This is a genomic window from Mesorhizobium sp. LNHC229A00, assembly GCF_000502415.1.
In the GTDB taxonomy this organism is placed as follows: Bacteria; Pseudomonadota; Alphaproteobacteria; order Rhizobiales; family Rhizobiaceae; genus Mesorhizobium.
The window spans coordinates 1-54,851 of the sequence record NZ_AYWQ01000022.1 but is presented as its reverse complement, the minus strand read 5'-3'; the positions used below and the strand labels follow the sequence as shown (position 1 = coordinate 54,851).

Genomic DNA, 54,851 nt, shown 5'->3' with positions numbered 1-54,851 from the left:
GCGGCCCGCCGCAACAAGAGCTTGGCGCGATCGAAGTCGCCGAGCTGCGCCATGGCAATGCCGCGCAGCGCCAGCGCCGGCGCATCCTCGCGCAGGGCGACGCGGTCGAGCGCGCCGAGCGGATCGCCGGTCGCCAGCGCCAGCGCTGCGGCGGTGATCAGCGAGTCCATTCAAATCCCGTCACACTTGTAACTCCCACCTTGGCGTCGCGCGGCCCTAACTTACGTCAGTACCGTCAACCAGCAAGACGTGCCGGCAATGACGGCAGCAAGGGAGAATCAGAAAATGCCTGCCTCCACCGACCTCGACCTCGACGCGGCCAATGATACGGCCAAGCACGCCGCACGCCACCCCTGCTGCGCCGGGCCGGATCTCTCGGATTTCGCCGCGCCTGCGGCTCCCCGACATGCCCAGGCAACACCACACCGCAAAGACGCCACGACTGGCAAAGGAGAAGACCAATGACCATGAAGACTCCCCCGATCGTTTCACAGCAGGATTGGAACGCCGCGCACGAAAAGATGCTGGTGAAGGAGAAGGCGACGATGCGCGCCAGGGACGCACTGTCGGCCGAACGCCGGCGCATGCCGTGGACGGAAGTGGATAAGGCCTATGTCTTTGAGGGCCCCGACGGCAAGGTGAGCCTTCTGGACCTGTTCGAAGGCCGCCGCCAGCTCATCGTCTACCGCGCCTTCTTCGAGCCCGGCGTCTATGGCTGGCCCGATCACGCCTGCCGCGGCTGCTCGCTCGGCGCCGACCAGGTCGGCCACCTCGCCCATCTCAACGCCCGCGACACCACGCTCGCCTACGCCTCTCGCGCCCCGCAGGAAGACATTGCGCGGCTGAAGCAGCGGATGGGATGGGAGATGCCCTGGTACACCATCACCGACAGCTTCGACAAAGACTTCGGCGTTGACGAATGGCACGGCCACAACGTGTTCATCCATGACGGGAACCGTATCTTCCGCACCTATTTCATCAACAACCGCGGCGACGAGGCGTTGGGCACCGTCTGGAGCTATCTCGACGTCACGCCGCTCGGCCGCCAGGAGGTGTGGGAAGACTCGCCCGAAGGTTATCCGCAGACGCCACTCTACAGCTGGTGGAACTGGCACGACAATTACGATGCCGGGGCCGACAAGAAATGGGCCGAAGTGTCAGCTGCCGGCGAGGCCGCGTTCCGCGACAAGGGCAACCAGTAAGCTGGCGCAAACCTGTCCAGCCTGGGTTCCTCTCCCGCCTCCGGCAGGGCCGAGGACCCCAGGCCCTAACGGGCGGCAACCATGAAGGGAATAAGATCATGAGCGATATCCATTCCGGCATCGGCATGGTGACCCCCGAAAATGTCGCCCCCCGTGGCATCGCCGACTGGCTATGCCTTGCCGCGGCGCCGACCTTTGCGGCGATGGCGCTGCTTTCCCGTCTTCAGGGCGGCGACGGGACCATGCTGTGCATGGGCGACTCGCCGCTGACCGGCTCGATCCTGACCGGCATGCCGGCCATGTATCTGCTGATGAGCGCTTTCCACCTGGCGCCCTGGCTAAGGGTGATCTCCCGCCGCTAGGCGGCACCAGTGTAGTCCAGGATATCATCTCGTTGGTTTGCGCACCCGCATGCTGGCGGGCTTCGCGCTTCGCCGCCGCATGGCTGGTGGCGGCGGTCGCCAGTTCGGCCACGCCGGGGATGTCTTATCCCACCGTCTCGTAGCGGGCGCGGCTCAGGCTGACCAGGCAGGCGATGGCCGCGCAGATGCCGGCCAGGACCAGCGCGAGGCTGGGTGCGCCTGTCACCGGTAGGGTCGCGAAAATGATCGACATCGAAATGGCGCCAAACGTTTGTCCCAGCAGCCGTGCCGTGCCCTGCATGGCTCCCGCCGCACCGCTGCGCGCCTTGGGTGCGGAGAGAAGCAGGATGCGGTTGTTCGGCGTCTGGAAGAGACCAAAACCCGTGCCCGCGACGACGGTTCCGACCAGGAAGGCAATCGCCCTTGGACCGGGCGGTGTCAGGCCCGCGATCAAAAGGCCGATCGCCAGCAACCCGCCGCCGGCGGCGCACAGCCACGCCGTCTTGAAACGATCGGCCAGCCGCCCCGAAATCGGCGCTATGATGATTGTCGCGATGGGCCATGGCATCATGTAGAGACCCGCCTGGACCGGGCTCATATGCAAGGTGTGCTGCAGGTAGAATGGCAGCGCGACGTAGCTGAGCATCTGCCCGGTGAAGCACGAGATCGAAGCGATGACGGCCACCCGGAAGGCTGGATCGGCCAGGAGGTCGGTCGGCACGATCGGTGCGGCACTCCTGCGTTCGAGAGACAACAAGATGACGAGGCACAGGACGGAACAGCCGATCAGGATCGACCCGCTGACCGGCGCACCGGCGATGCGATCGGCCCCCGTGAAGAACAGGATGAACATCAGCGTGTTGGCCAGCAATGCCGCAACGTTGAGGTGACGCTTCACGCCATCCAGATGCGCAAGCAAGCCGCCGGACAACAGGACGATGATGCCGATCGGGATGTTGACGGCGAACAGCCACGGCCAGCTGGATACGGAGAGGATCGCGCCGGCGACGCCAGGGCCGGCGGCCGCGGAAATCGCAATCGTCATCGCGTTGAAGCCGATGACGGTTCCAAGCAGCCGCTGGGGCACCGAAACGCGCAGGTTCATCGGCCCGGTCGCCATGATGGCGCCCGCCCCCAGCCCCTGGATGGACCGGGCAGCCAGAAGAACAGGCAGGCTGCCGGCGAAGGCACAGCACGCCGAAGCCACCGTGAACAGCGCGACACCCAGAAGAAAGACACGCCGGGGGCCGTGGATCTCGCCCAGCGCGCCGCAAGGCAAAAGGGCCACAAGCACCGCAAGCTGGTAACTCGACACCACCCATACGGTGCTGCTGGCACTGGCATTGAGCGACGCCGCGATGGATGGCAGCGCGACATTGGCGATGGCGCCGTCCAGCACAACGAGGACCAGCGTCATCAGCAGAACGCCAATGGCCAGGTAGCGGCGTGGCGACGGCAGGCCGTCATGGGCGGGATTGATCGTTGCGGCTATGGACATCGGAGGCTCCGCTTCGTTGGTTGTCGCCGCATCGATACCGCTCACCCGATAATTGCACCAGACGCAACGGAGTAAACTGACCGTTGCGTCAAACGCCTCACCCCGCTAAGCTCTCTCATGCTCAATCTCGACCTGAACCTTCTGGTGGCGCTTGACGCCTTGCTTCGGGAGCGCAGCGTCTCGGGCGCCGCCAAGAAGCTTGGCCTCAGCACGTCCGCGATGAGCCGCACACTCTCGAGGTTGCGGCTGGCGCTAGGTGATCCCATCCTGGTTTCGGCGGGACGCGCCATGGTGGCGACGCCTCATGGCGAAGCGATCGCCGAACAGGTGCACACGCTGACGTCGGCGGTCCGGTCCGTCCTCAGCCCATCGCCGGAGATCGATATCAGCCAGGTGCGGCGCGATTTTACCATCCGGGCCAATGAAGCCTTCGTGCTGCTCTACGCCGCGCGTCTCCATGCCCTTGTCACCAGTGCCGCGCCCGGCATAAGGCTGCGCTTCGCGCCCCGGCCGGACAAGCGCATCGAACTGTTGAGAGAAGCCACGATCGACCTCGATATTGGCGTGCTTTCGGGTGATGGCGCCGAATTGCGCGGTCAGGCGTTGTTCGACGACCGTTTTGTCGGCGTGGCGAGAGCGGGGCATCCGCTTCTGGAGACCGAAATAACGGCTGAACGTTACGCCGCGTGCCGGCACGTGGTCTCATCCCGGCGAGGCCATTTCATTGAACCGGTCGATGAAGCGCTCGCCGAACTCGGCCTTTCGCGAACGGTCGATCTGGTGGTGCCTAGCTATCCGGCGGTTGTCGCAGTCGCGGCCGCATCCGATCTTGTCGGACTGGTGCCGCGTTCGTACCATCTGGGTGCGACAGGCCGTACCCAGATGTTTGATCCGCCGGTGGCAATCCCAGGCTTCACCATCACCCAGGCATGGCACCCCCGCATGGATGCCGATCCCGTGCATCGCTGGCTGCGATCGTTGATCTTCAAGGAGTTTCCGGACGCGGTTCGTCGATTCGAGCAGCCGGCGACGGCAGGGAGTCTGGCGGCGGATCGACGGCGGACCGACTGATCTTATCGTTTGTCATCACTCACCTCATGCCGGAGGGCAAGCGGCGTTCGCCCTCTCATCCAGCCTTCGTCGCCCCGAACCGCAACCCGTCCATCAGGAGCTTGACCAGGCGGCGCGAACGGTCGCGCCACTCGGGCGTATCTGGTGCCGAGTAGATGCCGCCGAGTGCATGCAGCACGTCGGAGGCATCGACATCGCCGCGGATGGTGCCGTCGGCCACCGCCGCCTCGACCAGTTGCCGCAGCGCTTGCGACACCCGTCCCGACGTATCCGAAAACAGCGTCGAATTGGTGGTGAACAGGATGCGCAGGCTGGTCGCAAGGCCGCGCTTGGTAGCGATGTAGTCGACGAAGCGGCGCATCCATTCTTCCAGCGCCACATCGGAGGGATGTCTTGCCGCGAGCTCGCCGGCCGCCGCGCACAACCCCTCGGCTTCGCGGCGGTAGACCACCTCGACCAGATGCTCGCGTGTCGGAAAATGCCGGTAGAGCGTGCCGATGCCGACACCGGCGCGCCGCGCGATCTCCTCCAGCGAGGCGTCGATGCCGCGCTCGGCAAAGACCGCAGCCGCCACCTCGACCAGCCGGTCGCGATTGCGCCGTGCATCCGCACGCAGCGACTTGGCGGCGGCGGGTTTTTGGTCAGCAGTTGTGACGGGCTCAAAAGCCAATTTTTTTCTCCACCAAGGATATGGGGGCTTGAACCACGCCTGGCTAGCCCCCAAGTAGATAAACGGAGGCGCCTCCGTTTCAGTGGAGCACGTTTATCATATAATCAGGGGAACCGGTATGTCACGCCTTTCGAAGCCGCAACCCGCCACTTTTCCAACCCGCGGGAGATTGGCCGCAGCCTGACCTTGCCCTTCGCCGCCCCTACCCCAATTCTTCCCCTCAGCGTCAAGCAACTGGAGCCAGACGCCCATGACCAGCCTTCCCATCTCGCTTACCGTCAACGGACATCGACACGAACTGGAGGTCGACCCACGCGTAACCTTGCTTGACTTGCTGCGCGAGCGGCTTGAACTCACCGGCACAAAGAAGGGCTGCGACCGCGGCCAGTGTGGCGCCTGCACGGTATTGGTCGACGGCAAGCGCATAAACTCCTGCCTGGCGTTGGCGGTCAGCCATGACGGCGCCGAGGTGCTGACCATCGAAGGCATCGCTCACGGTGAAGAACTGCACCCTGTGCAGGCCGCCTTCATCGCCCATGACGGCTTCCAATGCGGTTTCTGCACGCCCGGCCAGATCATGAGCACGCTCGGCTTGATCGCCGAAGGACAGGCTGGCGACGATCCCGAGCGCATCCGCGAGGGGCTGAGCGGCAACATCTGCCGCTGCGCGGCCTATGGCGGCATCGTCGAGGCGGTCCTGGAAGCCCAGAAAAACATGGCCGACACCGCCACCACCGAGGCACGCAGGAGGACCGCGGCATGAGAGACTTCGATTTCATCAGGCCCGCCACCGTCTCCGACGCCATAGCGGCGGCGGCCGAACCGGGTTCGGCTTATCTCGCCGGCGGCACCAATCTGCTCGATCTGATGAAGGGCGGCATCACCAGCCCCGAACGGATCGTCGACATCACCCGCCTGCCGGAACTCAATCGCATCGAAATGCTGGATGATGGCGGCCTGCGCATCGGCGCGCTGGTCCGCAATGCCGATCTCGCACATGATCCGGCCTTCGCCAAGGCCTATCCGGCGGTGGCCGAAGCGCTGCTTTCGGGCGCCTCGGCGCAGCTTCGCAATGCCGCCACCGTCGGCGGCAATCTGCTGCAGCGTACGCGGTGCAGTTACTTCTACGACACCGCCAGCGCCTGCAACAGGCGCGAACCCGGTTCCGGCTGCTCGGCACTTGGCGGCGAGAACCGCCTGCATGCGGTGCTTGGCTGGAGCGATGCCTGCATCGCCACCCATCCCTCCGATTTCTGCGTGCCGCTGGTGGCGTTGGACGCCGTCGTCGAGATCGAGGGCAAGGGAGGCCGGCGCCACGTCACCTTGGAGGAATTCCACCGGCTTCCGGGCGACACGCCGCAGCGCGAAACCGTGCTGCAGCCGGGCGACCTGGTCGTTGCGGTGCGCCTGCCGGCGGAAGCAGCGTCCTTCGCCGCCCACGCCCGCTACCTGAAACTGCGCGAACGCACCTCCTATGCCTTCGCCGTCGTTTCGGCTGCCGCTGCCCTGACGGTCGCCGACGGCAAGATCCGCGCCGCGAGGCTGGCGCTCGGCGGTGTCGCGGCCAAGCCATGGCGGGTGCGCTCGGCGGAAGCGGTGCTGCTCGGCGCCGATGCCGACGAAGCGAGCTTCGTTCGGGCCGCGGATGCGGCTCTGGCCGACGCCAGCCCCTCCGGCGACAATGCGTTCAAGATCGAGCTTGCCCGCCGCATTGTCGTCAGGGCGCTGATGTCCGCGCAGGCAGGCACGCCCGCTCTGATGCCCGCTTTGCCTGCTTCCCCTTTTTCCTCCCTTCCCGGAGTGCGTCATGACGCTTGAACTCGGCCTGAACCAACAGCCTGCCCATACGCGCCAAGGCTCCAGCATCGGCCAGCCGCTGACCCGTCGCGACGGATTTTTAAAAGTCACCGGGACCGCGCGCTTTGCCGCCGACAACAATCCGCCCGGCATGCTCTATGCCGTGCTTGCCGTCTCCAGCATCGCGCGCGGCCGGGTTGTCTCGCTGGATGTCGAGGCGGCCAAGGCGCATGCGGGCGTGGTCGAGGTGATGACGCCTCTGAACCGGCCGGCGCTCGCCGTCGATCCGGATGCCAAGGACCATCCCTTCATGTTTCGGCTCGACCTGCTGCAGAATGATGGGGTTCGCTACCCCAACCAGAGCATTGCCGTGGTGATCGGGCAGACGCTGGAAGCGGCGACCGAAGGCGCGGCGCTGTTGTCGCCGCGCTATGAGGAGTTGCCGGCGCGCGTTGGTCTGGACGGCGCCAAAAGCTTCGTACCGCGCGGCGTTGGCGTCGGCAACCCGGCGGTGCAGGAGAAGGGCGATGTCGAGGCCGGCCTCAAATCGGCAAGGACGCGGATCGAGGCGACCTACGAGACGCCGGCCCAATACCACAACGCCATGGAGCCCCACGCGATCGTCGCTGCCTGGGATGGCGACCGGCTGTCGATCGACACGCCGANGGTCTGGACGGCGCCAAAAGCTTCGTGCCGCGCGGCGTTGGCGTCGGCAACCCGGCGGTGCAGGAGAAGGGCGATGTCGAGGCCGGCCTCAAATCGGCAAGGACGCGGATCGAGGCGACCTACGAGACGCCGGCCCAGTACCACAACGCCATGGAGCCCCACGCGATCGTCGCTGCCTGGGATGGCGACCGGCTGTCGATCGACACGCCGAGCCAAGGCCTGGCCATGGCGCAGGGCCGCATCGCCGGCCTGTTCGGCATTGCGCCGCAAAACGTCCATATCCGCAGCCCCTTCCTGGGCGGCGGCTTCGGCTCCAAGGGCATGATTTCCGGACCGCAAGTGCTCGGCATCCTGGCGGCGCGTCTCGTCGGCCGCCCGGTCAAGCTGGTGCTCCGGCGCGAGCAGATGTACGGCCCGGTCGGTCACCGCGCCCCGACCCGCCAGACATTGCGCATGGGCATGGATGGCGAAGGGCTGCTGACCGCGATCTCCCATCACGCCAGGACCACGTCGAGCACGTTCGACGATTTCTTCGAACCGGCGGCGGACGCCTCGCACACGCTCTATGCCAGTCCGGCCATCGCCACCTCGCACGATGCCGTGCGGCTCGACACCGGCACGCCGCTGTTCATGCGGGCCCCGGGCGAGGCCACCGGATCGATCGCGCTTGAGAGCGCCATCGACGAGGCGGCCCATGCCTGCGGCATGGACCCGCTGGAATTCCGGCTCAGGAACTATGCCGAGGTCGAACCGATGACCGGCAAGCCGTTCTCCTCCAAGGCGCTGCGCGAATGTTACGAACAGGCCGCCGAGGCGTTCGGCTGGGCGAGCCGCCCGCTGCAGCCGCGGCGGATGCGCGACGCCGACGGTTTCCTCACCGGCTGGGGCATGGGCACGGCGACGTTCCCGGCACTCATGTTCCAGGCCGAGGCACGCGCGGTGCTGAGGGCCGACGGCAGTGGCTTGATGGAGACCGGCGCTCAGGACATGGGCCAAGGCGCCTGGACGGCTTTTGCCCAGATTGCAGCAGACGGGCTGGGGCTCGACATCGACCAGGTCGATTTCAGGGCTGGCAGTTCCGACCTGCCCAATGCGGGAATCGCCGGCGGGTCGGGTCACACGGCGACGGCCGGCATGGCCATCCACAATGCGGGTGCGGCCGTCATCGCCAACCTTGCCGATCTCGCCACCGGCGACGAAGCCTCGCCGCTGTTCGGAGCCGGCAACGAAGGCGTTGTTGCACGCGGCGGACGCCTTTATCGGCGCGACGACGAAAGCCGCGGCGAAAGCTATGCCGAGATCCTCGTCCGCGCGGGCCTGACCGAAATCGAGGGCCGGGGCAAAGGCGCTCCGGATCCGGCCTCCCAGGAGACTTACGCCAAGCATGCGCATGGGGCCGTCTTCGCCGAGGTGAAGGTCGACCCGGATCTCGGCCAGATCCGCGTCACTCGGCTGGTCGGCGCATTCGCCGCCGGACGGGTCATCAATCCGCGGCTGGTGCGCAGCCAGTACTATGGCGGGATGATCTGGGGCGTTTCCTTCGCGCTGCACGAGGAAGCCGTCACCGACCGGCGTTCCGGCCGCATCCAGAATGCCAACCTGGCGGACTATCATGTCCCGGTGAATGCCGACGTGCCCTCGGTCGAGGCGCTGCTGGTTCACGAGGACGACCCTTACGTGAACGCCCTCGGCATCAAGGGCGTTGGCGAAATCGGCATAACCGGGACTGCCGGCGCCGTCGCCAATGCGGTCTGGCACGCGACCGGCGTGCGCCCACGGCGCTTTCCGATCCGAATCGAGGACCTGCTGGGGTGACGAGCGGTCCGCCCGAAACGACAGGCCCGCGCCAGGGCAGGCAAGCGGTCGGTCGGACCGCCCTGCCCCAGTCCAGTTCATTCCACAGCGTCAAGCAACTGGAGCCAGACGCCCATGACGAGCAAGACCACAATTCCCGTCCATCTCGATATCAACGGCCAGCATCACACGCTGGAACTCGAGCCGCGTGTCACGCTGCTCGACGCCTTGCGTGACAGGCTCGGCCTGACCGGCACCAAGAAGGGCTGCGACCACGGCCAGTGCGGCGCCTGCACCGTCCATGTCGACGGCGAGCGCGTGCTGGCCTGCCTGACGCTGGCCGCGCAAGCCGAGGGCCGCGCCATCGCCACCATAGAGGGGCTTGCACGGGAGGGCGAACTGCATCCCGTGCAGGCTGCCTTCCTCGAGCAGGACGCCTTCCAGTGCGGCTATTGCACGCCAGGCCAGATCATGTCGGCGGTGGCCTGCATCCGCGAGGGCCACGCCGGGTCGGACGAGGAGATCCGCGAATACATGGCCGGCAATCTCTGCCGCTGCGGCGCCTATCCGCACATTGTCGCCGCCGTGCGCCAGGCAGCGCTGGAGGCCGTGTCATGAGGGATTTTTCCTATTTTCGCGCCACCTCGGCTGACGCCGCCCGCCAGGCGGCCGCGCTCCCCGGCGCCATGCTTCTGGCAGGCGGCACCACGCTGATCGACCTCGCCAAATGCGGCGTCGCCGAGCCCGACACGCTGGTCGATATCACCCATCTCAAGGGGTTCGACCAGATCGAGGTCGACGAGCGCGGCGTCGTCATCGGCGCGCTCGCCAGGATGGGCCATGTCGCCGCCCACGCGGACATCAAGAGCCGCTTCCCCGCCATCTCCGAAGCGCTCTGGCAGGCAGCCTCGGCGCAGATCCGCAACATGGCGACGATCGGCGGCAATCTGATGCAGCGCACGCGCTGCCCCTATTTCCGCGATCCCTCGAACTTTGCCGCCTGCAACAAGCGCGAACCAGGCAGCGGCTGTTCGGCGATCGGCGGCGTTACCAGGGGCCATGCCGTGCTTGGCACCAGCGAGGCTTGCATCGCCATGTATCCCGGAGACCTCGCCACCGCGCTCGTCGCCTTCGACGCAACGGTCCATCTCGGCGAACGGCGCGTGCCGGTGGAGGACTTTTTCCTGCTGCCAGGCACGACGCCCGACAGGGAACACGCGATCGAGCCGGGCGAGATGATCACCGCCATCGAAATCCCTTCTTCCGCCGTCGCCCGCCGTTCGACCTATCTGAAGATCCGCGACCGGCAGTCCTATGAGTTCGCCGCGGCCAGCGCCGCCGTCGGGCTCGAACTGGAGGCCGACGGGCGCACCATCCGCGACCTGCGCGTGGCGCTCGGTGGCGTCGCCACCAAACCCTGGCGGGCGCGAGCCGTGGAAGCCGCGCTGAAAGGCAAGGTGCTCGAGCCGGAAGCCGTTCGCACGGCCAGCCTGCTCGCCGTCGAAGGCGCGGTCGACCATGGCGCCAACCGTTACAAGGTCGAACTCGCGCCGCGCGTCGTCGCACGCGCCATCCTCAAATTGGGAGAAGCGGCATGACCGTTCACATCGCAAGCACTGTTTACGTCGGAAGACATGGCGACGCGTCCGACGGCGCGCAGGTGGAGGCCGTCGGCGGCCGGCTGTCGCGCGTCGACGGCCCGGCCAAGATCACGGGTGCGGCGAGATACGCGGTCGAGCAGCAGCTCGAAGGGCTCGCCTATGCCGTGCTGGTCGAAAGCACCATCGCATCCGGCAAGGTGCGCGCCATCGAAACGGCGGAGGCCGAGAATGCGCCGGGCGTCCTCAAGGTGTTGACACCAGACACCATCATCAGCCTGAAAACCGCCTCGGACTGGTTCGGCACGCCGCCGCCGGACAATCCCTATTGCCCGCTGGCGCGCGACGTCACCTTCTCGGGCCAGCACGTCGCCGCCGTGGTCGCCGAGACCTTTGAGCAGGCCGTGGCCGCCGCGGCGATGGTCAAGGTCAGCTATGATGAGACGCCGGCCATCGTCGACCTCAGCGACGGCAAGGCCGGCGACGGCATCCCGGTCGATGCCATGACCAAGGAATGGGGCGACGCGGCCGCCGCCTTCGCCTCCGCTCCGGTGCGCGTCTGCGCCGCCTACAACACACCGCGCGAATACCAGGCGCCTATGGAACCGCATGGCCTGATCGCCCGCTGGGAGGGCGACCATCTCACCGTATGGGAGCCGAGCCAATGGCTGGACGGCATGGCGCGCACCTATGCCGAATGGTTCGGCGTGCCGTTCGAGAATGTGCGGCTGGTGTCGCCCTATATCGGTGGCGGCTTCGGCTCCAAGGCGCTGGCGCTGAGCCATGGCGCGATTGCCGCAAGTGCCGCGAAAATGCTCGGCCGGCCGGTGCGGCTGGTAATGACGCGGCCGCAGACCTTCACCGGCTATGGCGGCCGCGCCGCGACGCGGCAGACGGTGACGATCGGCGCCGACCACGACGGAAAAATCCAGTCGATCGTGCATCGCGGCGTCAACGAAACCTCCATCGACGGCATGTGGGTCGAGCCGCTGGGCTCGGTCACCTCGATCATGTACGCGACGCCAAACTTCTCCTCGAAACAGAACGTCGTGCGAGTGAATTCGGTGGTGCCGGGCGCTATGCGCGCCCCGGGCGAAAACCCGTCGGCCTTCGGCATCGAAAGCGCCATCGACGAGCTCGCCTACGAGGTCGGCATCGATCCGCTGGAAATCCGGCTGCGCAACTACGCCGAACAGGATCCGCACGCGAAAAAAGCCTGGTCGACCCGGCAGTTGCGCGAGGCTTTCGCGGCGGGTGCCGAACGCTTCGGCTGGGCCAGGCGCACGCCTGAGCCACGCTCGATGCGCGACGGCAACCATCTGGTCGGCTGGGGCGTGGCCGCCGGGACTTATCCGGTGCGGCGCGCCTATGGCGAGGCCATCGTGCGCATCTTGGCCGACGGTTCGGTCGAGGTCGAAAGCTCCTCGATCGACATGGGCCAGGGCACCTACACGATCCTGGCGCAGACCGCCGCCGAAACGGTCGGCGTTGCGGCCGACGACGTGGTGGTGAAGCTCGGCGATTCGCACTTCCCCCGCGCCGGCGTCGCCGGCGGCTCGCGGCTGGCCGGCGTGATGACGGGCGCCGTCCACAAGGCCGCGACCTCGGCGCTCGACCAACTGGTCGGCCTGGCGATCAGCGATCCGCGCTCGCCCTTCAACGCGCTGCAGGCCAACACTTTGGTCGTCGCCAAAGGCCGCATCGCCACGCCGCGCGGCGACGGCCCCGACGTCTCGATCGCCGAATTGCTGAAAAGCGTCGGCCGCGACCGCATCGAAGCGACGGGCGACACCATGCCGGCCAATTCGACAGCGGATGATCGCTATAGGAACTACACCACCATCGCCATGGCGCTGCCGCACACCGAGGGCGACTATTCCCGCCACTCCTGGTGCGCCCATTTCGTCGAGGTGCGCGTCGACGAGGATTTCGGCACGGTGCGTGTGTCGCGGGTCGTGTCGGCGCTGGATTCAGGCCGCCTCTACAATCCGAAGCTGGCCGAGAGCCAGTGGAAGGGCGGCATCATCATGGGCATCGGCCAGGCGTTGCTCGAAGAAGGCATCGTCGACCGCCGCCACGGCCGCATCGTCAACAACAACCTCGCCGACTATCTCGTCCCGACCAACGCCGACGTCCCCGACATCGAGGTGATCTCGGTGGGGATTCCCGACCCGCACTCCTCGGTGCTCGGCGGCAAGGGCGTCGGCGAACTGGCGATCGTCGGCATGGCGCCGGCCATCGCCAACGCGGTGTTCCATGCGACGGGAAAGCGGATACGCGACCTGCCGATCACGCTGGAGAAGCTAATTTAACGGTGAGGCTGCCAATCTCCCCTTGGAGGGGGAGATTGCACGTTGCGACGGTTTCGCGAATTTCAACGTTGAAGAAATGGCGCCTGCGCCGATCACCACTCCAGCCCGAACACCAGCTTGCCGAAATGCAGGCCGCCGGCGGCCATGTGGGCGTAGGCTTCAGTGGCTTCATGAGGTGAAAACACCTTGTCGACCACTGGCTCGATCCGGGCTGCGCCGACGGCGCGCGCGGCGTCGAGAAGATCGGACACGGATCCGGTGTTGTTGCCGACCACCTTCAGCGCCTTGATGATGATCGGCAGCAGATTGATCGTGGCTTCGGCACCGGTGACGAAGCCGATGGTGAACAGCGTGCCGCCGGGCGCGGTGGCGTTGACGGCGCGGGCGAAGGTGGCGCTGCCCCCGGTCTCGACGACAAGGTCGGCGCCGAGGCCGCCGGTCAGCTCCAGCACCTTGCCGTCCCAGTCGGGCGTCGCGCGGTAGTTGATGAGATGATCGGCGCCAAGGGCCTTCGCTCGCTCCAGCTTTTCGTCCGACGACGAGGTGATGATGACGGTCGCGCCGACGGCTTTGGCAAGCTGCAGGGTGAAGATCGAGACGCCGCCGGTGCCAAGCAGCACGACAACCGAGCCCGGCCCGACATCGGCGGCGCGGATGGCGTTCCAGGCGGTGGTGCCGCAGATGGGCAGAGTCGACGCCGCCTCGAAGGAAAGATGCGCCGGCACCGGCACAAGCGAATTGGCCGGCAACGCGACATATTCGGCCAGTGACCCCGGCAGCGAAATGCCGCGCATCTGCCTCATCTCGTAAGGCCGCGGCGGCCCACCGATCCAGCGCGGCTTGGCATGCGCGACGACGCGATCGCCGATAGCGAATTTCGCAACGTCCTCGCCCAGCGCCACGATCTCGCCGGCGCCGTCGGCGACAGGGATGAGCGGAAAGCTCGGTCCGGGATAATTGCCGCTTGCCACCGCCACATCGACGAAATTGAGGCTCGCCGCACGCTGGCGGATCAGCACCTCTCCGCGCTGCGGTTCGGGGGTTGCAACGGTGGCGGCGCGGAAGGCGTCCAGCCTGGGCTGGCTGAGTTCGATGGCTTTCATGATTTCACTCCGTTGGGACGATTGATGGATTGAGTGAACCTATTTGTTGCGCTATCTCTGGATAATCCTTGCTTTGAGCAATTGAGAACTGTGATTTATGCAGCAATCTCACGAACCCGCTGCCCTTGCCGAGATGGCTGCATTCGCGGCCATCGCCGAGGCGCGGTCCTTCACCAAAGCGGCGGCGCGGGTCGGGCGCGACGCGACCATCCTGTCGCGGCGCCTGCAATCGCTGGAGACGCGGCTCGGGGTGAGACTGCTCTCGCGCACGACGCGCAGCGTCTCGCTGACCGAAGCGGGCGCCGAATTCCTGGTGCGCGTGCGCGCCATCCTTGCATCCGTCGACGAGGCCGAGGCCGTCGCGTCCGCGCATGCCGGAGGCCGCCCCCGCGGCGTTCTCAGGTTGGCGCTGCCCGGCACGTTCGGGCGCATGTGGATCGGGCCGCTGCTGCCTCAATTCCTCGCCGAATTTCCCGATGTCCGCATCGAGGCCGAATTCTCCAACCGCTTCACCGATCTGGTCGCCGAGAATTTCGACGTCGCCGTGCGGCTGGGCAGCCTGGAGGATTCGCGCCTGGTGGCACGCAAGGTGGCGACGCGACGCAGGCTGCTCTGCGCGGCTCCCTCCTATCTCGCCCGCAGCGGCACGCCGGAGACGCCGCGGGCGCTGCTCGACCATTCCTGCCTGGGCTTCTCGGGCTTCCAGACCTTTCCGGCTTGGGAGATGACCGACCGCGAGGGCCGGCGCGCGCGCGTCGAGGTATCCGGGCCATTGGTCAGCGACGATGCCGAGGTGCTGGTCGAGGCCGCCGTGCAGGGGCTCGGCCTGATGATGAGCACCGACTGGCTGGTCGGGCGCGAGCTTGCCGACGGACGGCTGGTGCCTGTGCTGGAGGAGTGGACCTTGGCGGATGAAGGCGCCGTCTATGTCGTCACGCCCTCGGCCAAGGGAAAAGCCGCCAAGACCCGCGCCTTCACCGACTGGATCGGCAAGCGCTTCGCGCCGGAACCGCCCTGGCGGTAAAGCCGCTGACCCGCTGGCGGTAGAGACCGCGCGCTCCGCCTTCAGGGCCAATGAGTCGCTAGGGCATGCCGATGTCCGACACGAGTTGACGAGGCCGGCTCGACGGTAGTGGAAGCCGGCATCGACATGAAAGTGTCGCCCAATGCCACGCTCGGCCTGTCCTATTCCGGGCAGTTCGGCGGTGGCGCGTCGACAACGGCGCCAAGGCAAACCTCAGCGTCAAGTTCTGACGACAACAGGCAGCCGGCTCGCGCCAAATTGACGTCGCCGGGCGGTCCTGGCGTCCACCCCTACTCCGGCGACGGCACCGGCGGCTTCGAGGTTAGCGCGGTGCCGGCGGCGGCCACGATCACGGCGGCGATGCCGGCCAGTTGCGGCGTGGTAAGGCTTTCCCGCAGGAACAGGAACCCGGCCAGCGCGCCAAGCCCCGGCTCGAGGCAGGTCAGCGTGCCATAGATGCGCGCCGGCATGCGGGTCAGCGCCACCATCTCCAGGAAGAACGGCAGGGCACTGGAGAACAGGCCGACGAGCAGCGCGCTGACCAGGATCGACGGCGCGAGCAGGCCGCTTCCCGCCTCGGCGATGCCAAAGGGCAGCACCAGCACGGCGGCGATTGCCATGCCATAGGCGGTGGTGCGGGTGCCGAGTTCCGCGCCCGCCTTCTGCGCCAGAACGATGTAGAGCGCCCAGAACCCGCCGGCCGCCAGCGCCAGCATCACGCCGATCGGATCGAGCGGCTTTAGCGAGTGGATGAAGGGCGACAACAGCACGATGCCGGCGACGGCAAGCGCGATCCAGGCGAAGTCGCTGGCCCGCCGAGAGGTCAGTGTCGCCACCAGCAGCGGACCGGAAAACTCCAGCGCCACCGCGACGCCGAGCGGGATCCTGGCAAGTGCCGCGTAGAACAGAAGGTTGAGCGCGCACAGCGTCACCCCATAGGCGACGAGCCACGGCATGGTGGCGCGCGAGGGCCATGCCTGCCAGGGCCGCAGCACCGCGATCAGCATCAGCGCGCCGATGACCAGCCTGAGCGTCGTCGTGCCTTGCGCGCCGATCACCGGAAACAGCGTCTTGGCGAAGGTGGCGCCGATCTGGATCGACACCATGGCCCCCATCAGCGCGGCGACCGGCAGGGGTGCGGCTTCGCGGCTGGCAACCGGCATTGATGTCACTTGTGCTTCATCCTCCATGCGCAGAGGCGAAAACCTGCCCGGCGGCACTGCAATAGGATGAACCAGCCTGCCTGTCGTGAGACAGGGCGGATACCTCGATGGGGGCACGGCCAGAGACGGCCGCCGTCCTCGGTTCAGGGATTTCCGCCGCAACGGCGGTACCGGGCGGGACAACCACTACACACTTTTTCTGGGATTGCTCTAGGCCGCGGCGGCGGAGCGCTTGAACACGATCGTGACCCGGGTGCCTTCGTCGGCGCTGGAAGTCACGTCGAACTCAGCCTTGGCGTTCTCTGTCAGCGATTGTGCGATGAGCGCGCCGAGCTTGCCTTGTTTGGGCCAGCTCTCGCCTTCCGGCAACCCGATCCCGTCATCGGCGACGACGACCCGGCAGCCATCCCCGTTCACGACGCTATGCAGCGTGATCGTCCCGCTGTCGCGCCCGCGAAATGCATGCTTGAGCGCGTTGGTCAGCAGTTCGTTGACCACCAGGCCGGTGGGCATGGCAACGTTGATCGAGACCGGGTAGGTGTCCACCTTCATGTCGAGGCGGATGCCCTCGACAGCATGCGAACTCATCACGGCGGACGCGATCTGGCTCAGATAGACGCCGAGATCGACCTCCTCCTTGTGCTCCTCGCCCGATAGCGTTTGGTAAAGGATGGCCAAGGCGTCGACGCGGCCAGCCAGTCTTTCGAAGCGTTTCCGGTCCGGCTCGGTCGCATTGCGCGTTTCGAGGCGGATCAGGGCGGTGATCATCTGCAGATTGTTCTTCACCCGGTGCTGCAATTCCCGCAACAGCGTGTCTTTCTCGCGGACGCGCTCCTCGATCGAGCCCGCATCTTCGGTCTCGCCATGGACCGAGACGTCGACCAATGCCACCAGCCGGAAGCAGGCCTTGCCGTTGTCGTCCTCGATGACGTTGGAATAGACGTCTACGATCGCATGCTTGTCCTCGGCTCGCTCGAGCCGGAACGTGCCGACGAAATCGGTCCCGTCGACCACCGCATCGGACAGCGCGCGGTCCTTCTGCTGGTGCAGGCCAATGCCGGAAAGTGCCGCCCAATGCCTCTGAGCGAGGCTCGCCGCCTTTAGGCCCGACAGTTTCTCGAACTCCGGATTGGCGTAGACGACACGTTCCTGCCCGCTGAGGTCCGAAACGGCGATGGCAATCGGCACCTGGTCGAGGAACTTCTTGAACTGTTCGCTTTCCAGCGCGCTAGCAAGGTCCGGCGTCTCCAGCAACTGCTCGACCGTTTCCGCCTTATCTGAATTCGATGTCATCTGTTGCATCCAGGAATTCTCTGGACGCACCAATATCAGCGAAGCGATGCGCGAGCTATCGCCAAAAATGCCACGTTCACCGGCATTAGGAGCAGGCCCGCGCCAGCCTGGTCCCGCGCAACGGCGACGCCATGGTGAAATCCAGGCCATCACCAAGACGCTCGGCCGAGGTCAAGGCCACGGCGCACGCGCTGAACCAGCTCTCGTCCAGGCTGAAGACCGCCACGGAAAGCCGCATACGGCTGGTGGCCGCCGCCGGCCATGACCTGCGCACGCCGATCACGCGCATGCGGCTGCGCCGAATTCCTCGACGAGGAGATCATCGAGCGCTACGGGCGGCACCGTGAGGCTGAAGAACCGCCAGGGCGGCGGGCTGGCGCGGACGGTGGTGTTCGCGGCGGTGTGATTGGGTCAGGCCCGTCCACATCGCGAAAGGCAGCCCAATGCTGGGACTGCCAAGCAACAAGGCCCGCGAAGCGCGCTACGACGTGGCGCGCAGATTCCTGCGGATGGGACGCCTGCCCGTTGCACGGGCCTTCTCGGCCACCACGGCGGCGATCTCCACCACCTCGCCCTCGCGCGATTTGCCGTTGGTGGCCTTGTGGAGCCGCTCGTAGGGCAGCAATTCCTTGATCCGGGCATTGAGCGACGCGATTTCGGCCCGCAGATCCTCGCATTCCTGCCGCTGGACATCCCTTTGTATGTCCTCCGATGCCTGTTGCAGCGCAAGTTGCGAAAGATTGGCGTTCGCTTTCGAAAGGCTCAGCTTGTCCGCTTCGTTCTCGTCGGTGAGCGCGGACAATCTTTCATCGGCGATTTTCTTTTCGGCCACTGCATCGTCCAGCTCGGTCTTGAGCCTGGCGATTTCGGCGGCGGCCGCACTGTTCTCGTTCGAGGCCCGCTCCAGCCGCGATTCCAGGTCTTGTATCCCGGACCGCAATCCGCGCATTTCCGTCTGGCCGCGCGCCCGTTCGGCTTCCCAGTCGCCTTGCATCAGGCTGGCCGTTTCGGTCTTTTCCGCCAGCTTGGCCTGTGTGGCCTCGAGCGCCTTCTGCAGCCGGATCTCCTCTTTCTCGCTCTTGCCGAGCGTCGCCATCAGTTCCGCAAGGCGCGCCGCTTCGCTGGCGTGGATTGCGGAAAGCTCGTCCAGCCTGTGGCGCGCCTGGCTCTCCCGCTTCAGCACCTTGTCGAGTTCGACCGACAGGCTGACATGTTTTTCCCGCAGCATCTTGCTCTCGCGCAAGCGCCTGTTGGCCTCGACCGTCCTTGCCGTCAGCCGGTTGGCGATGTCGCCGAATTCCGCGTCGCGTTTGGCGCTGGCATTGCCCATCTCGGCGAGCTCGAGCCTTGCCGCCGCCAGCGTTGCGCGAAGCGCGTCCCGGTCCTGGACCAGGTCTGTCTCGCGCTGCTGCAGCACTTCGCACGTGCTGTCACGCTCGCGCAGCTTCGCCGCCGTGTCGTGCAGCTTTTCCGACAGCGCTCTTTGCTCGGCGATCAGGCCGGCGTTTGCGAGTTCCAGCTCATTGGCGCGAAGAATGTCGGTGTGGAGGATGTTGAGGAATTCGCGCGTCAGATGGTGCGAGGTCGAGATTTCCGACAATTTGCCGTTGATCTCATCCAGATAATCCCTGGCGTCGTGGAACATTCCTTCGAAGGCGTTCAACGCCGCGAGCCGGGTCTGGGCATGGGGCGTCAGTCGTGGCGTGGTTTCGGCGGTGTCGGCGTTGCCCGCATCGTCGGGATTGTCCGCGCCCTCCGCTTGCGCCGCATCGGCTTGGGGTGGCGAGACGGTTGACGGGTCAGCGGGGCCATCGTCGCCCTGTGGCGGTGCCTCGAATTCGCTGTCAAGGCTGGCATCCAGGGCGTCCGCCAGATCGTCCTGCAACTCCTGGAGTGCATCGTCTACGTCTTCAGCACGCTTGATCAGGCTCTTGAAGTTCATACGGAACTCCCTCTTACGCAATCAAAACCAGATATTTAACAAACTGCTAATTTGTATCCTTACATCCGCTGGTTCCGCTGGGGAAGCCCCCCTAGGGAAATGTAAATTTCAGACATTTGGGGATTGCACCGCCGCGACAGCCAGTGCCGAGTACCGGGCTGGCGCAGACCGTAGCGTTCGCGGCGGTGTCAACGCTTCTCGTGCATATTCCGTGTACAGCCTGATATGCTGCCAGCAAACGCTTGCAAGTCGAACGGGAGGGGGTGGAGATGTCGATCAAGGTGATCGGAACCGGCTTTGGCCGAACGGGCACGGATTCGATGCGCGAGGCGTTGGCCATTCTCGGCTACGGCCCCTGTCATCACATGCATGAAGTGATCGGCAACGAGGAGCAGAAACGGATGTGGCGTGCGCTGGCCCAAGGTGCCGCGCCGGATTGGAACCAGCTGCTGTCGGGCTATGTCTCCTGTCTGGACTGGCCTTCGGCGTACTACTGGCGCGAACTGATCGAATTCTATCCAAATGCCAGGGTGATCCTGACCTACCGCTCGGCCGAAAGCTGGTGGGAGAGTTTTGAAAAAACGATCGCGAGGGGACTTGAGCAAAGCGTCGACCAAGAATCGCTGGGCCTTGCCCTGATCGCCAGGCAGGTGTTCGGCGGCCGGCCGGGCGATCGAGCGCATGCCATTGCCTGCTACGAGGCCAATGTCCGTGCGGTGTACGCCGAAGTGCCACCGGAGCGGCTGCTGGTCCACGCTCTTGGCGATGGCTGGGAACCGCTGTGCACCCATCTGAGCGTTGCGATACCGGATCAAGACTATCCCAATCGCAACAGCGCCGCAGGCTTCAGGTCGAGATTTTCGCTGAACTGATCTGGACCAAAACCGGCGGTGTCGGCCCGGCAATCCGGACACCTCGCCCCACATGGAGTGGGGCGAGGAAAAGGTGCACGGTTCTACCCCGCCATGGCCAGCGGCACGGCGCTCTTGTTGGGGATCTGGATGTCGATTTCCAGCGTCGACATGGTCTCGCCGCGATCCATTGAGACCTGGAGATAGTCCTGGTCGATCTGCACATGCTTGGCGATCACAGCCATGATCTCCTCGCGCAGAATGGAGACGAGGTCGGGCTGGCCACGGCTGCGGCGCTCATAGGCGAGCAGCACCTGCAGCCGCTCGCGCGCCACCGGCGCGCTGGTGCGCCGCTTGAAGAGGTCGAGGATGCTCATGCGGCCCTCCTTCCGAGCAGACGGTCGAGGAAACCCTTGCGTTCGAAGGGCACCACCACCGGCAAATCTTCGCCTTCGAGCCGCCGTGCCGCTTCGAGATAGGCGCGTGCCGCGTTGTTGAGCGGTTCCGACAGCGTCACCGGCGAACCGAGATTGGAGGCGCGCAGCACATCCTGGCTTTCCGGGATGATGCCGAGCAGCGGCACCGACAGGATTTCCAGCACGTCGTCGATCGAGAGCATTTCTCCCCGCGCGGCGCGCGCCGCGTCATAGCGCGTGACCAGCACATGCTTGGCGATCTGCTCACCCTGTTCTGCGCGCATGGTACGGGCGTCGAGCAGGCCGATGATGCGGTCGGAATCGCGCACCGACGACACTTCCGGATTGGTGACGATGACGGCCTCGTCGGCAAAGCGCATGGCGAGCTGCGCGCCGCGCTCGATGCCGGCCGGGCTGTCGCAGAAGACGTAGTCGAAAACCGAACGCAGCTTGTCGATCACCTCGCCGACGCCGTCCTCGGTCAGCGCGTCCTTGTCGCGCGTCTGCGACGCCGGCAGCAGGAACAGCGTGTCGACGCGCTTGTCGCGGATCAGCGCCTGCGACAGCTTGGCCTGACCCTGGATGACGTTGACGAGGTCGAAAACGACGCGCCGCTCGGCGCCCATGATCAGGTCGAGATTGCGCAGGCCGACGTCGAAATCGACCAGCGCCACCTTCTTGCCGGTCTTGGCGACCGCGGCACCCAGCGCGGCCGTCGAGGTGGTCTTGCCGACGCCCCCCTTGCCCGATGTGACGACCACTACCTTGCCCATGGAAAAAGCCTCCGTTGCCTGTTGTCGTTCGTTGTGCCGTGCGCCGCACGGCTGTTGTCAGAGCCTGCCATCATGCCATCCCAAACCGGTCCGAGGCTTGCGCGCGGCGATGCCTCGGCGCTTGTCCTGGCCGGAACTGTGAAGCCGGGCGTCAGCACCGCGCCGGCCTAGTTCAGCGGCACGACGGCGAGCATGTCGCCTTCGAGGAAGGCCTGCACGGCCTTGCCGCGCGAGACGCCTTCCATCTCTTCGGCGGTGGTGTACCAGCCGTCGACCGAAATCAGCTCCGCCTCGTTCTTGCGGCAGAAGATGCGTGCCGAGCGATTGCCCTGCGAGCCAGCGATGGCGCGGCCGCGTAAAGTGCCATACACATGGATAGAGCCCGCCGCGATGATTTCGGAGCCGGACGCGACCGAGCCCAAAACGATGACATCGCCATGCGGATGAAAGATCGACTGGCCCGAGCGGATCGGCGACTTGACCATCAGCGTGCCGGCCTGGACCGTTTCGATGGCGCCGGCTTCCGCCTTGGCCGCCTTGCCCTTGCCGGCCTCGGCCCTGCCTTCGTCGACCTTGCCCTCGCCTGCCTTGACTTCCCCGGCTTTGACTTCGCCTGCCTTGACTTCGCCGGCTTTGACTTCGCCGGCCTTGCCGGCATCCCTGCCGCGATCCGAAAACACGGTTTCCAGCTTGCCGGCTTCATCGGCCGCCTCCGCCTTGCCCTTGCGGCCGGGCTGAGACAGCAGGCCATCCGTAGTGGCCTCCTTGGCGGCGCTAAGCAGCGGCGGCAGGTCAAGCCCGAGGGAGGCCCCTTCAAGCTCGATCGCGTAGACCCGGATGCCCCGCGCACCAAGCGAAGCAACCAGCAGCGCGATGTCGGCGACGTCGGGCTTCAGTACGTTCAAATCGAGCACCACCGGCCGCCCCGCAAAATACCCTGGCGAATTGCCGATCCAGTGATCCAGCCCCTCCAGCCAGGCGGAAATCGGCGCCTCCGGCGTGAGCGTAAAGGCCACGAACGAACGGGCGCGAAAACGAATGGATTTTGTTTCGACGGGGGCGGCAAAGGTCACGGCCAGCGAATCCTTACTGAGAGGTAAACGCTAGGGGGTTAATGGTTAACGAATGGTTAACGGCAAAGGGCAACTCGGCAGCTAGCGCGAGAAATCCGGAGGTCTGCTAAGCGCCCCGCGGAGACCGGCGACAGGTGCGGGCTCCTCCCGAAGCAGGCGCATCAGCGGCGGCGCGAAGCTGATCGAATGGCTGCTACCAGGTGGGCATCTTCGAAGGGCTTGCTGATCAATGCCACGTCGTCAGGGCGGTCCGAGATTTTCTCGGCATCGGCGTAGCCCGTGACGATGAGTGCCGGCCAATCCGCGCGCAAGCTTCGGGCGAAGCGGATGACGTCGATGCCGGAGATGAGCGGCATGGCGAAGTCGGTTACGATTACGTCGAAACGGTCCGGCTCCTTTTCGATGGCGGCAAGGGCCTGGGCGCCGCCCGAAAACGCCGTCACGTCGAAGCCCGATTGCCGCAGCGACATCGCCGTCAACTCCCGCAGGGACTGACTGTCGTCGACGAGCAGAACAGTCGGCAACTCATCCTCGGCCGCCGTCGGGAGGTCCGTGCCGGCATTGTTGGCGGCACTGGCTTCGAAAACAAGCTCATCTTTAGCGGTGACGTCTTGCGCCTCGCGTGAACGGGGCAACCAGAGCTCCATGGTTGTGCCGTGGCCAAGCTCGCTGTCAATCCTGAGCGTGCCACCCGACTGCTTGGCGAAACCATAGACAGTGCTGAGGCCCAGACCCGTGCCCTTCCCGATCGGCTTTGTCGTGAAGAACGGCTCGATCACCTTGCTGATGACATCCGCGGCGATACCTGTCCCGGTGTCCTCGACCGCAAGCCTGACATAGTCGCCCGCGGCAAGCCCCTGGCCGGCGGGGCCGACGCTGCGATTGTGGGCCTTGACGCGGATTGTCCCGCCGGAAGGCATCGCGTCCCGGGCGTTGAAGACCAGGTTCATCAACGCAAGCTCAAGCTGCGCCGGGTCCGCATGCACCGGCCATATATCTTCACCGACATGCCAGTCGAAGCGCACCAAGCCGCCCAGGATCGGCGCCACCAGGCCGGTCATCGTGTCTCCCAGGGTCGACATACGCACGGCAACCGGCTTCAGATCCTGGCGCCTTGAAAAGGCGAGCATCCGCTGGATGAGGTCCTTGCCCTGGGAAGCGGAGCGGCGCGTCATGTCGAGAACCTGGGCCGCCTTGCCGTCGAGGCTCACTTGCCTTTCGAGCAGGCTCAGCCCGGAGAGGATCGCCGCAAGCAGATTGTTGAAGTCGTGGGCAAGTCCGCCGGTCAGCTTGCCGACCGCGTCGAGCCGTTGCGATTGCAGCAATTGGCTTTCCAGATGGCGCTGCTCGGTGATGTCCTGCATGGTGCCCAGCAGCTCGAGCCCGGCGCCATCCCTGGCAACCACTCCCTGGTCGAGGAATATCCGGTATTCCTCATTGGCGCGTCGCCAGCGGAACTCGCACGCATAAGAGCCGGTCTCGTGGGCGGCCGAAAGCGATCTTGTCACTTCCTCCCGATCAGCCGGATGGACCCGGCTGATGCCGAAATCTGGATCCGCCATGAACCGGTCCGAAGAAAATCCCGTCAACCGCTCGACCCCCTTGGAAACATAGGTTGCGGCGAATGGCGCCTCGGCTGTGCGGGCGTGAAAACAAATCGGCAGCGAAGCGAGGATCGTCTCCTGCCGGGCCTCGGAATGCCGCAGCGCCCGCTCGGCGTCGAGCTTGTCGGACGTCGCCTTCAGCGCTCGCTCAAGCAGCAGCTGCTCCCTGGCCGCGTTCCGCTCGATTTCCCTCGTCTTTTCATAGAGATCGACGAAGACCATGACCTTGGACCGCAGCATCGACGGGTCGAATGGCTTGAACAGATAATCCACCGCGCCGGCGTCATAGCCGCGCAACATATGTGCTTCTTCCTTGTTGATGGCGGTCAGGAAGATGATCGGTGTGGCGTTCGAACGTTCGCGCCTCCGGATCAGGGAAGCGGTTTCGTAGCCGTCGAGACCGGGCATCAGCACATCCAGCAGAATGACGGCGAAGTCGTCCTTGAGCAGAAAGCGCAGCGCCTCGTCGCCCGACTGAGCGCAAATCACCTGCCCGACCCCGTCGAGTGCCTCCTCTATGGCGAGGAGATTCCGCGCGTCGTCGTCGACAGCGAGAACGCGAACCGGCCCCAGCTTTTCGAACGGTTCGCTGCTTTCTGCTTCCATCGCGGCCATAGGCTAGATCCGCCGGGGCGCGATCAGATTGCGGTCGTCGCCGTCTGCCCGCGATGTCCCCGCCCGCGAGCGCGAGCGACCGACCCAAACACGCAGCAGGGCGAGGAGCAGGTCGAGGTCGACTGGCTTGGCGATGTAGTCGGACGCGCCGGCGTCCAGACATTTCTGGCGATCTCCTTTCATCGCCTTGGCCGTAACGGAAATCAGCGGAATGTGCGCGATTTCCGGCTGGGAGCGTATCCGGCGCATGGTCTCGTACCCGTCCATCTCGGGCATCATGATATCGATCAGGGCGACATCGACGTTCGGCGCCTCTTCAAGCATGGCTATGCCATCCCGTCCCCGCTCGGCATGCCGCACCTCGATACCGTAGGTCTCCAGCACGCTGGTCAGCGAATAGATGTTGCGAATGTCGTCGTCGACGATCAGAACCTTGGCTCCGGCCAGATCGGCGTTGTCGAGTTGTTCGGAAGCAAGGATTTCCTCGTCGGGCCTGTCGCCTGGAAGGGCCGCGGACATCAACAAGCCAAGCTGGGAAAAATTGTCGGCACGCGGAACATCGCTGAGCGGCGGATGCAAGGCGATCTGCTGTTGAAAGGAGTCCGGATGGGGCGTGAAGAAGAGCAGGCGCGGGACAAAATCGCCGAACTGCGACATGATCTCATCGAGCATCTGGGCGTTGTCCTTGGCCGAACGGCCAAAACCGAACACGACGGCGTCATATCCGGCAATACCATCCCCGTCGGCATTAGCCGCGACGCGGCCTATGGCGGTGACCGACGTGACGCCGTCGCGAATGGCTTCCACCAGCGCCAGACGACGCTCGGGATCCGGATCCGCGACCAGCACATTGCGTTGTGTCCTGAGTGTCCTCGACTGAATGTCCTCGAAGACACGCGAGAGTTCGCCGGCGGACACCGGCTTGCTGGAAACGCTTGCGGCGCCTCGGCGTGTGAGAAGCTCGATGTCTTCAGCGCCGGAGATAACGTGGATGGGTATGTTCCTGGTCTTCGGATCGTGCCGCAAAAGGTCGAAAAGGACCCAGCCGTCAATGTCCGAAAGGCCCAGATCCAACGTGATCGCATCGGGCATGAGCTTGCGTGTAAGCGCCAGCGTTCCCGAGCCGGCGGTGGAGAGCACGCCTTTCAATCCGGCCGATCGCGCGAGACCAAGCAGCAGCCCGCCGAAAGTGGGGTCGTCCTCCACGATCAGCACCACCCTGTCCGACGGGTCGATCGCATCACGGTCATCGGCGAGTTCCGGCGTTCCTGTCGTGCTGCTGGCCGCAACGGAAACGGCAGCCGGCGAAAGCTCGATCTGCGGTGCAAGACTGCTGCTGCGCGGGCCATCAAAGGGAATGACAAGCGTGAAGGTCGATCCCGTCCCTGGCTGGCTTTCGACGCGCAACTCGCCGCCGAGCAGGCGGGCGATTTCCCGGCTGATCGAGAGGCCGAGGCCAGTGCCGCCATATTTGCGGCTGGTCGTGCCGTCGGCTTGTTGGAACGCCTCGAAGATCAGCTTCTGCTTGTCCTCCGGAATGCCGATGCCTGTGTCGGTGACGGCGATTGCCAGCGCCTTGGGCAGTGTTGCCGCGCCATTTCCGCGGCCGGTCCGCTCGGCATGGATGCTGAGCGTCACGTCGCCTTGGGACGTAAACTTGAAGGCGTTGGACAAAAGGTTGAGGACGATCTGCTGCAGCCGTTTTTCGTCCGTACGGATCGTCTCGGGCAGGATTTGATCGATCTCGATCATAAACCTAAGCCCCTTATCGGCCGCAAGCTGGCGGAAGGTTCGCTCCATATGCAGACGCAGATGTGCGAGCGGCATGTCGTTGAGCTCGATCGAAACCGTGCCGGATTCGATTTTCGAAAGATCCAGTATGTCGTTGATGAGGCTGAGCAGATCCGTGCCCGCCGAGTTGATCGTGCGAGCGAACTCGATCTGCTTGTCGTTCAGGTTGCCCTGCTGGTTGGTCGCGAGCAAGTTGGACAAGATCAGCAGCGAGTTCAGCGGCGTCCTCAGCTCGTGGCTCATATTGGCCAGGAATTCGGACTTGTACTTGGACGTCAGCGCCAGCTGTTCCGCCTTCTCCTCGAGCGCCCGTCTGGCCATTTCGATCTCGAGATTCTTGTTCTCGACCTGTTTTTTCTCGTTCTCGAGAAGCTGGGCTTTCTCCTGCAATTCCTCGTTGGTGGCGTGAAGTTCTTCCTGTTTTTTGGTGAGCTCGGTCTGGCGCGACTGCAGTTCGGACGTCAGAAGCTGTGACTGCTTGAGAAGCCCTTCCGTGCGCATGGTCGCGGCGATCGTGTTGAGCACGATGCCGACCGATTCCATCAATTGCTCGAGGAACAGGCGATGCGTGTCGCTGAAGCGGCTGAAAGAAGCGAGTTCGATGACCGCCTTGACCTCTTCCTCGAACAATGCAGGCAGAACGATAGCGCTGGCCGGCGGTGCTTCGCCGAGGCCCGAGCTGATGCGCAGGAAGCTCGACGGAACCTCGTCGAGCATGATCGCCCGTTTGTCGGCCGCGCTTTGACCGATCAGGCCTTCCCGGAAGTCCACACGCTGGCGAATCTTGGCTTTGCCCTCGGCGGCGTAGGACGCGGCCAGTTCCAGATAGGATTCTTCCTCGTCGCGATTGGTCACGTAGAAAACGCCGTACTGTGCGTTCACCAGCGGCGCCAGCTCCGAGATGATCATGCGCGACACCGTGGCCAGATCGCGCTCGCCCTGCAGCATGCGCGAGAACCGAGCGAGGTTGGTCTTCAGCCAATCCTGCTCGGCATTCTTGAGCGTTTGATCCTTCAGGTTGCGGATCATCTCGTTGATGTTGTCCTTGAGCGCCGCGACCTCCCCGGAAGCCTGGACGCTGATGGAACGGGTAAGATCGCCCTTGGTGACCGCGGTCGACACCTCGGCGATTGCCCGCACCTGTGTGGTCAGGTTCGCCGCCAGCTGATTGACGTTGTCGGTCAGGTCGCGCCACAGGCCGGCGGCGCCAGGCACCCTCGCCTGGCCGCCGAGCTTGCCCTCGATGCCGACCTCGCGGGCGACGTTGGTCACCTGATCGGCGAAGGTCGCCAGCGTTTCGATCATGCCGTTGATGGTGTCAGCCAGGGACGCGATCTCGCCCTTGGCATCGACGGCGAGTTTGCGCTTGAGATTGCCCTGCGCCACGGCGGTGACGACATCGGCGATGCCGCGCACCTGGTTGGTCAGGTTGGTCGCCATGAGGTTGACGTTGTCGGTCAGGTCCTTCCAGGTGCCCGCCACGCCCTCGACCTGTGCCTGGCCGCCGAGCTTGCCCTCGGTGCCGACCTCGCGCGCCACACGCGTCACCTCGCCGGCAAAGGAGTTGAGCTGGTCGACCATGGTGTTGATGGTGGACTTCAGCTCCAGGATCTCGCCCTTGACGTCGACGGTGATCTTCTTCGACAGGTCGCCGCGCGCCACCGCTGTCGTCACATCGGCGATGTTGCGGACCTGGCCGGTCAGATTCTCGGCCATCGAATTGACGTTGTCGGTCAGGTCCTTCCACGTGCCGGCGACGCCGCGCACCTGTGCCTGGCCGCCAAGCTTCCCCTCGGTGCCGACTTCGCGCGCGACACGCGTCACTTCCGAGGCGAAAGAATTGAGCTGATCCACCATCGTGTTGATGGTGTCCTTGAGCTCGAGAATTTCGCCGCGAACGTCGACCGTGATCTTTTTCGACAGGTCGCCCAGCGCAACGGCGGTCGTCACTTCCGCGATGTTGCGGACCTGGCCCGTCAGATTCGCGGCCATGGCGTTGACATTATCCGTCAGGTCTTTCCACGTGCCGGCGACACCGCGGACCTGTGCCTGGCCGCCAAGCTTGCCGTCCGACCCCACTTCGCGGGCCACGCGCGTCACCTCGGATGCGAAGGAGTTCAGCTGGTCCACCATCGTGTTGATGACGTCCTTGATCTGCAGAATCTCTCCTAGTGCATCGACGGTGATTTTTTGGGTGAGATCGCCGGTCGCGATCGCGGTCGCGACCTTGGAGACATCGCGCAACTGCACAGTCAGGTTGCCGGCCATGGCGTTGACGTTATCGGTGAGGTCCTTCCAGGTGCCGCCGACCCCCTCGACATGGGCCTGGCCGCCGAGTTTTCCCTCCGAGCCCACTTCGCGGGCAACGCGGGTGACTTCGGAGGCGAATGAGTTGAGCTGGTCCACCATCGTGTTGACGGTGTTCTTGAGCTCGAGGATTTCGCCCTTCACGTCGACCGTGATCTTCTTTGAGAGATCACCCCGCGCAACAGCCGTCGTCACATCGGCGATGTTGCGCACCTGGCCGGTGAGATTGGCGGCCATCAGATTGACGTTGTCGGTCAGGTCTTTCCAGGTGCCTCCGACGCCACGGACTTCCGCCTGGCCGCCGAGCTTTCCCTCCGTGCCGACCTCGCGCGCGACGCGCGTCACTTCCGAGGCGAAGGAATTTAGCTGATCCACCATCGTGTTGATGGTGTTCTTGAGCTCCAGGATCTCGCCCTTCACGTCGACCGTGATCTTCTTCGACAGATCGCCAAGAGCCACGGCGGTGGTCACTTCGGCGATGTTGCGCACTTGGCCGGTCAGGTTGGCCGCCATTGAATTGACGTTGTCGGTCAAATCCTTCCAGGTTCCAGCGACACCCCGCACCTGCGCCTGGCCGCCAAGCTTTCCCTCCGTGCCGACCTCGCGCGCGACGCGCGTCACCTCGCCGGCAAAGGAGTTGAGCTGGTCGACCATCGTATTGATGGTGGACTTCAGCTCCAAAATCTCTCCCTTCACGTCGACGGTGATCTTCTTCGACAGGTCGCCGAGCGCCACCGCGGTCGTCACATCGGCGATATTGCGGACCTGGCCGGTCAAATTGGCGGCCATCAGGTTCACGCTGTCCGTCAAATCCTTCCAGGTGCCACCCACGCCCTCGACGCGGGCTTGGCCGCCGAGCTTTCCCTCGGTGCCGACTTCGCGCGCGACGCGCGTCACCTCGCCGGCAAACGAGTTGAGCTGGTCGACCATGGTGTTGATGGTCGACTTCAGCTCCAGGATTTCGCCCTTCACGTCGACGGTGATTTTCTTCGACAAATCCCCCGAAGCGACGGCGGTGGTCACCTCCGCGATGTTGCGCACCTGGCTCGTCAGGTTGGTCGCCATCGCGTTCACATTGTCGGTCAAGTCCTTCCAGGTGCCCGCCACCCCCTTGACCCGGGCCTGGCCGCCGAGCTTGCCCTCGGTGCCGACCTCGCGCGCCACGCGCGTCACCTCCGAAGTGAACGAGGCGAGTTGCTCGACCATCGTGTTGACGATCTTGCCGATCCGCAGGAATTCGCCGCGCAGCGGCCTGCCGTCGATCTCCACCATCATGGTCTGGGACAGATCGCCCTTGGCGACGGCGCCAATGACCCGGGCCACCTCGGCGGTCGGTTGCACCATGTCCTCGATCAGGTCGTTGACCGATCTGACACTTGATTCCCAGCTACCTTTGGCGTTCCTGACATGGCCGCGCTCGCTGATGCGCCCGTCTTTGCCGACCACCCGGCTGAGCCGCGCGAATTCCCGCGTCACCTGGTCATTGAGTTCGACGATTTGGTTGAACGTGTCTGCAATCTCGCCACTCAGCCCATCATAGACGTTTTCGATACGGACGGAGAAATCGCCGTTTCGAAAGGCTTTGAGAGCGCTGAGAATTTGTCGAGAGTCCAGTTGTTCTTTTGGTAACCGAGATACGCCCAAAAACCCCTCCACGCGGACCCCACGGCCGGATCAGGCCGAAGCTCCTAACGCGTAGCCGCATATTTTGTTCCATATGATTTGCCAGCGCTGCTGAAAGGCCTCGCAGCGCTTTGCTGGCCCCCGGGAGGACGAAGCGGGTTGGCCTACAGCGGTCTCGGCCTCTGCCTACCGCTATGCACGGCGATCGCCTCAATGCCGCTTGAAATACTGCACTTGCCTTTCGTGCTTCTCCGCCGCTTCGCGGCTGTCGAACGTCCCCAGATTCCGCCGCTTGCCCGTCTTCTCGTCCTTCTTCCTTGAATAAAGCCGGTATTTCCCGTCTTTCAGCTTCCTGATCATCAGTCGCTCCCCAGGAAAGGACGGAGGGCCCGGCGATCGCCGGGCCCTCCCTATTGTCAGTCGCGGTGTTCGGGCATGGCTTTCAGCTGGTCCTTGGTCCAGCTGGTCACGGCATGGACGTCGCCGTCCTCGTCACGCATGAAATCGAGTTCGTTGGCGGCGACGGCGACAGGCTTGGCGCCGATGCCGAGGAAGCCGCCGACGTCGATGACGACCTGGCTGCTGCCATGCATATGGTCGACGGAGCCGATCTTCTCGTCGTTGGGACCGTAGATGGTCGCGCCTTCAAGCGTGTCCGGGGTCAGTTCGGCGCGGCTGAGCCTTACGTGGTTGGCGTGGTCCATGAGTGCATCTCCTTTGGGGTGGGGACAGGGTGAACCTCCGAGGCGGCCAAGGGTTCCGACATTGTCGGAGATGACCAGGGATAGCGCTCCAAGAGAGCGCCGGCTTCGCGACAGTCATGGTTTTGCGCTGGGTGGCTCGATGAATCATCTTGTCATCGAGTTGCGCCAACCCGTTGTTTCGAAAGGCTCGCGCGTTCAGCGCCCGCGCTTTGGCTTGAGGCTGCGTGCGGCTTGCTCGATCGCGGCGCGGTCGGTACCGAGGCGGTCGATCAGCTCCTGCGCCTCCTCGCCCGTTATGCCCGCGCGGATCGCCAGTTCCTCCACCGTCAGAACGTCGGAACTGGCGATCTCGCCGGTTTGCGGCAGCGCGTCATCCGCCGTCAGCGGCAGGGCGGCTTCCCTGTCGATCTCCATCTCGGCCCGGCGCCAGTGCCGCTCATGGTCGCCATGCGCCCCGCCTTCGCGTTGCCAAATCTCGTAGGCGCGGTTCCTGATCTTGTCGTCGCGGTCGTCGCTCATGTCATTCCTCCACTCATGTGAGGCATGAACGCGGCGCCGATGCTAACGATCCAAAAAATTTTGCGTGATCGTCGCGATGACCAGATGCACCCTTCAGCCACGCCTGCCCGGCACCGGCGGCTATTCGCACTGGCGCCTGGGTCCGCCGGAATATGGCTGGTAGCTGTTGTCGTCGGGCCGGTAGGAGCGGTAGCGGCTGAAGCAGGAATCGACATGGTCGGCGGAAAGCGCCGTCGTGGCGACCGCCGGGGCGACACCGCCCTCGACATAGCTGACGGCTGCCGATGGCTGCGCGCCCTGGTCGGCGCCGGCATCGAGATAGGGTGAGACGCAGGGGCGCNCCGGCGCGATCGATCCGGTCGCGGTGGGATCGGGTGCCTGCGCCTTGACGGCGACCTCGGGCGGAGCGGGCTGGTCGGCCGGCAAGCGTTGCAGATTTTGCGCCGCCTTGTTCACCGGCCGCGCGTCCCTGGTCCACAGTTCCGCCACGCTGAGGGTCGGCCTTGCCTCATGCGCGGGCTTGGCGGCGAGCAGCCAGGCGGCAAAACCAAGCCCGCTACCGAAGACCGCAAGGGTCAAGACAAAGCCGCCGACCAGTGCCAATATCGCTTTCACGTCACCCTCCTTGAGTCCCTGCTTATAGAATGCGGAGCATCAAGGCTGGTTCCAGCAAAGTGCGTGTGGCGGGCGTATGAACGGGTCGCGGCCTCAGCTTCTCCTCAAACCGGCAGCCTCACCTCTGGGAAAACTGGTTCTCGACCGCCAGCAGCAATGCCACCGTTTCCCCATCGCGCTGGCGCTGCCGCAGGGTGCGGGCCAGCAGCCAATCCAGCGAGATCCGGCCGGCGCCGGCGACGGCCAGCACGAACATGCCGCCGGCGATCGCCAGATCCTTTTCGAAATTCAGCAGCTCGCTCTGGCTGGCGAAGTTGGTGTGGAACAGTGTGGCCGTTGCCAGGCAGAAGAGGCCGAGGCCGATCGCCCCCAGTCTCGTCAGCACGCCCGTTGCCACCGAGAGCCCTGCCCCCAGTTGCAGCGCGATGGTGGCGACGAACAGCGGTAGCCCAACGCCTTGCGCGGCCATCGCCTTGGCGGCGCCGTCGAAATGAGTGGCCAGCGTCACCCCCTCATGCAGGAAGATGAAGGACATGAGCAGGCGGCCGGCAAGCAGGGTCAGATCCCTGACATAGAGTCTGGTGGCGAGGGCGTGCAGCTTCGCGGCGCGTTCGTTCAGGGTCATGGTCAGCCTCCGATATTTTGACACCGTGGAGGCGCCACGCGGGAACGGCGCCTGCCGAATGTGATGACTAAAAGGGCCGGAGCCGGCTCGAGGGAGAGGCGCCGGCTCCGGCAGTGGGCGCCAGCCACGAGCGCCCGAACTTTGCGATCCATCGGGGTTGGCGCAAGGCCCCTCATCCGTCGCTTCGCGTCCAGCTTCTCCCCCGAGGGGATTGCCCGAATTGCCATTCGCAATCCGGGGGGAGAACTTACTTCGTCACCTTGGTGTCGATGGCTTTCCGCAGGTCGGAAAGCTCGTCGCAGCCGGCGGGGCACAGTTTCTGCAGGGAGGCCAGTTGCTCATCGGCCTTGGCCATGTCGCCGGTCTCGACATAGAGTTCGCCCAGATATTCGCGGGCGGCCTTGTGGTCGGGTTTCAGCTCCAGGGCCTTGTTGTAGTAGGTCAGCGCGGTGGTGAAGTCGCCGGTCTTGCGCAGCGTGAAGCCGAGCAGATTGTAGACGTCGGCCTGCTGGTTGTCCTGTGCGAGGTCGCGCAGATCCGCCAGCGCGCCCTTGTAATCCTTGGCGTCGATCTTGGCCTTGACGGCGGTGAGGTCGGGCGCGTCGGCACCCTCGATATCATCGACCGCATAGGCCGGGATGATGGTTGCGACGGGAACCACGGTCAGCACGGCAATGGCGCCGAGCAGGCCAAACAGGGCGTGCTTGCCCAGATAGCATTGTTTCATTGTCTGTCTCGCTAGGATTGAGTTACCCGTTCAAATTTGAACGGGAGAGAAGCCGTAGGCATTGCCGTCCTTGACGAAGACGCCGGTGCCCGGGAACGGGAAGTGCGAACCGGAAATGCGGATGTTGTCCGCGATCACCCGGTCGATAATCTTGTGGCGCGTGGCGATCGCCGTCGGCCCGTCCTGGTCATAGGCACCCTGCCATTCCGGATGCGGCGCGAGAAGCGCCGGCACATACATGGTGTCGGCCGAGATCATCAGTTGTTCCTTGCCGGAATTGGCGAGGTACACCGAATGTCCCGGCGTGTGGCCGGGGGCTGCGATGATCTGGATGCCGGGCGCGACCTCGGCGCCGTCCTCGACCAGCTTCCAGTTCTTCCATTTCGGGAAGTTTTCGGCGATGCGCTTGCCCGCCGGCTTGCGGCCCTCTGGCAGCTTGGCCAGCCTGCTGGGGTCGGTCCACCACTTGTATTCGGTGGCGTTGACGATCAGCTCGGCATTGGGGAACACCGGCGTGTTGGTGCCCTTCTCCATCAGGCCCCAGGCATGGTCGGGGTGGAAATGCGAGATCATGATGGTGTCGATCGCCTTGTAGTCGATGCCGGCGGCGGCCATGTTGGCCGGCAAATGCGTGGCATTGGCCTGCCACTGGCCGACGCCCGAGCCGGCATCCATCATGATCAGCCTGCCGCCCATCTTGAGCACGGCGACGGTGAGCGGAATGGGCATGAAGTCGGTCGTCAACCCCGCCTTGGCGAGCGCTGCCTTGGTATCATCGACCGAAACATCCTTGATGAAGGCCGGGTCGTGCGGCTTCTTCCAGATGCCGTCATAGATGGCGGTCACCTCGATATCGCCGACCGTGTATTTGTAGAAGCCGACGGTGGGTTCCACCGGCGTCTGCGCGAAAGCGGGCCGGGTGAATTCCAGCTTGCCGGCAAGGCCGAAGGCGGCAGCGGCGGCGGCGGATTGAAGCACTGTGCGGCGTGACATGCTGAACATGGTGATCTCCTCTGTTGAGTGGTGACTATGGCGCGAAAGGTCGAATGGAATGACGGAGCGCGAAGCCCCTGGCCCTCCGTCGCTGGTCGCGGGATCGGATCGGCGCCGTCGGGATCCGGTGCCGAGCCGTGAACTCAGTTGCCCCAGATGCCCTGGCCGGGTTCCTTCGCATCGGATTTGGTCGCCGGCCGGCTCGGCCCGGTCGTCACCTTGGTATCGACGCCATGAGGACGTGCCGTGTAGGGGATCGAGGCGGTGGCATTGGTGTCGACAGCGGCGCCAGGCTGGTTGACGTTATCGGCGCCGAAATGGTCGCTGCCGGCAAAGGCAGAAGTCGAGGCAAGCAACATNGCAGCCACGCTGAGAGCGAGCTTGGTCATTTCGGTAAATCCTTGTTTCGTTTTCTTAGGGTCGCGGACCGCAAGATTGCTCCGCTTGCAGAGAAGACCCGCAAGGGCCGCGCTTTATTCCCGGGCGGTATGAGATTTTTCTGGAAGGGCTGAAATTGCGGGAAGCGGTCCTATGGAAGACTGCCCAGACACAATTCAGAAACAAGATTCAACAGTTCGGAAAAACTGGCGAAAAGATCGGCTGGCATAAGCATCCCTCAACGGCCGGAAATCTGGCCGCCGCACAAGCACTGACACAGGCGCACGGACACAGGCGCACGGAATTGGGTACGGCAATGCAAAGAGGTTCGAACGGATCGACGGGTGCCCTGCCCGGCATGTCGCTCGCCGCCGGTAGCGCCCAGGCAACGCGCGCGCTTGCGCGATGCGCCCATGCTCCCGAAACTGTGAAAACGGAGCGGTCGATTCCGTGATAACCGCCCGGCCAAAGAGGGTACGGCCGGCGATCGCCGGCCTGAATTCCCGAATCTTCCGTTCTGGAAGCTTCGGTCATTCCCCCTCCATGAACAACGATGAAATTGCAGCGACGGCACAGTCGGCAATGCTCGCCGGCGCGGCGGCGTGACCGAGATGTGCCTGTAACGGCTTGCCAGGACGAGAAAGTTTGGAAATGGACCACGGTATCGATATCGCCGAACTGGACAGGGAAGCGGCAAGAGCGGGCACAGGGCCCGAGACCAGCCCCGACAGCATCGATGCACTTGCGGGAGTTGCAGCCGGAGCGCACGGCCAAGTCCTGGCGGGCGCCGATTTTGCCCGAGCGGGTCAGCCGGACGAGCGGCTCGACAAGGTCTTCGAGCAACTCGCCGAAACATTCGCCACGCTGCCGGCGGTGATCTCCGAGGGCCGCACCTGGACCTATAGGGAACTGGACAAGCGCGCCAACCAGTTCGCTCGCCTGCTGGTCAAGCGCGGCGTGCGGCCTGGTCACCGTGTCGGGCTCATCCTCGACCGGTCCGCCGAAACCTATGTGGCCCTGCTCGCCGTGGTGAAGGCAGGCGCCGCCTTCGTGCCGCTGGCCACCGCCTTTCCGCAAGAGCGCATGGCGCTCATCATCGAAGACGCCAGCGTCAGCCTGGTCGTCACCATCGCCACCTACGCGTCGCGGGCCGACCAGTTGCCGGTTCCGCACCTGTTGATCGACAGCGCCGCCGCCGAAATATCAGCCCAGTCCGACGCGCCGCTGAAGCCGCACAAGGCGCCGGCCCCCGCTGAGGTCGAAGACATCTGTTACATCCTCTATACATCGGGCACCACCGGCAGGCCCAAGGGCGTCGCCATCCGCCATCAAAGCTTCGTCAACTTCATCCGCGTCGCCGCCGCATCCTACGGCTACCGGCCGGGCGATCGCGTCTACCAGGGCATGACCATCGCGTTCGACTTTTCCTCCGAGGAGATATGGGTGCCGTTCGTCGCCGGCGCGACGGTCGTGCCGGCACCAGGCCAGATGCCGCTCGTGGGCGAAGAGCTCGCCGATTTCCTGCGCCATCACGACATCACCTGCATGGCCTGCAGCCCGACGCTTCTGTCGTCCATGACATCGGACGTGCCCAGCCTTCGCACGCTGCTGGTCGGCGGCGAGGCCTGCCCGCACAATCTGGTGGTGCGCTGGTCGAAGCCCGGGCGGCAGATCCTCAACACCTATGGCCCCACCGAGGCGACCGTCACGGCAACCATGGGTGCACTGACGCCGAACCGGCCGGTGACGATCGGCGCGCCGCTGCCCACCTATTCGATCGTCATTCTCGACCCTTCGCTACCTCAGCTTGCCGAACCTGGCGAACTGGGCGAGATCGGCATTGCCGGCATCGGGCTGGCGGTCGGCTATCTCAACAGGCCGGACCTGACCGAACAGAAGTTCATCACCGATTTCCTCGGCCTGCCGAACAACCCGTCGAAGCGCATCTACCGCACCGGCGACCTTGGCCGGATCAGCGACGCCGGCGAGATCGAGTATGCCGGGCGCATCGATACTCAGGTGAAGATCCGCGGCTATCGCATTGAACTCGGCGAGATCGAGGCCGTGCTGCTCGACCAGCCCGAGATCGCGCAGGCCGCCGTCACCACCTGGGAGATCGAGCCCGGCCGCGTCGAACTTGTTGCCTATTACGCGCCCAAGGCCGGCCAGCCGCCGCTCTCGCGCGCCGACATCGCCCAGACGATGAAGCGGCGGCTGCCGGATTACATGGTGCCCTCCTATCTTGAGGAACTGCCGGCGATCCCGATGACGGTCTCCAACAAGGTCGACCTTCGCCAGTTGCCCAAACCGACCAGCGTCCGGCTCTCGGCCGACCGCGCCATGGTGCCGCCCGGCAACGACGACGAGCGTTTCCTGGCCGACGCGCTATGCGCCGTGCTGAAATTCGACGACGTTTCCGTCGAGGACAATTTCTTCGACGATCTCGGCGCCAACTCGCTGCTCATGGCGCATTTTTGCGCGCGCGTGCGCACGCGGAAGGAATGGGCGACGACGTCGATGCGCGACATCTATCTCTACCCAACGGTGGCGCGCCTGGCCAAGCACCTGAGCGTGGCGGAAGAGATGACGACGGCCACCAACGAGCCCGTTCTCACCCGCCAAGCGTCCAATTTCGTCTACTGGACCTGCGGCGCGGCGCAGTTGCTGTTTTACGCAGCCTACAGCTACGTGGCCTTGTGGGCGATCAATGACGGCCTCAACTGGGTCTATGACACGCTCGACGACCCGCTGCAGCTTTATTTCAGGTGCGTGGTGCTCTCGGCCGGTGTGTTCTTCGGCATGTCGGGCTTTGCCATTGCCGCCAAATGGGTGCTGGTGGGCCGCTGGAAAGCGGAAGCGTTCCCGATCTGGGGCCTGCGCTATTATCGCTTCTGGGTGGTCAAAACCTTGATCCGTACGGCACCCGTCGTGCTGTTCCGCGGAAGCCCGCTCTACAGCCTCTACCTGCAGCTTCTGGGAACCAGGATCGGCAAGAACGTGGTCATCGAATCCCGCGCCGTTCCCGTGTGCACGGACCTGATTTCGATCGGCGACCGAACGATCCTGCGCAAGGAATCGCTGATCCTGGGCTATCGCGCCCAGGCCGGCTATATCCATACCGGGCCGCTGACCATCGGCCGCGATGCCTTCGTCGGCGTCGGCTGCACGCTCGACATCGACACCGCGATAGGCGATGGCGGCCAGCTCGGTCATTCCTCCTCGCTGCAGCGCGGGCAAAGCATCCCCGACGGCGAACACTGGCATGGATCGCCCGCGGTGCCGACCACGGCGGACTATTGCAAGGTGCGCAATGTCAATCCTCCCCGCATCCGGCGCTTCCTCTACGAGGCCGTGCAGCTGATAGGACTGTTTGCCATCGTCACGCCGCTGCCGCTTTTGTTCCACAGCTATTGGGAGAATGTCGGCGACGACTATCAGGAGACGATCGGCATTGTGGCGATCGGCACCACGGTCACGCTGTTCGGCTACATCGTCGCGGCTTTTTTCGCCGCCACGGTGGTGCCGCGCCTGTTCAGCCTGATCCTGAAACCCGGCCGTACCTACACGCTTTATGGCTTCCGCTACTGGCTGCAAACGGTTGCCGAGTTCTCGAGCAACTCGCGCGTGCTCGGCCTGCTGTTCGGTGACAGCTCGGCTATCGTCCATTACATGAGCGCCATCGGCTGGAACCTCAACAAGGTGGTGCAGACAGGCTCCAATTTCGGCTCCAACCAGCAACACGAAAACCCGCTGCTATGCGAGATCGGCACCCAGACCATGGTGTCAGACGGGCTTTTCATGATCAACATGCACAAGTCCGCTTCCGCGTTCCGGCTCGAGCCGACCCGGATCGGCGAACGCAACTATCTCGGCAACAACATCTACTATCCGCCGGATGGACGCACGGGCGACAACGTCCTGCTCGGCACCAAGGTGATGGTCCCCATCGACGGGCCATTGCGCGAGAATGTCGGCCTTCTGGGCTCGCCGCCCTTTGAAATCCCACGCATGGTGAACCGCGACAAGGAACTCATCGCCGGCATCGACGAGCAAGACCGGCGCCAGCGCATCCCGCTCAAGAACCGTCACAATCTGGTGACGATCCTCCTATTCATGGCGACGCAATGGGTCATGCTGTTCGCCACGCTGGCGATCTGGGATCGCGCACTGAACTACTACACCGAATGGGCTGAGATCGCCCTCTTCGTGGCGGTGCTTTTGACCTCGGCGATCACCATTCCGTTCTACATCTTCGTTGAGCGGGCAAGCCTCGGTTTTCGCAAGCTGAAACCGCGGATAACGACGATCTACGACGTCACCTTCTGGCGTCACGAGCGCCACTGGAAGCTCGCGGATTCGCCTGTTGTGCGCCTGTTCGCCGGCACGCCGTTCCGGCCGATGATCCTGCGCATGCTCGGGGTCCAGGTGGGTAAGCGCGTCTATGACGGCGGCGCCAACCTGACCGAGCGTTCCCTCGTGGTGATCGGCGACGACGTCACGCTCAATGAAGGCTGCGTCATCCAGGCCCACTCGCTGGAAGAAGGTGCGTTCAAGTCCGACTTCATCCGTATCGGCGATGGCTGCACGCTCGGACCGTCCGCCTTTGTCCATTACGGCGTGGTGATGGGCAAGGGATCGATGGTCGATGCCGATTCCTTCGTGATGAAGGGCGAGGAGTTGGAGCCCAACTCGATCTGGCGCGGCAACCCGGCCAAGCTGCACCGGTTCGTCGAGCCGGTCATGGAAGACGGCTCCAGGGCGTCGTCCTGACCCTCGATCCCGATCGTCGGAGGCCACGTGGCAGAGCGATCCGGAAGCACCGTGGACATCCGGATCGGCCCGGTCACCCCAGCCAATCGCGCTTTGGTTACCGCATTGCAGCTGGCGCCGGAGCAGATGGACTTCGTCGCCAGCAACGCAGCCTCCCTGCGTGAGGCCAAATCCGATCGCGGCGCGCGGCCACGCGCGGTCATGGCAGGCGAACAGATCGTGGGGTTCGTGATGTACGAGGCGCCGCGGGACGATGACGAGGCGCGCATCTACCGCTTGATGATCGACCGCGCCTGGCAGGGCCGGGGCTACGGCAAGGCCGCATTGCGTGAAGTGCTGAAGGAAATCGGTGGGCTCGGCCACATCAGGCACGTGTCGATCTGCTACGAACCGGAGAATGAAGCGGCACGGCGGCTCTATCGCAGCGCCGGCTTCGTCGAACAGGGGCTCGACGAGGACGGCGAAATGATCGCGGATCTCATTCTGCCCACCGGCCACCGATGACGCCGCCCGCCGAGCCGTCCGAGGAAATCGCCCTGGCGCGCGCCATGGCCGCCATGGCTCCGGCCGGGGTCCGCACCGGTTGCCGGATCATCCGCGAAGGCGACGAGACCCATCTGTTGCCGGCGGAAGCACGCTCCATCCCCGCCCGCCAGCCGTCCATGCGGCGGGCCAGCGGCGCGGCGCGATTGATCGCGCACCGGCTGCTGACGGATGCCGGCTTCGACGGTTTCGCCCTCTTGCGCGGGCCGTCCGGTGCACCCGCCTGGCCGGAGGGGATAACGGGCTCGCTCGCGCATGACGACGACATGGCCGTGGCGGCGGTCGCGGCTGTTGCCGGCATCGGCTCGCTCGGCATCGACGTCGAGCCGGCGCTGGCCCTGCCCGATGAGATTTTCTCGCTCGTGGCAATTCCCGAGGACCGGATCGACGCCGCCGACCGGCAGCTCGCCGGCCGCATCCTTTTCGCCGCCAAGGAAGCGGTCTACAAGGCCGCCTATCCGCTGGATCGCGAGGTGCTGGGCTATGAGGATATCGGCGTGGACCTCAAGGCCGGCCGCGCGACGACAACGACAGGCCGCAGCGTCAGCCTGGTCTATTGTACTGCCCCGCGTGTCGTGGTGTTGGCGTTTGTCGAGGGTGATAGGGTTTAGCGAGGGCGGACGCGGTTATCCCGCTGCGCAGCGATCTCCGCCGTTGGCGCTGCCCCTCACTGTCCTGCCGGACATCTCTCCCCGTATAGTGACGGGGAGAGAGGACCAGCTGCGACGCCGTTGGTCTTCCCGCAACGCACGAGATTGGCGAAATCGGCGACGGCAGCGCCCCTCTCCCCGTCACTATACGGGGAGAGGATGCCGGCAGGCAGGTGAGGGGCAGCGCAAACACTGGCCACTATGAATAGTCGCTATGACGCATGGCGTTATTTATCCAGTGGAAAGCATCATGGCGTCACGAACCGGCATTCGGTTTGCACGAAGACCCTTCGCCCACAATCTCGGTGTACTCTTTCACCTGCCCATCCAGCCCACGTATGCGCCAGCTCTGCCCGTCCTGTTCCTCGACATGGCAAGGTCCGAGCGGCACCTTGCCGCCCCCGTCGGGCAGGTCGAGCACATAGACAGGGTTGCAGATCCCCGACAGGCGCGCGCGCAGCGCTTCCACCAACGCCTGGCCCTGTGCGATCGTGGTGCGCCTGTGCGCCATGCCGCGTGCGAGATCGCCATGATGGAGGTAGTAGGGTTTTATCCCCAGCCGGTACATCAGCTCGCGGCAGAGCTCTTCCAGCGCGTCGACCGTATCGTTGACGCCCTTCAGCAGAACGCTCTGGTTGAGCATCACGAAGCCGGCCTGTCGCAAGGCGCGGCAGGCCACTTCAGTGGCGTCGGTGATCTCGCGCGCGTGGTTGAAGTGGGTGACCACCGTCACCATCAGCCGGCCCTGCAGCGCCGCGACAAGCCCTGGCGTGATGCGCGACGGCAGCGCCACCGGCACGCGCGTGTGGAGGCGCAGCAACCTCACATGGGCGATGTCCTCGATGCGCGCCCGGATTTCGGCCAGTGCCTTGTCGGGCAGCGACAGCGGATCGCCGCCGGTCAGGATCACTTCGCGGATTTCGGGATGGCCCGATATATAGGCCAGCGCCGGCTCCAGCGCCTCGCGCGTATAGCCACGGCCGATCGACGTCAGCGATTCCTTGCGGAAGCAGAACCGGCAATAGACCGCGCACTGATAGGTCGGGAACAACAGCACCCTATCGGCATGGCGATGCGTCAGGCGCGGCACCGGGCTGAATTCGTGATCGGCGATCGGGTCGCCAAGCTCGCCCTCCGCCTCGTCCAATTCCTCAGGCGACGGGATCACCTGCGCCCGGATCGGGTCGGCGGGATCGTTCCAGTCGATCAAGTCGAGATAGGCCTTTGGCGCGCGCACCTTGTGAAGCGCCGCGGCGGCTTGCGCGGCTTCGCGCTCGGCCGGCGAGAGCGGCAGGGAAGCGAGGTCGTGCACATGGCGCACGCCGGCGCGGACATCGTCTTGCCAGGCGATGTCGGCGGCGCGGGTCGCTTTGAGGTCGGTCATCGGTGTCTCGGCTGTTTGCGCGGACCTATCGACCGGATGGACAGCGCGGTCAACCGCTGTCGCAACGCCAACCATGTCCCCCGCCTTCACAACCTAGGCCCACCCGCGCCAGCCATCGCCACAAAAGCGCTTTCGATCGTCTCCAACCTCAGCTCCGGATAAAGCGTCCCGGCTTCCGGGGTGGCCGTCTCAAGCGCGGTTTCGCCGCGGATCCAGAATGCGCGCAGCAATCCAAGGCCGGGAACCGCCGCGATCAGCGCCTCCAGCTCCTCGGCGCTCATCTGCTTGACACGCGGCGAGCGGCCGCTCACTTGCCGCCACAGCTCGATCATCGCGCTCTGCGTAGTCTTGTTCTGCGCGATCCGTATCTCGCTGCGAACAGCATTGGGATCCTCCAGCGCGCGCATGGTGACCGCGGCGATATCCTTCTCGCTGACGAAGGTCGCCGGCACGTTGCCCTCGCCATAGAGCGTCACCTCGTCGGGCGGCAGCGGCGACGATCCGAAGCGCGTCAGGTCGCCCAGCGTCGCCACCCAGGTCGAGAAGAAGCCGTTGGTGTAGATCACCGTATAGGGCAGGTCTGCCTCCCGGACCGCGTCGAAGACGGCCCGCTTGATGTCGAGCGGTTCGATCGAGCCGGGCGCGGCGGCGGCAAAGTCGAGGCCGAAGCCGGCGGAGGGCACATAGCGGGAGACGCCGGCATCCCTGATCGCGCGCACCAGTGTCATCTCGCTGGCCGAGCCGACATGCACCGAACTGATGACGCGGTCGACCTTGCCGACGGCGCGCACAAGACTGTCATAGTCGTCGAGATCGCCGACATGCACGGTGGCGCCGAGCTCCTTCAGGGAGCGCATCCGCGCTTCATTGGCCGAAGTTGCCTGCCGGGCCAGGACATGGAGGCTGTCGCCATTGCGCGCGCTGGCCTTGGCCATCTCGCTGCCGAGCAGTCCGGTGGCGCCGATAATCAGGGTGCTGGTCATATCGCCCTCCCATTGGCCAGAATTTCGTTAGCAAGGATGGAACCATCCCAGTCGCGTTCAAGGCCGATGTCATGCAAACGGCGATCGGGAAGCCGGGAGATCCGGCGCAATGTGCGGCGGCGCTCGAACGCTGCCGCGCTTCGCATGGCAAGGCCGCTCATCGCGGCGCCGATGGGTCGAAGGGTCAAGGTCATGTTCGTCTCCTGTGTTTCACTGGGCGCAAGCCCGCCGATGTCGCCCGGGTGGGGCGAGCATGACGATTGCTCACACTTGTCTGGTCAATTCAGCGCATCGATGAACCGGAAGGCCGGTGTGGATGCTTGGTACGCCTGAATATTGGGCCGTTGAGGGCTGGACGACAAACGACTCTTTGTGCAGGATTTGTGAGCAACACTCACAGGTCGATCCGATGCCGCGCAGACTGCCGCCCCTCACCGCTTTGCCCGCCTTCGACGCGGCCGCCAGGCATTTGAGTTTCTCCAAGGCCGCCGGAGAGCTCAACCTCACCCATGGCGCGGTCAGCCGCGCCATCCGCAACATCGAGGACAGGCTGGGCATCCAGCTCTTCGATCGCGGCACACGCTCCGTGCGTCTGACCGCTGTCGGCGCGGCCTATGCGGCGGAAGTCGGCAAGGCGCTCGACCAAATCGCCGCCGCCACCATCGCCGCCACGCCCGACCGCTCGACGCGCATCCTCAATGTCAGCACGTCCGACGGTTTCGCCGGCCGCTGGTTGGTGCCGAGGCTGCATCGTTTCCATCGCGCCAATCCCGACATCGACGTGCGGCTGGCGACTTCGGGCGTGCTGGCCGATTTCGTCAGCGACGGCATCGACATATCCATCCGCTACGGCCGCGGCGGCTATAGCGGGGTGACCGCGGAATTCCTCGCCGACGAGGAGGTCTTCCCCGTCTGCAGTCCGGAATTGCTGCAAGGCGAGCATCCGCTGCGGCAGCCGGACGATTTGAGGCACCACAAACTGATCCACGACGCCTTTCGGATCGACTGGGCGACATGGCTTGAGCAGGCCGGTGTCGAAGGCATCGACCCCACACGCGGCGTACGCTTCGATTCCGCCACCTTCGCCGTGGAGGCCGCCGTGCACGGCGAAGGCGTGCTGCTCGGCCGCAGCGCGCTGGTCTCGGCCGACCTCGCGGCAGGCCGGCTGGTCCGGCCCTTCGATCTCGCGCTGAAATCGGCGGCCAGCTACTACGTCGTCTATCCTGAAGGCGCGCTGCGCCAGAAAAAGATCAGGGCGTTCCGCGACTGGCTGTTCGCGGAAGTGGCCGCCGACTGGATTGATGCGAACAAGAGCGGCTGATCCGACGAACGCCCACCTGAATTCCCTCTCTTGCCGGCCAGATATCGCCGTTCGCTCCGGAGTTGCGCATCCAGTCAGTCCGACGGGCCGTCAGGCAGCTTGGGCATGACGATCCGTATGGGACGGCTGCCGATCGGCGCTCCGGTCCCGCGATCGATGCTGACTGGGTCGATCTCGGTTCCTGTCTCGGCGTCGAAGAACCGGGTGAAATTGCCACCGCCCCGGTGCTTGCTGCCCCAAGCGGCGAGCGAGAACAGCACCGGAAGCAAATCCCGACCGGCCTCGGTCAACAGATATTCATCCCGTGGCGGCCGCTCCGAATATCGCCGTTTCTCCAGCAGCCCTTCCTGCGTCAAGGTCGCCAACCGGCTCGTCAGCATCGTCGGAGCGATGCCGAGATTCTTGCGAAATTCGTCGAAACGGCTGAGCCCCGCATGGGCATCGCGCATGATCAACATGCTCCACGCGTCGCCCACCGTGCCGAGGCTGCGGGCGATCAAACAGGGCTGGCTGGAAAGATCCTTCACATCGATACCATTTTGATAGTGACTTACTACTAATTTGATAGTATCTTATCCCGCGAGGCCGTTCCACCGAAAAATGATGGTGACGGCCGCACATGGCGCCGCTGGAGTCCCAAATGAAGTTCTATCTGTGCAAGTACATCCCGCCCCGTGCCGACTTTCGTGCATCCATGACCGGCGACGAGCGGGAATGGATGAGGCAGCATGGCGCCTTCTTGGACGAGTTGCTCGACCGCGGACTGATCGTCGCCCATGGTCCGGTGATGGATCCAAGTGGCGGCTATGGCTTGTCGCTATTCCGGATCGGCGACGACCAGGACATCAAGGCGATAACCTCCCAAGACCCCATCGTGAGAAATGGCGCCGGCCATTACGAACATCACCCCATGCTTCATTTGAGCGTACACGGCTGACAAGTCCGACAGCACAAAGCGTCATGATCATGCATCTCGAAGGATATTGAAATGAGCAACAAAAATCGCGGCGTCGCCGTCGTCACCGGTGCAGCGGGCGGTATCGGCCTTGCGACAGCCAAAGCCCTTCTGTCGGCCGGCTACCGCGTCTTCGGCACGAGCCGGAAAGCCGCAACCGGGTCACCGCCGGGGATCACGATGCTGAGCTGCGACGTGACCGACGCGGACTCCGTCGCAAGCATGGTGTCGGAGGTCATAAGCCAGGCCGGGCGCATCGACCTGCTTATCAACAATGCCGGCAATGCCCTGATCGCGGGTGCGGAAGAATCGTCCATCGAACAGGCAAAGACCCTTTTCGACGTCAACGTCTTCGGTCTCATCCGCGTCACAAACGAGGTGCTGCCGATCATGCGACGTCAGGGCGGCGGCCGGATCATCAACATCAGCTCGGTTGTCGGCTTTGTCCCCAGCCCGTTCAGCGCGCTCTACACATCCACGAAACATGCCGTCGAGGGCTACTCCGAGTCGCTGGACCATGAGGTCCGCCCCTTCGGCATTCGCGTCCTGCTGGTCGAACCGGCCTTCACCCGTACGGCTCTCGATCACAATGCGACGAAGCCGGACAGGATGATGAGTGTCTATGACCAGGCGCGGGCAACGGCGACGGCGGTCTGGAACGGCGCGATCGAAAACGGCGATGCTCCCGAGGTCGTCGGACAGGCGGTCCTCACCGCGGCCACCGCGACATCGCCGAAGTTGCGCTATCCCGCCAGCAAGCAGGCGCGGCGCCTGTACCTGCTGCGACGGTTCGTTCCCGCGCATGCTTTCGACAAAAGCCTCCGAAAACAGATGAACCTGCCGTCGTGACAAAGGCGCGTAGCCGCTGTTCGGCGGGCCAGTTTTGAGACGCCAGACATCCGCTGCCGCGGCCGGACGATTTGAGGCACCACAACCCGATCCACGACGGTTCCGAGAGGGGGTCGGCGGAGTGGCGCCAAACCGCCTTGGGCATCCCTGCCCGCGTTCAGGTGGCGCTCGACACTTTCGCGATCGCCGCCAGCACCAGCAAAGCCAGACAGCCAACAAGCGCCATCAGGCCCAGCGACCAGGAAATGCCGATATGGGCCATGGCGAATGCCAGGGCGAACGGCGCGACCGCCGAGACGATCAGGCGGGCGGACATGGCGCGTCCCTGCAGCCGGCCGTAGCCTTCGCTGCCGAACAGCGTCAGCGGCAGTGCCCCGGTGACGATGCTGAACAGCCCGTTGCCCATTCCGAAGATGACTGCGAACGCCATTGCGCCGGCGACCGAAGGCGCGGTGCCAAGCAGAATGACCACGCCCGCCGTCATCAGCACGGCTGAGATGATGGCGAGCCGCAGCGGCGGCAGGTTGATCCCGAAGACCATATTGACGAAACGGCTGAGCACCTGTGACGGCCCGAACAGCGTCCCAACGATGGCGGCGGCGGTACCCAGACCGAGCCCGGACAGCAGCGGCACCATGTGGACCAGCACGGCGGCGCTGACCAGGTTCTGGAGCGAGAAAGCGACAACCATCAAGGCAAAGCCGAGCGGCCGCGCCGGGGCCGGCAGCGATCCCGCGACGTGCCGGGGCGGCTCGATCGCCGCGCGCCTGCTCCTGGCCAGCCCCTGCGATAGCCAGGCGTGCAGCGGCAGGCAGACCAGCAGGTTCAGCCCGGCGAAGACGAGGTAGACTTGTCGCCAAGGCAAATGCGCATGCATGGCCGATGTGATCGGCCAGAAGACGGTCGATGCGAAACCGGCGATGAGGGTGAGATAGCTTATGCTGAGCTGCGCGGCACGCGGCCGGATCTGGACCAGCAGCGCGAAGGCCGCGCCGTATTGGACAAGGTTCGATGCAGCCTGCAGCGCAACCAGCGCGGCGACGAAGGCTGGACCGTTGGGCGCATAGGCACAGGCGGCAAGCGAAGCGGCAGCAAGTGCCGAGCCGGCGGTCATGATCCGTCCCCCGCCAAAACGGTCGATCCAGCCGCCGAGCCAGGGTGCGGTCAGCCCGCCGGCCAGCAGCGCGGCCGACAGCGCGCCGAATATCCATTCGGTCGGCCAGCCCATATCCTTCGCCATGTCGCCGGCAAGGATGCTGAAACTGTAATAAAGCGTGCCGTAGCCGATAATCTGGGTGACCCCGAGCGCGGCGACAGCCGCTATCGGCGCACGCTCCGCGGTTTCGGCTTTTGCAAGGCTTCCGTCATTGCCCACCGGGGTCATGGCTCACCACCTCGCCGTCTTCCTTGGTGAACTGGCTCACCGGGTGGTCGAGCAGATCCAGCACAAGCTCGGACGGACGACACAGCCGTGTCCCTTTCGGCGTTTCGACGATCGGCCGGTTGATCAGGATCGGATGTTCGAGCATGGCATCGAGCAGTTGGCCGTCCGACCATTTTGGGTCGGCCAGGCCCAGTTCGGCATAGGGGGTGCCCTTTTCACGCAGCAAGGCGCGCACGGGAATTTCCAGCGTCGATATCAATTGCTCCAGCCGCGCACGTGGCGGCGGATGTTTCAGATATTCGACGATGGTCGGCTCCTCGCCGCTCGCCCTGATCATGGCAAGCGTGTTGCGCGAGGTCTCGCAGTCCGGATTGTGGTAGATGGTGGTCGTCATGGCCTGGCCTCGATGGGGAGCGGTTGAACGTGCGGCTGCAGCAGCCATGTCGTCAGCGCCAGGGCAATGCCCGCGCCGGCCAGTTCGGCGGCGATGAAGCCCGGCAGGCTTGCCGGACTGATTCCGGAAAACTGTCCGTCAGTGACCGTGCGGCAGCGACCGCCGGGTTGGCGAACGATGTCGATGCGGTAAACCAGTAGGCGGCAGTGATATAGAGGCCGACCAGCCAAGGGATGGCCGAGCGCTCGAAGCGCAGGCCGGCGAGAATGACCGCCAGCAACCCGAAGGTCGCGATCCCTTCCGAAAGCCAGAGCGCGGGTCCCGTTCGGTCATGCGTCGACAAGGCCAGCGGCGCAAGCCCGAACATCAGGTGCGCGCCGACCGTGCCGGCGACGCCGCCGGAGAATTGGGCGAGCGCGTACCAGGCGCAGTCGCTCGCCGGCAGCCGGCGCGACAGCGCCATGGCCATCGAAACGGCCGGATTGAAATGGGCGCCCGAGACCGGCCCCAGTATCGTGATGAGAACCACGAGGATCGCGCCCGTCGGCAAGGTGTTGCAAAGCAGCGCCAGCGCACGATCGGGCGTCAGCGACCGCGCCATGATGCCGGAGCCGACCACCGTGGCCACCAGCAGGCTCGTGCCGAGAGCTTCCGCCGCGAGCCGGCGCGGCAAATCAAAGCCGGCCATGTCCCGGATGGAGGACGCGCCAGGCACACGGTGGTCGCAAGTCATCGGGCAGGCTCCCGCGGGTCGGCCGCACAGCAGCCCGGCAACACCGCCGGCGCGCAGATTTCCGGCCGGCCGGAGCAACAATCCTCCATCAGGAAGCGGATAAGACCGCTCAGCATGTCGTACTCGGCGCTGTAGACCATGGAGCGGGAAGCGCGGCGCACGCTCACCAGCCCCGCGCGTTCAAGCTCCTTGAGGTGGAAGCTGACATTGGACGCCGAAACCTGGACCTTTTCGGCTATCGCACCGGCGGCAATGCCGTCGGGACCGGCAATCACCAGATGCCGCAGCACGCGCAGCCGCGTTTCCTGCGACAGCGCCGCGAAGGCCGACAGGGCTTGACGTTCATTCATATTTCAACAATCCTATGAATATTGAAGCAAGGATTATCGCACATGCTCGCCTCTGACAATCGGGAATTTGGCCCCGTGATCACAGCCGACCCGCAAGACATCACCATGGCCGGCTTGCTGGGCTTTCTGGCGGATCACAAGGACAGGCCGCTGGTGTTTTTCTACGAGGGCAGGCCGGTGCTGCCGGGCTACCATGTCACGGAGGTCAAGGCCGGCCGCTTCGACGCGCTCGACTGCGGCGGGAATCCGGAATCCTGGTCGGAGATCTTCGTGCAGCTATGGGACGTCAACGAGGACCGCACCCATATGCCGGCTGGAAAATTCGCGGCGATCATCCGGAAAGTGACCGAGCATGTCGGTCTCGACCAAGCGGCCAAGCTGACCTTCGAGGTCAGCGACGGCGTGCGCCCGATGCAGCTCTACCGGGCCGCCCTGCCCCGGCTGACCGACGGCGCCGTGCATGTCGAGCTTGCGCCACGGCCAGCGAGTTGCAAGCCGCGCGACCGCTGGCTGGAGGAGGAAAAGAGTGCCAAGGCCTGCTGCGGGCCCTCCGCCGGGCCACAACCATGCTGCGGCTAGCGAAGGGTCCTTTTGAGTATGCGAGCACCGGGGACGCAGGCGCGAGCCCTTTCCAGGTCGGCCGAATACCGCCGATCTTAGTCCTTGGCGCGAAAAGCGTCCGGCACCACGAACACCTCGTCGGCGCGGCCATAGCCGCCATCGGCGACTTCCTCCACCAGCACCATCGTGTAGGGCCGCACGCCCTCGCCGAAAAAGTCGACGAACATGGCTGTCGTGCGATGGATGAGGTCTTCCTTCTGCGCCTTGGAGAGCGCCGCCCGCGGCATCTTGATGTTGGCGAATGGCATGATCTTTTCCTTGTCTTCTCAATTGTTTGGGGTGGGTTTCAAAATGGGACGGGAGACAGGCCGCCACAGCAGCAGCGGCCAGCCTCCTTCAGATCACGCCGCCATTGGCGCGGATGATTTGCCCGTTGACCCAGGCACTGTCCGGCCCGGCTAGGAACGAGACCACGCCGGCAATGTCGTCGGGCTGGCCGAGCCTGCCGAGCGGGATCATTTTGGCCGTGGCCTCGATCTGCGCCGCGCTCTTGCCATCGGTGAACAGCGCCGTCTCGACTGGTCCGGGCGCCACCGCGTTGACGGTGATGCCGCGCGCGCCAAGCTCCTTGGCCAGGATGTGCGTCATCGCCTCGACCGCCGCCTTGGTGGCGGCATAGACGCCGTAACCCGGCTGATAGAGGCCGACCACGCTGCTCGAAAAATTGACGATGCGGCCACCATCGCGAAGGCGTTTTGCGCCTTCGCGCATGCCACGGAACACGCCGCCGAGATTGATCGCGACCTGGGTGTCGAAGAAGGCGTCATCGGCCTGCGCGATCGGCGAAAGCTTCATGATGCCGGCATTGTTGACCAGGATGTCGATGCCGCCGAACGCCTTCTCGCCCGCATCGAAAAGCTTGGCGATGCCGGCCGGATCCGCGATATCGGCCCGCACGGCGATCGCCTTGCCGCCATCGGCTTCGATGGCGCGCACCAGCGCCTCGGCCTCGGCCTGTCCCCGAACATAATTGACAACGACGGCGATACCGTCACGGGCGAGGCGCCGCGCGATCGCCGCACCGATGCCTTTGGAGGCGCCGGTCACGATCGCCGCTTTGGTTTGGTCCGTGCTCGTTTGGGCTGAAGTCATGGAAGTCTCTCCTTCTTGTTGGTGAGGTTGATATAGGTGGAGCCAGCTTCCGGGATAATCAGCCCTGTCTTGACATCACTATTCGGAAACTGCGAACAAAGAGCATGGATCGTCTGGACACGATGCGGCTCTTCGTTCGCGTGCTGGAACGGCGTAGCTTCACCGCTGCCGCCGCCGATCTCGGCCTGCCGCGCTCGACCGCAACGGAAGCGATCCGGCGGCTCGAAGAACATCTCGGCGCAAGGCTGCTGGAGCGCACCACACGCCAGGTAAACGCCACGCAGGACGGCGAGGCCTATTACCGGCGCTGCCTGTCCATCCTGGCCGAGATCGAGGATGCAGAGGCCGCCTTCCACAATGCGGAACCCTTCGGCCTGCTGCGCATCGACGCCAGCACGCTGCTCACGCGCACCTTCCTGTTGCCGCGCCTGCCGGAATTCCTGGCCCGCTTTCCGCGCGTCGACCTGCAGATCGGCCAGAGCGACCGGCTGGTCGACTTGGTGCGCGAGGGTGTCGACTGCGTCATCCGCGTCGGCGAGCCGCCCGACAGCGGCATGATCATGCGCCGCCTTGGCATGATCCGCGAGATGACCTGCGCCAGCCCCGCCTATCTCTCTCGCCACGGCACGCCCGCCTCCCCCGATGCGCTGGACGGCCACCAGGCGGTCGGCTTCGTCTCCTCCCGCAGCGGCGAAGTGCTGCCCTTCGAATTCACCGTCGGCGGCAAGACGCGCGAGGTGAGGCTGCCCGGCCGCGTCGCCGCCAACAATTCCGACACCGCCGCCGACCTCGCCCGGCTTGGCCTCGGCCTCATCCAGGCACCGCGCTACCGCTTCGAGAAGGATTTGGCGGAGGGAACACTGGTCGAGGTGCTGGCCGAGTATCCGCCCTCGCCGACACCGCTGTCGGCGCTCTATCCGCAAAACCGGCAGCTTTCGCCGCGTCTGCGCGTCTTCCTCGACTGGGCGGCACGCATTTTCGCCGAGGCGAACTTGTAAGAGCAATTCCAGTATTTGGCGGTTTTCTGTCCGGTATTGCGTCAACACAAAGGAACAGGCACTCGCCGTTGCCCATCGGCGCCATCTGATGTCAATGTCGCCGCGACAGCGCGCCATGGGGAGATGGCGCGCCGACAGGGAGGATTTTCATGACCAAGACGCAAGCCGGCTTGCCGCGCTATGACGATGCCGTTGCAAGCTTTCGTATCGAGGACGAGATCACCAGACTGCAGGGCGACCCCGCGACCGGCATCAACGCATATGTCGAATGCTGCGGCCGGCATACCGGGCGAAACCGCCTGGCGCTACGCGCCATCTCGGCCGACGGCGAACTCAGCGAATTCAGCTTCGAGGATCTCGCCGACATGTCGGGCCGGGTCGGCACTCTGCTGAAGGAGTTGGGCGTCGGCCCGGGCGATGTCGTGGCCGGAATGCTGCCGCGCATCCCCGAACTGCTGGCGCTTATCCTCGGCACCTGGCGCATCGGCGCGGTCTACCAGCCGCTGTTCACCGCCTTCGGCCCGAAGGCGATCGAACACCGGCTCGGCTACAGCGGCGCAAAGCTGGTGGCGACCAATCCGGCCAATCGCGGCAAGCTCGACGAGGTCGCGAACCCTCCGCGAATAGCCATCATCCTCGGGGCGGGCGACGCCCTGCCCCCGGGCGACATCGATTTCCGCGTCGCCCTTGCCGCCGCTTCACCCAACCGCGCCCCGGTGATGTGCAAGGGCGAAGACCTGTTCATGATGATGTCGACCTCGGGCACCACCGGCCTGCCCAAGGGCGTGCCGGTACCGCTCAACGCGCTGCTCGCCTTCGGCGCCTATATGCGCGACGCGATCGGCCTGCGCCCAAACGACATCTTCTGGAACATCGCCGATCCCGGCTGGGCCTATGGCCTCTACTACGCCATCACGGGACCCCTGCTGCTCGGCATCGCCACGACCTTCAACGAGGGCGCCTTCACCGCCAAAAACACCTATGATGTCATCGAGCGGCTCGGCGTCACCAGTCTCGCCGGCTCCCCCACGGCCTTCCGCCTGCTGCTCGCCGAAGGTCCCGACCCCGCCGCGCGTGCAAAAGGCCGGCTGCGCGTGGTGAGCAGCGCCGGCGAGCCGCTCAACCCGGAAGTGATCCGCTGGTTCGACGCCCACCTCGCCGCGCCCATCCACGACCATTACGGCCAGACCGAGAACGGCATGATGGTCAACAATCACCATGGCCTGGCGCACCCCTTCCGCGCCGGCTCGGCTGGCTTTGCCATGCCGGGCTACCGCATGGTGGTGTTGGACGAGGCCGGCAACGAGCTCGGCCCCAACCAGCCCGGCATCCTTGCCGTCGACATCGCCAACTCGCCGCTGCGCTGGTTCGACGGCTACCACCAGGCCGAAACGCCGGCCATATCGGGCGGCTACTACCGAACGGGCGACACGGTGGAATACGAGCCGGACGGCTCGGTCTCCTTCATCGGCCGCGCCGACGACGTCATAACCTCGTCCGGCTACCGCATCGGCCCCTTCGACGTCGAAAGCGCGCTGATCGAACATCCCGCCGTCAACGAGGCGGCGGTGGTCGGCGTGCCCGACCCCCAGCGCACCGAGATCGTCAAGGCCTTCGTCATCCTGGCGCCCGCCTACGAAGGCAGCACGGAACTCGCGGAAGAACTGGCGCGACATGTCCGCGAACGCCTCTCGGCCCATGCCTATCCGCGCGAGATCGACTTCGTCGGGGAATTGCCGAAGACCCCGAGCGGCAAGATCCAACGGTTTTTGTTGCGCATGGCTGAGGTGGAGAAGAGGAAGGGTTGAAGGGCGGCGGGAAGATTGGAGTGGGTCCTGCGCCAATTGCTGAGACTTGCAGAGGAGGGGGTGGAAAAGCGACCTTTAAGAAAGGCATGACCTGCGCTGACGCGCATGATTTCCGCGGCAATCAATTTTTGAATTTGCCACGGGTTGCGATCGCGAATGCCATGTTATTCCAACTTGCTGATGGTGTTGGACGCATGCTGCGCAGCTGATCCCCAATGGCCTGCCGCTCGGGAGAGTACGCTGGCAACTTTGGAGAGAGGTCTCTTGCCAGGGTGCGCGCCACCACCGCGCAAAGCCGTAAAAAGCGAAGGCCTTCAGACGCCCGTCTGCAGTTCAACTGCGATCGTCGATACGGATCATCCCTATTGATGAAGGTGATAGAGCTTGCCGACGATCTTCCACTCTCCGGAGATCTTGAGCAGGGAAAGATAATCGGTGAACTTCATGCTCCCGAACTCGTTCTCGATCTTGACGATGGCTGCGTCGTTGGTGACGTCGATTAAGCTGATCGTCCAGCTTGGGCCGTGATTCGGCGGCAGGCCCGCACCCAGTACCTCGCCCACATAGGCATCCACGGATAGCCATTCGACCGCGTTTTGATAATTGCCGATCACCGATGCAGAGGGATGGAAGATAGATCGCAGCCCTTCCTCGTCAGCAACTGACATGGCTAGGGTATAACGTTCAACGGCAGCGCTTATCAGCCCTTCATCGGTCTGTGACATCAAGGCAGCTCCAATCCTTACCCAACGGCATACTGCAATTAAAAGCCATAAGCCACCTCATGGCGTCGCTTCGCGTCCCCATCGCCTCGCACCTGTCGAAGTTATAACTGCCGCCAGGCGTAAGCGGGCGTGGTTCAAATGAGGAGTTTGGATTGGCTGAGCATTGATGAGTTTCAATGAGA

Annotated in this window: 50 protein-coding genes and 4 pseudogenes; 23 read left to right on the top strand and 31 right to left on the bottom strand. The window is 64.6% G+C overall.

Annotated features, from left to right (window positions below):
• Window positions 1-170 (bottom strand): annotated as a pseudogene (locus X742_RS1000000176105) (helix-turn-helix domain-containing protein); the annotation flags it as partial.
• A gap of 291 nt (window positions 171-461) precedes the next feature.
• Between X742_RS1000000176105 and X742_RS143185 the strand changes: the two are divergent.
• Both X742_RS143185 and X742_RS143190 read left to right on the top strand, forming a co-directional pair.
• Entirely contained in the window at window positions 462-1,202 is a 741-nt protein-coding gene (locus X742_RS143185; RefSeq protein WP_023774862.1) for a thioredoxin family protein, read from the top strand.
• A gap of 98 nt (window positions 1,203-1,300) precedes the next feature.
• On the top strand, window positions 1,301-1,564 hold the full coding sequence (locus X742_RS143190; protein ID WP_023774861.1) for a hypothetical protein: 264 nt from the start codon (window positions 1,301-1,303) through the stop codon (window positions 1,562-1,564).
• A gap of 124 nt (window positions 1,565-1,688) precedes the next feature.
• Here X742_RS143190 and X742_RS143195 read toward each other — a convergent pair whose 3' ends face one another.
• The gene (locus X742_RS143195; RefSeq protein ID WP_031248521.1) at window positions 1,689-3,062 is read right to left on the bottom strand and encodes an MFS transporter; all 1,374 of its coding nucleotides are present in this window, start codon (window positions 3,060-3,062) and stop codon (window positions 1,689-1,691) included.
• A 117-nt stretch (window positions 3,063-3,179) separates the two neighbouring features.
• Here X742_RS143195 and X742_RS143200 point away from each other — a divergent pair, with 117 nt between their 5' ends.
• Window positions 3,180-4,133, top strand: coding sequence for a LysR family transcriptional regulator (locus X742_RS143200; RefSeq protein WP_023774859.1), 954 nt, complete (start codon window positions 3,180-3,182; stop codon window positions 4,131-4,133).
• Window positions 4,134-4,188: 55 nt separating this feature from the next.
• Here the strand turns inward: X742_RS143200 and X742_RS143205 are convergent, their stop codons facing one another.
• A complete protein-coding gene (locus X742_RS143205) occupies window positions 4,189-4,803 on the bottom strand; it encodes a TetR/AcrR family transcriptional regulator (protein ID WP_023774858.1) in 615 nt (204 codons plus the stop codon).
• A 250-nt stretch (window positions 4,804-5,053) separates the two neighbouring features.
• On the opposite strand from X742_RS143205, the gene X742_RS143210 reads away from it, so the two are divergent.
• From X742_RS143210 to X742_RS143235, 7 genes and pseudogenes are all read left to right on the top strand, one after another.
• Window positions 5,054-5,566: a (2Fe-2S)-binding protein gene (locus tag X742_RS143210; protein ID WP_023774856.1), complete on the top strand. Its 513-nt coding sequence runs from the start codon at window positions 5,054-5,056 to the stop codon at window positions 5,564-5,566.
• Window positions 5,563-6,621 carry a xanthine dehydrogenase family protein subunit M gene (locus X742_RS143215; protein ID WP_023774855.1) on the top strand — a complete coding sequence of 353 codons (1,059 nt, stop codon included), beginning with the start codon at window positions 5,563-5,565 and terminating at the stop codon, window positions 6,619-6,621. Before X742_RS143210 ends, X742_RS143215 begins: the two co-directional genes overlap by 4 nt.
• Window positions 6,611-7,264, top strand: a pseudogene (locus tag X742_RS1000000173175) (molybdopterin cofactor-binding domain-containing protein); the annotation flags it as partial. The gene X742_RS143215 and the pseudogene X742_RS1000000173175, both read left to right, overlap by 11 nt.
• Entirely contained in the window at window positions 7,231-9,081 is a 1,851-nt protein-coding gene (locus X742_RS143220; protein WP_245275629.1) for a molybdopterin cofactor-binding domain-containing protein, read from the top strand. The pseudogene X742_RS1000000173175 and the gene X742_RS143220, both read left to right, overlap by 34 nt.
• Before the next feature lie 114 nt (window positions 9,082-9,195).
• The gene (locus X742_RS143225) at window positions 9,196-9,678 is read left to right on the top strand and encodes a (2Fe-2S)-binding protein (RefSeq protein WP_023774852.1); all 483 of its coding nucleotides are present in this window, start codon (window positions 9,196-9,198) and stop codon (window positions 9,676-9,678) included.
• Window positions 9,675-10,658, top strand: a complete 984-nt coding sequence (locus X742_RS143230) for a xanthine dehydrogenase family protein subunit M (RefSeq protein ID WP_023774851.1) — start codon at window positions 9,675-9,677, stop codon at window positions 10,656-10,658. The genes X742_RS143225 and X742_RS143230 overlap by 4 nt, the downstream gene beginning before the upstream one ends.
• A complete protein-coding gene (locus X742_RS143235) occupies window positions 10,655-12,970 on the top strand; it encodes a xanthine dehydrogenase family protein molybdopterin-binding subunit (protein WP_023774850.1) in 2,316 nt (771 codons plus the stop codon). Before X742_RS143230 ends, X742_RS143235 begins: the two co-directional genes overlap by 4 nt.
• A gap of 92 nt (window positions 12,971-13,062) precedes the next feature.
• On the opposite strand, the gene X742_RS143240 is transcribed toward X742_RS143235, so the two are convergent.
• Window positions 13,063-14,073: an NAD(P)-dependent alcohol dehydrogenase gene (locus X742_RS143240; RefSeq protein WP_023774849.1), complete on the bottom strand. Its 1,011-nt coding sequence runs from the start codon at window positions 14,071-14,073 to the stop codon at window positions 13,063-13,065.
• A gap of 97 nt (window positions 14,074-14,170) precedes the next feature.
• Between X742_RS143240 and X742_RS143245 the strand changes: the two genes are divergently transcribed.
• Window positions 14,171-15,097, top strand: a complete 927-nt coding sequence (locus X742_RS143245; protein WP_023795638.1) for a LysR family transcriptional regulator — start codon at window positions 14,171-14,173, stop codon at window positions 15,095-15,097.
• Between the two features lie 290 nt (window positions 15,098-15,387).
• On the opposite strand, the gene X742_RS143250 is transcribed toward X742_RS143245, so the two are convergent.
• Window positions 15,388-16,269 carry a DMT family transporter gene (locus X742_RS143250; protein WP_032924407.1) on the bottom strand — a complete coding sequence of 294 codons (882 nt, stop codon included), beginning with the start codon at window positions 16,267-16,269 and terminating at the stop codon, window positions 15,388-15,390.
• A 201-nt stretch (window positions 16,270-16,470) separates the two neighbouring features.
• Window positions 16,471-17,553 (bottom strand): histidine kinase dimerization/phosphoacceptor domain -containing protein, encoded by a 1,083-nt coding sequence (locus tag X742_RS143255; protein ID WP_023795636.1) that lies wholly within the window; start codon window positions 17,551-17,553, stop codon window positions 16,471-16,473.
• A gap of 161 nt (window positions 17,554-17,714) precedes the next feature.
• Here X742_RS143255 and X742_RS1000000176100 point away from each other — a divergent pair.
• Window positions 17,715-17,871 (top strand): annotated as a pseudogene (locus X742_RS1000000176100) (two-component sensor histidine kinase); the annotation flags it as partial.
• A gap of 163 nt (window positions 17,872-18,034) precedes the next feature.
• On the opposite strand, the gene X742_RS143265 reads toward X742_RS1000000176100, so the two are convergent.
• Window positions 18,035-19,495 (bottom strand): hypothetical protein, encoded by a 1,461-nt coding sequence (locus X742_RS143265; protein WP_023774844.1) that lies wholly within the window; start codon window positions 19,493-19,495, stop codon window positions 18,035-18,037.
• 269 nt (window positions 19,496-19,764) lie between these two features.
• Here X742_RS143265 and X742_RS143270 point away from each other — a divergent pair, with 269 nt between their 5' ends.
• Window positions 19,765-20,367 carry a sulfotransferase family protein gene (locus tag X742_RS143270; RefSeq protein WP_023774843.1) on the top strand — a complete coding sequence of 201 codons (603 nt, stop codon included), beginning with the start codon at window positions 19,765-19,767 and terminating at the stop codon, window positions 20,365-20,367.
• An 83-nt stretch (window positions 20,368-20,450) separates the two neighbouring features.
• On the opposite strand, the gene minE is transcribed toward X742_RS143270, so the two are convergent.
• From minE to X742_RS143330, 13 genes are all read right to left on the bottom strand, one after another.
• Window positions 20,451-20,723: a cell division topological specificity factor MinE gene (gene minE / locus X742_RS143275; protein ID WP_023774842.1), complete on the bottom strand. Its 273-nt coding sequence runs from the start codon at window positions 20,721-20,723 to the stop codon at window positions 20,451-20,453.
• The gene (gene minD, locus X742_RS143280; protein WP_023774841.1) at window positions 20,720-21,535 is read right to left on the bottom strand and encodes a septum site-determining protein MinD; all 816 of its coding nucleotides are present in this window, start codon (window positions 21,533-21,535) and stop codon (window positions 20,720-20,722) included. The genes minE and minD overlap by 4 nt, the downstream gene beginning before the upstream one ends.
• A gap of 167 nt (window positions 21,536-21,702) precedes the next feature.
• Window positions 21,703-22,608, bottom strand: a complete 906-nt coding sequence (gene minC, locus X742_RS143285) for a septum site-determining protein MinC (RefSeq protein WP_023774839.1) — start codon at window positions 22,606-22,608, stop codon at window positions 21,703-21,705.
• 161 nt (window positions 22,609-22,769) lie between these two features.
• The gene (locus X742_RS143290; protein WP_023774838.1) at window positions 22,770-24,827 is read right to left on the bottom strand and encodes a response regulator; all 2,058 of its coding nucleotides are present in this window, start codon (window positions 24,825-24,827) and stop codon (window positions 22,770-22,772) included.
• Between the two features lie 3 nt (window positions 24,828-24,830).
• A complete protein-coding gene (locus X742_RS143295) occupies window positions 24,831-30,569 on the bottom strand; it encodes a HAMP domain-containing protein (RefSeq protein ID WP_032925035.1) in 5,739 nt (1,912 codons plus the stop codon).
• A gap of 189 nt (window positions 30,570-30,758) precedes the next feature.
• Window positions 30,759-30,908, bottom strand: a complete 150-nt coding sequence (locus X742_RS1000000174325; protein ID WP_023774835.1) for a hypothetical protein — start codon at window positions 30,906-30,908, stop codon at window positions 30,759-30,761.
• Window positions 30,909-30,964: 56 nt separating this feature from the next.
• Window positions 30,965-31,252: a hypothetical protein gene (locus X742_RS143300; protein ID WP_015316916.1), complete on the bottom strand. Its 288-nt coding sequence runs from the start codon at window positions 31,250-31,252 to the stop codon at window positions 30,965-30,967.
• Window positions 31,253-31,447: 195 nt separating this feature from the next.
• Window positions 31,448-31,771, bottom strand: coding sequence for a DUF2934 domain-containing protein (locus tag X742_RS143305; protein WP_023774834.1), 324 nt, complete (start codon window positions 31,769-31,771; stop codon window positions 31,448-31,450).
• A 120-nt stretch (window positions 31,772-31,891) separates the two neighbouring features.
• Window positions 31,892-32,386, bottom strand: a complete 495-nt coding sequence (locus X742_RS143310; RefSeq protein WP_023774833.1) for a BA14K family protein — start codon at window positions 32,384-32,386, stop codon at window positions 31,892-31,894.
• A 118-nt stretch (window positions 32,387-32,504) separates the two neighbouring features.
• Complete coding sequence (locus tag X742_RS143315; RefSeq protein ID WP_023774832.1) at window positions 32,505-33,011, bottom strand: DoxX family protein; 507 nt, start codon at window positions 33,009-33,011, stop codon at window positions 32,505-32,507.
• A 247-nt stretch (window positions 33,012-33,258) separates the two neighbouring features.
• Window positions 33,259-33,738, bottom strand: coding sequence for a tetratricopeptide repeat protein (locus tag X742_RS143320; RefSeq protein ID WP_023774831.1), 480 nt, complete (start codon window positions 33,736-33,738; stop codon window positions 33,259-33,261).
• Between the two features lie 30 nt (window positions 33,739-33,768).
• Window positions 33,769-34,740 carry an MBL fold metallo-hydrolase gene (locus X742_RS143325; RefSeq protein ID WP_023774830.1) on the bottom strand — a complete coding sequence of 324 codons (972 nt, stop codon included), beginning with the start codon at window positions 34,738-34,740 and terminating at the stop codon, window positions 33,769-33,771.
• Window positions 34,741-34,874: 134 nt separating this feature from the next.
• Window positions 34,875-35,120, bottom strand: coding sequence for a DUF680 domain-containing protein (locus tag X742_RS143330; protein ID WP_023774829.1), 246 nt, complete (start codon window positions 35,118-35,120; stop codon window positions 34,875-34,877).
• 125 nt (window positions 35,121-35,245) lie between these two features.
• Between X742_RS143330 and X742_RS1000000174320 the strand changes: the two genes are divergently transcribed.
• From X742_RS1000000174320 to X742_RS143345, 4 genes are all read left to right on the top strand, one after another.
• Window positions 35,246-35,563, top strand: a complete 318-nt coding sequence (locus X742_RS1000000174320; RefSeq protein ID WP_156939455.1) for a hypothetical protein — start codon at window positions 35,246-35,248, stop codon at window positions 35,561-35,563.
• Between the two features lie 197 nt (window positions 35,564-35,760).
• Window positions 35,761-39,879, top strand: a complete 4,119-nt coding sequence (locus X742_RS143335) for a Pls/PosA family non-ribosomal peptide synthetase (protein WP_023774828.1) — start codon at window positions 35,761-35,763, stop codon at window positions 39,877-39,879.
• A 57-nt stretch (window positions 39,880-39,936) separates the two neighbouring features.
• The gene (locus X742_RS143340) at window positions 39,937-40,383 is read left to right on the top strand and encodes a GNAT family N-acetyltransferase (protein ID WP_245275628.1); all 447 of its coding nucleotides are present in this window, start codon (window positions 39,937-39,939) and stop codon (window positions 40,381-40,383) included.
• Window positions 40,380-41,033 carry a 4'-phosphopantetheinyl transferase superfamily protein gene (locus X742_RS143345; protein ID WP_023774826.1) on the top strand — a complete coding sequence of 218 codons (654 nt, stop codon included), beginning with the start codon at window positions 40,380-40,382 and terminating at the stop codon, window positions 41,031-41,033. The genes X742_RS143340 and X742_RS143345 overlap by 4 nt, the downstream gene beginning before the upstream one ends.
• Before the next feature lie 295 nt (window positions 41,034-41,328).
• On the opposite strand, the gene X742_RS143350 is transcribed toward X742_RS143345, so the two are convergent.
• The 3 genes from X742_RS143350 to X742_RS143360 all read right to left on the bottom strand — a co-directional run bounded on the left by X742_RS143350 (window position 41,329) and on the right by X742_RS143360 (window position 43,633).
• Window positions 41,329-42,456, bottom strand: a complete 1,128-nt coding sequence (locus X742_RS143350; RefSeq protein WP_031248512.1) for a KamA family radical SAM protein — start codon at window positions 42,454-42,456, stop codon at window positions 41,329-41,331.
• Window positions 42,457-42,542: 86 nt separating this feature from the next.
• Window positions 42,543-43,439, bottom strand: a complete 897-nt coding sequence (locus X742_RS143355) for an NmrA family NAD(P)-binding protein (RefSeq protein WP_023774824.1) — start codon at window positions 43,437-43,439, stop codon at window positions 42,543-42,545.
• Window positions 43,436-43,633: a DUF1127 domain-containing protein gene (locus X742_RS143360; RefSeq protein ID WP_023774823.1), complete on the bottom strand. Its 198-nt coding sequence runs from the start codon at window positions 43,631-43,633 to the stop codon at window positions 43,436-43,438. The genes X742_RS143355 and X742_RS143360 overlap by 4 nt, the downstream gene beginning before the upstream one ends.
• Before the next feature lie 215 nt (window positions 43,634-43,848).
• Here X742_RS143360 and X742_RS143365 point away from each other — a divergent pair, with 215 nt between their 5' ends.
• A complete protein-coding gene (locus tag X742_RS143365) occupies window positions 43,849-44,760 on the top strand; it encodes a transcriptional regulator GcvA (protein WP_023774822.1) in 912 nt (303 codons plus the stop codon).
• A gap of 74 nt (window positions 44,761-44,834) precedes the next feature.
• Here X742_RS143365 and X742_RS143370 read toward each other — a convergent pair whose 3' ends face one another.
• The gene (locus X742_RS143370; protein ID WP_023774821.1) at window positions 44,835-45,287 is read right to left on the bottom strand and encodes a helix-turn-helix domain-containing protein; all 453 of its coding nucleotides are present in this window, start codon (window positions 45,285-45,287) and stop codon (window positions 44,835-44,837) included.
• A gap of 92 nt (window positions 45,288-45,379) precedes the next feature.
• On the opposite strand from X742_RS143370, the gene X742_RS143375 reads away from it, so the two are divergent.
• The gene (locus X742_RS143375; RefSeq protein ID WP_023774820.1) at window positions 45,380-45,697 is read left to right on the top strand and encodes a YciI family protein; all 318 of its coding nucleotides are present in this window, start codon (window positions 45,380-45,382) and stop codon (window positions 45,695-45,697) included.
• Between the two features lie 51 nt (window positions 45,698-45,748).
• The gene (locus X742_RS143380; protein WP_023774819.1) at window positions 45,749-46,564 is read left to right on the top strand and encodes an oxidoreductase; all 816 of its coding nucleotides are present in this window, start codon (window positions 45,749-45,751) and stop codon (window positions 46,562-46,564) included.
• Window positions 46,565-46,721: 157 nt separating this feature from the next.
• Here the strand turns inward: X742_RS143380 and arsK are convergent, their stop codons facing one another.
• From arsK to X742_RS143395, 4 genes and pseudogenes are all read right to left on the bottom strand, one after another.
• Window positions 46,722-47,948: an arsenite efflux MFS transporter ArsK gene (gene arsK / locus X742_RS143385; protein WP_023774818.1), complete on the bottom strand. Its 1,227-nt coding sequence runs from the start codon at window positions 47,946-47,948 to the stop codon at window positions 46,722-46,724.
• Window positions 47,929-48,342 (bottom strand): arsenate reductase (glutaredoxin), encoded by a 414-nt coding sequence (gene arsC / locus X742_RS143390; protein WP_023774817.1) that lies wholly within the window; start codon window positions 48,340-48,342, stop codon window positions 47,929-47,931. Before arsC ends, arsK begins: the two co-directional genes overlap by 20 nt.
• Window positions 48,339-49,030 (bottom strand): annotated as a pseudogene (locus X742_RS03460) (MIP/aquaporin family protein). Before X742_RS03460 ends, arsC begins: the two are co-directional and overlap by 4 nt.
• A gap of 41 nt (window positions 49,031-49,071) precedes the next feature.
• A complete protein-coding gene (locus tag X742_RS143395; protein WP_023774815.1) occupies window positions 49,072-49,425 on the bottom strand; it encodes a metalloregulator ArsR/SmtB family transcription factor in 354 nt (117 codons plus the stop codon).
• A gap of 105 nt (window positions 49,426-49,530) precedes the next feature.
• Between X742_RS143395 and X742_RS143400 the strand changes: the two genes are divergently transcribed.
• Window positions 49,531-50,004 carry a DUF6428 family protein gene (locus tag X742_RS143400; RefSeq protein ID WP_245275627.1) on the top strand — a complete coding sequence of 158 codons (474 nt, stop codon included), beginning with the start codon at window positions 49,531-49,533 and terminating at the stop codon, window positions 50,002-50,004.
• Window positions 50,005-50,081: 77 nt separating this feature from the next.
• Here X742_RS143400 and X742_RS143405 read toward each other — a convergent pair whose 3' ends face one another.
• Both X742_RS143405 and X742_RS143410 read right to left on the bottom strand, forming a co-directional pair.
• Window positions 50,082-50,294, bottom strand: coding sequence for a 4-oxalocrotonate tautomerase family protein (locus X742_RS143405; RefSeq protein ID WP_023774813.1), 213 nt, complete (start codon window positions 50,292-50,294; stop codon window positions 50,082-50,084).
• An 88-nt stretch (window positions 50,295-50,382) separates the two neighbouring features.
• Window positions 50,383-51,138: an SDR family oxidoreductase gene (locus X742_RS143410; RefSeq protein WP_023774812.1), complete on the bottom strand. Its 756-nt coding sequence runs from the start codon at window positions 51,136-51,138 to the stop codon at window positions 50,383-50,385.
• 104 nt (window positions 51,139-51,242) lie between these two features.
• On the opposite strand from X742_RS143410, the gene X742_RS143415 reads away from it, so the two are divergent.
• Window positions 51,243-52,136, top strand: coding sequence for a LysR family transcriptional regulator (locus X742_RS143415; protein WP_023774811.1), 894 nt, complete (start codon window positions 51,243-51,245; stop codon window positions 52,134-52,136).
• Window positions 52,137-52,285: 149 nt separating this feature from the next.
• Window positions 52,286-53,944, top strand: coding sequence for an acyl-CoA synthetase (locus tag X742_RS143420; RefSeq protein ID WP_023774810.1), 1,659 nt, complete (start codon window positions 52,286-52,288; stop codon window positions 53,942-53,944).
• 362 nt (window positions 53,945-54,306) lie between these two features.
• Here the strand turns inward: X742_RS143420 and X742_RS143425 are convergent, their stop codons facing one another.
• Window positions 54,307-54,669: a nuclear transport factor 2 family protein gene (locus X742_RS143425; RefSeq protein ID WP_023774809.1), complete on the bottom strand. Its 363-nt coding sequence runs from the start codon at window positions 54,667-54,669 to the stop codon at window positions 54,307-54,309.
• Window positions 54,670-54,851: the final 182 nt, after the last annotated feature.

What these genes read in the sequence shown, in the direction of transcription:
- X742_RS143185 (WP_023774862.1), top strand. Translation starts at nt 462, where the DNA reads ATGACCATGAAGACTCCCCCGATCGTTTCACAGCAGGATTGGAACGCC.
- X742_RS143190 (WP_023774861.1), top strand. Translation starts at nt 1,301, where the DNA reads ATGAGCGATATCCATTCCGGCATCGGCATGGTGACCCCCGAAAATGTC.
- X742_RS143195 (WP_031248521.1), bottom strand. Translation starts at nt 3,062, where the DNA reads ATGTCCATAGCCGCAACGATCAATCCCGCCCATGACGGCCTGCCGTCG.
- X742_RS143200 (WP_023774859.1), top strand. Translation starts at nt 3,180, where the DNA reads ATGCTCAATCTCGACCTGAACCTTCTGGTGGCGCTTGACGCCTTGCTT.
- X742_RS143210 (WP_023774856.1), top strand. Translation starts at nt 5,054, where the DNA reads ATGACCAGCCTTCCCATCTCGCTTACCGTCAACGGACATCGACACGAA.
- X742_RS143215 (WP_023774855.1), top strand. Translation starts at nt 5,563, where the DNA reads ATGAGAGACTTCGATTTCATCAGGCCCGCCACCGTCTCCGACGCCATA.
- X742_RS143225 (WP_023774852.1), top strand. Translation starts at nt 9,196, where the DNA reads ATGACGAGCAAGACCACAATTCCCGTCCATCTCGATATCAACGGCCAG.
- X742_RS143230 (WP_023774851.1), top strand. Translation starts at nt 9,675, where the DNA reads ATGAGGGATTTTTCCTATTTTCGCGCCACCTCGGCTGACGCCGCCCGC.
- X742_RS143235 (WP_023774850.1), top strand. Translation starts at nt 10,655, where the DNA reads ATGACCGTTCACATCGCAAGCACTGTTTACGTCGGAAGACATGGCGAC.
- X742_RS143240 (WP_023774849.1), bottom strand. Translation starts at nt 14,073, where the DNA reads ATGAAAGCCATCGAACTCAGCCAGCCCAGGCTGGACGCCTTCCGCGCC.
- X742_RS143245 (WP_023795638.1), top strand. Translation starts at nt 14,171, where the DNA reads ATGCAGCAATCTCACGAACCCGCTGCCCTTGCCGAGATGGCTGCATTC.
- X742_RS143255 (WP_023795636.1), bottom strand. Translation starts at nt 17,553, where the DNA reads ATGACATCGAATTCAGATAAGGCGGAAACGGTCGAGCAGTTGCTGGAG.
- X742_RS143265 (WP_023774844.1), bottom strand. Translation starts at nt 19,495, where the DNA reads ATGAACTTCAAGAGCCTGATCAAGCGTGCTGAAGACGTAGACGATGCA.
- X742_RS143270 (WP_023774843.1), top strand. Translation starts at nt 19,765, where the DNA reads ATGTCGATCAAGGTGATCGGAACCGGCTTTGGCCGAACGGGCACGGAT.
- minE (WP_023774842.1), bottom strand. Translation starts at nt 20,723, where the DNA reads ATGAGCATCCTCGACCTCTTCAAGCGGCGCACCAGCGCGCCGGTGGCG.
- minD (WP_023774841.1), bottom strand. Translation starts at nt 21,535, where the DNA reads ATGGGCAAGGTAGTGGTCGTCACATCGGGCAAGGGGGGCGTCGGCAAG.
- X742_RS143290 (WP_023774838.1), bottom strand. Translation starts at nt 24,827, where the DNA reads ATGGCCGCGATGGAAGCAGAAAGCAGCGAACCGTTCGAAAAGCTGGGG.
- X742_RS1000000174325 (WP_023774835.1), bottom strand. Translation starts at nt 30,908, where the DNA reads ATGATCAGGAAGCTGAAAGACGGGAAATACCGGCTTTATTCAAGGAAG.
- X742_RS143300 (WP_015316916.1), bottom strand. Translation starts at nt 31,252, where the DNA reads ATGGACCACGCCAACCACGTAAGGCTCAGCCGCGCCGAACTGACCCCG.
- X742_RS143305 (WP_023774834.1), bottom strand. Translation starts at nt 31,771, where the DNA reads ATGAGCGACGACCGCGACGACAAGATCAGGAACCGCGCCTACGAGATT.
- X742_RS143315 (WP_023774832.1), bottom strand. Translation starts at nt 33,011, where the DNA reads ATGACCCTGAACGAACGCGCCGCGAAGCTGCACGCCCTCGCCACCAGA.
- X742_RS143320 (WP_023774831.1), bottom strand. Translation starts at nt 33,738, where the DNA reads ATGAAACAATGCTATCTGGGCAAGCACGCCCTGTTTGGCCTGCTCGGC.
- X742_RS143325 (WP_023774830.1), bottom strand. Translation starts at nt 34,740, where the DNA reads ATGTTCAGCATGTCACGCCGCACAGTGCTTCAATCCGCCGCCGCCGCT.
- X742_RS143335 (WP_023774828.1), top strand. Translation starts at nt 35,761, where the DNA reads ATGGACCACGGTATCGATATCGCCGAACTGGACAGGGAAGCGGCAAGA.
- X742_RS143345 (WP_023774826.1), top strand. Translation starts at nt 40,380, where the DNA reads ATGACGCCGCCCGCCGAGCCGTCCGAGGAAATCGCCCTGGCGCGCGCC.
- X742_RS143350 (WP_031248512.1), bottom strand. Translation starts at nt 42,456, where the DNA reads ATGACCGACCTCAAAGCGACCCGCGCCGCCGACATCGCCTGGCAAGAC.
- X742_RS143355 (WP_023774824.1), bottom strand. Translation starts at nt 43,439, where the DNA reads ATGACCAGCACCCTGATTATCGGCGCCACCGGACTGCTCGGCAGCGAG.
- X742_RS143360 (WP_023774823.1), bottom strand. Translation starts at nt 43,633, where the DNA reads ATGACCTTGACCCTTCGACCCATCGGCGCCGCGATGAGCGGCCTTGCC.
- X742_RS143365 (WP_023774822.1), top strand. Translation starts at nt 43,849, where the DNA reads ATGCCGCGCAGACTGCCGCCCCTCACCGCTTTGCCCGCCTTCGACGCG.
- X742_RS143375 (WP_023774820.1), top strand. Translation starts at nt 45,380, where the DNA reads ATGGCGCCGCTGGAGTCCCAAATGAAGTTCTATCTGTGCAAGTACATC.
- X742_RS143380 (WP_023774819.1), top strand. Translation starts at nt 45,749, where the DNA reads ATGAGCAACAAAAATCGCGGCGTCGCCGTCGTCACCGGTGCAGCGGGC.
- arsK (WP_023774818.1), bottom strand. Translation starts at nt 47,948, where the DNA reads ATGACCCCGGTGGGCAATGACGGAAGCCTTGCAAAAGCCGAAACCGCG.
- arsC (WP_023774817.1), bottom strand. Translation starts at nt 48,342, where the DNA reads ATGACGACCACCATCTACCACAATCCGGACTGCGAGACCTCGCGCAAC.
- X742_RS143395 (WP_023774815.1), bottom strand. Translation starts at nt 49,425, where the DNA reads ATGAATGAACGTCAAGCCCTGTCGGCCTTCGCGGCGCTGTCGCAGGAA.
- X742_RS143400 (WP_245275627.1), top strand. Translation starts at nt 49,531, where the DNA reads ATGGCCGGCTTGCTGGGCTTTCTGGCGGATCACAAGGACAGGCCGCTG.
- X742_RS143405 (WP_023774813.1), bottom strand. Translation starts at nt 50,294, where the DNA reads ATGCCATTCGCCAACATCAAGATGCCGCGGGCGGCGCTCTCCAAGGCG.
- X742_RS143410 (WP_023774812.1), bottom strand. Translation starts at nt 51,138, where the DNA reads ATGACTTCAGCCCAAACGAGCACGGACCAAACCAAAGCGGCGATCGTG.
- X742_RS143415 (WP_023774811.1), top strand. Translation starts at nt 51,243, where the DNA reads ATGGATCGTCTGGACACGATGCGGCTCTTCGTTCGCGTGCTGGAACGG.
- X742_RS143420 (WP_023774810.1), top strand. Translation starts at nt 52,286, where the DNA reads ATGACCAAGACGCAAGCCGGCTTGCCGCGCTATGACGATGCCGTTGCA.
- X742_RS143425 (WP_023774809.1), bottom strand. Translation starts at nt 54,669, where the DNA reads ATGTCACAGACCGATGAAGGGCTGATAAGCGCTGCCGTTGAACGTTAT.